The following is a 57671-nucleotide window of genomic DNA, read 5'->3' on the forward strand; positions in this document are numbered from 1 at the left end:
CTGTCTATATCGTTAAATAATCTACTTATAGAAAAACTGAATACAAACTTCAAATATAGTGATATAATAAATAAACTGTGTGATGCACCAGAAAAAAGAAAGAAGGGATGTTGTTAATGAGTAGGTTAGAGATCGCTTCGCCTAAGAGAGCCAGAATTGTAATGGAAGGATTGTATAAAGACTTAGAGCGAAGAATTGAATCCAGCCCACCGGGATTATGCCCGGTAGACATGTCACGTGCATTTTTGGAATTATGCCATGCGCAGACATGTGGAAAATGTGTTCCGTGTCGTATAGGGCTGGGACAGTTAAACCATTTTATCAAGGATGTTCTTGATGGAAAAGCAACTATGGAGACATTGGATGTTATGGAGCAGACCGCCTTGTCTATCATGGAGTCAGCCGATTGTGCCATTGGGTATGAAGCTGCAAATATGGTATATAAGGGACTGATCGGATACCGTGATGATTATGTGGAGCATATTAAAAATGGAAGATGTACCTGTACATATAATCAGCCGGTACCGTGTGTATCTTTGTGTCCGGCACATGTAGATATTCCGGGTTACATAGCGCTTGTAGGAGAAGGCAGATATGCAGATGCTATCCGTTTAATCCGAAAAGATAATCCATTTCCAACAACTTGCGGTTTTATCTGTGAGCATCCGTGTGAAGCACGCTGCAGAAGAAATATGGTGGATGATTCCATCAACATTCGTGGTCTCAAGAGGGTGGCTGCTGATTTTGCTGGTGAGGTAGAGCCACCGACATGTGCACCAAGTACAGGAAAGAGAATTGCTGTACTCGGCGGAGGTCCAGGAGGATTAAGTGCAGCTTACTATCTGCAACTGATGGGTCATCAGGCTACGGTATATGAGATGCTTCCAAAACTTGGGGGAATGCTTCGTTATGGAATTCCGAATTATCGTCTGCCTAAGGAAAGATTAGACGAAGATATCAATGCTATTTTAAAGACTGGCGTAGAGGTAAAACATGGTCTTAAGATTGGACAGGATATCACAATTCAAGAACTGAGAGCACAATACGATGCTGTGCTGATTACGATTGGGGCAAGCACAGATAAAAAACTGGGACTGGAAGGGGAAGATGCAGATGGAGTATTATCTGCTGTTCAGTTCCTGAGAAATGTAGGAAAGAACGAGATTATGGACCTGACCGGCAAGGAAGTTGCTGTCATCGGGGGCGGCAATGTTTCTATGGATGCGGTTCGTACGGCAAAACGTCTCGGTGCTAAGAAAGTAAGTATTGTGTATAGAAGAAGAGTTGCAGATATGACAGCTCTTCCAGGAGAAATTGACGGCGCTGTGGCTGAAGGAATCGAACTTCAGACATTAAAAGCACCTGCGTCACTGGATATTGATGAAAATAATCACATCAAAGGTATCTATGTGACTCCGCAGATGGTAAGTGCGATCAAGGATGGACGAGCAAGTATCAAACCGACTGGCGAAGAGGATATTTATATTCCATGCGATGTATTGGTTGTTGCAATTGGTCAGAATATTGAGACACGCCATTTTGAAGAAGCTGGTATTCCGGTAGAACGTGGTAAGATTGTTACAAAGAGCACGGGAACCTTTGAAAATATGCCAGGAGTATTTGCGGGAGGAGACTGCGCAAGCGGACCTGCTTCTGTAATCAAGGCAATTGCCGCAGCGAAGGTCGTAGCGGCTAATATCGACGAATATCTCGGCTATCACCATGAGATTTCCTGTGACGTAGAGATTCCAGAGGCACATCTGGATGACCGTACACCTTGTGGACGCGTGAATCTTACAGAACGTGAAGCTTGTGAAAGAGTCTGTGATTTTGAGGGTGTGGAAAACTGCATGACCGAAAAAGAAGCGAAACAGGAAGCAAGCAGATGTCTGCGGTGTGATCATTTTGGATATGGCATATTTAAGGGAGGCAGAGAGACATTATGGTAAATCTTGTAATTGATGGAAAACAAATATCCGTAAAAGAAAATACCACGATTATGGAGGCTGCCGCTCAAAATGGGATCCATATTCCAAAATTGTGTTATCTGAAAGGAATAAATGAAATCGCAGCCTGTCGTGTATGTGTAGTTGAATTAGAGGGAAAGGATAAACTGATTACCTCATGTAATAATGTTGCTGAGGAAGGTATGGTAATTCATACGAACAGTCCAAAAGTACGCAGGGACAGAAAAACCAATGTAGAGTTGATTTTATCTCAGCATAATTGCCAGTGCGTGGCATGTTCAAGAAGCGGTAACTGTAGTCTTCAGTCAGTTGCCAATGACCTGAATATTATCGATATTCCGTACAAGATGGAGATCGAGAAACAGCCTTGGAATAATAATTTCCCATTGATCCGTGATTCATCCAAATGTATCAAGTGTATGCGTTGTATCCAGGTCTGTGATAAAGTACAGGGATTGAGTGTCTGGGATGTGGAAGGAACCGGATCCAGAACGACTGTAAATGTAGGCGGTCATAAGAATATTCTGGAAGCAGACTGTTCATTGTGCGGTCAGTGTATTACACATTGTCCGGTAGGAGCATTGAGTGAAAGAAATGATACGGAAAAGGTATGGGAAGCAATTGCAGATCCAGATAAAATTGTTGTGGCTCAGGTTGCACCGGCTGTACGTGCTGCATGGGGTGAACAGATTGGACTTGCTCCAGAAGATGCAACCATTGGAAAGATCTTGGATGCCTTGAAGCGTATGGGTGTGGATTACGTGTTTGATACTGTATTTTCAGCTGATCTGACAATCATGGAAGAAGGCCACGAATTCGTTCAACGCTTTACAAGCGGTGAGCTGAAAGAACGCCCGATGTTTACGTCATGCTGCCCAGGATGGATTCGTTTTATTAAAACACAGTATCCACATTTGGTAAAATATTTATCCTCTGCAAAATCACCACAACAGATGTTTGGTGCAGCAATGAAGACCTATTTTGCAGAAAAACTAGGCGTATCACCAGAGAAGATCTATACCGTGTCTGTAATGCCTTGTGTGGCGAAAAAAGGCGAGAGTGAGATGGAGCTGTTCTATGGAGAATATGCAGGACGTGACATAGATACAGTAATCACGACCAGAGAGCTGGTAAGAATGATTCGTTCTGCGCACATCAGCCCTGATACATTGGTAGATATTGAAAGCGACCGCCCGATGCAGGCTGGTACAGGAGCTGGTGTCATCTTTGGAGCAACTGGCGGTGTAATGGAAGCAGCGCTTCGATCCGCATATTATATCATCAAAGGAGAAAATCCACCGGCAGATGCATTTACTGCAGTAAGAAGTCAAGGCTTCAACGAAAATGATGGTGTACAGGAAGCAGATTTCCAGATCAATGATATTACCGTCAGAACCGCTGTTGTAAGCGGTCTTGGCAATACCAGAGCATTGCTTGATAAGATAGAACGAGGAGAAGTACACTACGACTTCGTAGAAGTTATGGCATGTCCAGGAGGCTGCGTAGGCGGAGGCGGACAGCCAATCCATGATGGTGAAGAACTGGCCTTTGAACGCGGCAAGAACCTGTATTATCTGGATGATAATTATGACATTCGATTCTCACATGAGAATCCAGATATCCTTCAAATGTACGAAGAATATTTTGAAAAACCAATGTCACATAAAGCGCATATGCTGTTACATACAGAACATGATGCAAAAATAGTAAATTACGGCAAAGGATTTTAAAAAATAGTTAATAGGGGACGTAGTAAAATTAAAAAATACTACGTCCCCTGTTATTTTTTTTGTCATTATTGTTAAAAAAATATCAAAAACATATTGACAAATAATTAACACACAGTTATACTATGACCATTGAAACGATAGTAACACAGTTACAGGGAGGATAATCAAAATGGCAAAGAAAAAAGAGGCAGTACCAGAGATTATTGATAATGTCGAAGCTCTTGAAGCAAAGATGAAGGCGATGAGAGAAGCACAGAAGATCTTCGCTACATTCACACAGGAGCAGGTAGATAAGATCTTCTTCGAGGCAGCAATGGCAGCAAACAAGATGCGAATTCCTCTTGCAAAACAGGCAGTTGAGGAAACTGGTCGTGGTATCGTGGAAGATAAGGTTATTAAGAATCATTACGCAGCAGAGTATATTTACAATGCTTATAAGAATACCAAGACTTGCGGAGTTATTGAAGAAGACCCAGCATATGGAATTAAGAAGATTGCGGAACCAATTGGCCTTGTAGCGGCAGTTATTCCTACAACTAACCCAACATCAACAGCAATTTTCAAAACATTGATCTGCTTGAAGACCAGAAATGCAATTATCATCAGTCCACATCCGGCAGCAAAAGCCTGTACGATCGCTGCAGCAAAGATTGTTCTGGATGCAGCTGTCAAAGCAGGAGCACCGGAAGGAATTATCGGATGGATTGACGTTCCGTCCCTGGAACTTACCAATACAGTTATGAGAGATGCAGATATTATCCTTGCAACAGGTGGACCTGGAATGGTGAAGGCTGCATACTCTTCAGGAAAACCGGCACTTGGTGTTGGACCTGGAAATACTCCTGTTATTATTGACGAGACAGCAGATATCAAGATGGCAGTAAATTCTATCATTCATTCTAAAACATTTGACAATGGTATGATCTGTGCATCCGAACAGTCTGTAACGGTGCTCGACAGTATCTATGATGAAGTAAAGAAAGAATTTGCATATCGTGGATGCTATTTCCTGAAAAAAGGCGAAGAGCTGGATAAAGTTCGTAAGACTATCATTATCAACGGTGCCTTAAATAATAAGATCCCAGGAAAATCTGCATATGAGATTGCAAAACTCGCAGGTGTAGATGTTCCGGAAGATACCAAGATCTTAATCGGTGAAGTGGAATCCGTTGATATCTCTGAAGAATTTGCGCATGAGAAATTATCTCCGGTACTTGGAATGTACCGAGCAAAAACATTTGATGAAGCCCTTGCAAAAGCTGAACAGTTGGTAGCAGATGGCGGATATGGACATACATCTTCTCTGTATATTCATCCTGCAGAGAAAGAGAAGATTGCAAAACATGCAGAAGCAATGAAGACTTGTCGTATCTTAATCAATACTCCATCTTCTCAGGGCGGTATCGGTGATCTTTATAACTTTAAACTTGCTCCATCTCTTACACTTGGATGTGGTTCTTGGGGAGGCAACTCTGTATCTGAGAACGTAGGTGTAAAACATCTGATCAACATTAAGACGGTCGCAGAGAGGAGAGAAAATATGCTGTGGTTTAGAACACCTGAGAAAGTATACTTTAAGAAAGGCTGTATGCCGGTGGCACTCGATGAACTCGGAACAGTGATGCACAAGAAAAAAGCATTTATCGTAACAGATACCTTCTTATATAAAAATGGTTATGTAAAACCAATTGAAGAGAAATTAGACCAGATGGGAATTCAGCATACATGCTTCTATGAAGTAGCACCAGATCCGACTCTGCAGTGTGCACAAAAAGGAACAGACCAGATGAGAGCATTTGAACCAGATACAATCATCGCACTTGGCGGTGGATCTGCAATGGATGCAGCGAAGATTATGTGGCTGATGTATGAGCATCCAGAAGCAAACTTTGAAGACATGGCTATGGACTTCATGGATATCCGCAAGAGAGTATTTACCTTCCCTAAAATGGGAGAGAAAGCCTACTTTGTTGCAATCCCGACATCTTCTGGTACAGGTTCTGAAGTGACACCATTTGCCATCATCACTGATGCAGAGACAGGCGTAAAATGGCCAATCGCAGATTACGAATTACTTCCAGATATGGCAATCGTCGACGTAGACAATGCAATGACAGCACCAAAAGGACTGACAAGCGCATCCGGTATTGATGTCATGACACACGCAATCGAAGCATACGTATCCATTATGGCAACAGACTTTACAGATGGACTTGCTATGAAAGCCGTTAAGATGGTATTCGATTATCTGCCTTCCGCATATGCAAATGGAGCCAATGACCCAATTGCAAGAGAAAAGATGGCAAATGCATCCTGTATGGCTGGTATGGCATTCGCAAATGCTTTCCTTGGCCTGAACCACTCCATGGCCCACAAACTTGGAGCATTCCATCACTTGCCACACGGTGTCGCAAACGCAGTTCTCCTGACAGAAGTCATGAGATACAATGCAGCAGAAGTTCCGACCAAGATGGGAACATTCTCCCAGTACCAGTATCCACACGCACTTGCAAGATACGCAGAATTAGGACGCTTCGCCGGATGCCAAGGCAAGACAGACGAAGAAGTATTCGAAAACTTCCTCGCAAAACTGGAAGACCTCAAAGAAAAGATCGGAATCAAAAAATCCATCAAAGAATACGGAATCGACGAGAAATACTTCCTCGATACATTGGATGACATGGTTGAACAAGCCTTCAACGACCAGTGTACAGGAGCAAACCCGAGATATCCACTCATGAAAGAAATGAAAGAAATCTATCTGAAGTGTTACTACGGTTAATATTAGGGACGTAGACTTTTTAAAAAAGTCTACGTCCCTAATTGTGTTTTGTGGTGTACCTAAATGGAAAAAGGGGTGTACCCAAATGAATAAAGTTAATTATTTAACAATAAAAATATGCAATAAAAATAAGTTAAAAAAATATCAAATTACTCTTTCCAAATGAAATTTAAGGGTGTATAATGCAGTTAACAAATAAAAGATCGGAAGTATTATACAAGGAGGCACAGCTTATGAAACTTGAAGGAAGTAATTTGATCGTGAAACGTCCGTACAAAGAAGTCTACAAATGCGATAAAGAGATTGTCAAGGTATTCGAGACCACACATCCAAAATCTGCAGTGTTTAATGAGGCGTTGAATACAGTAAGAGTAGAGGAATCAGGATTGGATATTCCGCAACTAAAAGAAGTTACACAGATTGATGGTAAATGGGCTCTGGTTATAGAGTATAAAGAAGGAAAGACTTTGGAAGAGATGATGAAGGTGGACCATGATAATCTGGAAAAATATATGTCGGATTTTGTGGAACTGCAGCTGAAGGTTCAGAGTAAGAAAGCGCCGATGCTTAACAAATTAAAAGATAAACTGGCGAGACAGATTAATGGATTGAAAGAATTAGATGCAACACAGAGGTATGAATTGTTGACGCGTCTGGAGAGTATGCCGAAGCACACTAAGCTTTGTCACGGTGATTTTAATCCAAGTAATGTAATTGTAGGAAAGAATGGCAAGATGACGGTTGTTGACTGGGCGCATGCGACCCAGGGAAATGCCAGTGCGGATGCAGCTATGACTTATCTTCTTTTTGCACTGAAAGATCAGGATGCAGCTGACCTCTATATGAAGCTTTTCTGCAAGAAGAGTGACACTGCAAAGCAGTATGTACAGCAATGGCTTCCAATCGTAGCAGCATCACAGTTAGAAAAAGATAATGAGTTGGAAAAAGATTTCCTCATGAAATGGATTGACGTTATGGATTATCAATAGCCATGTTGAATAAAATGGAATAAAGTAAAATAGAATAAAGTAAAAGAGAGAGGATGCAGAAAATAAATTCCATATCCTCTCTCTTAAGTTATATGATGATATATATTATCTATCTGTGAAGTTAATAAGCAAGATAAAAATATCATATTAAAATATCATATCAAGATATTAATAAAATACATTTCCGCCAATATTAATTCCCTGAATTCCAGAACCTGCATAATTGAAGCTATAGCAATGAAGAACCGCAGAGTGTCGTGCACCGCCCAGGGCAGCCTGTGCAACAGAATATGCTGTTGAGGATGGCCCTTTTGCAAGGACACGCTCCAGAGAACCATTCCAGGTAGGACTAAATTGTCCAGACTGATAGATGACACCGCGTAAGGTGCTTGGATAACTCGGGCTGGCAACACGGTTCATGATAACCGTTGCTACAGCTAACATACCATCATAGCTATTACCGGCCTCACATTGAAGTAAAGCGGCAAACAAAGCTACATCTGAGGTGGAAGCATCGATTGGATTTCCTCCGTTGGTAGTTGAACCTGAAGAACCATTGTTGTTCTGACCACCATTGCCAGGCGATGTGACGGAACCTGCAATCTGGTTATTCTGTGCAGTTTTGCTTGCTTCCTCAGCGGCACGTGCACGGTCTAGCTGTTCTTTATAATCATCCAATTGTCCGGAAGTAGAAGCAATCTTTGAGTTGAGCTCTTCTTCTTTTGCGGTCAGATCACTTTGCATCTGTGCAAGCTCTTCCTGCTTTGCAGTCAGATCCTCTTGTTTTTTTTCTACATTGACACGAACCTCTTTTAACTCGTCCAACATATGTCTGTCATACTCACTGATAGTTGAGACATATTCTGCCTTATTCAGAAAATCAGCCATATCTTCTGAAGAAAATAATATCTGCAATAAAGAAACATTGCCACCTTCATACATGAATTTGATTCTATCTTTCATGGAATCATACTGCAGTTCTTCATTTAATTGAGCTGCGGCCAAATCCAGCTTGGCTTTCTCGACCTCAGCTGATAAGTCCTCAATCTGAGCTGCGGCAGAGTCCAACTCAGCGCTTAGAGCAGATAATTGGCTGTTCAAATCATCTAACTGATCTTGTAATCCACCAGTCGTTATCTCCAATTCATCAGCAGAAGGCGCTGCGAATACCGGAATATTTGTAGAAGCAATTGTTACGGTGGAGATAGCAATTGCTATGAGTGACCGTAATATACGTTTCTTTTTTGGGTTTATCATATTCATATCCTTTCTATCTACGATAAGTGCACAACATATTATACAACAAATTGCTTTATAAAGCAAACTTTGTTAGAATAGAATATAGAATTTAAGATTGAGAGGAATGCATATGAAAAAATATGAAGAAGAGCATTATAAATATGACAATATAAAAAAACATATTTATCCTTGGATAAAAGAAGAACTTACAGATACACAGGCCTTGAATGGCAAGAGGATTTCTGAACAGGATACTCCTGTTGTGGCATTTATCGGTGATTTGAAGATTATATTTGTTATTAAAAGAAGCGATGAAGCATATGAAGTTCTAAAGGATAATATGCTTCCGCCGGAATGCGATATTGAGGAATTATATCACATTGCTTGTGAGAATTTGAACAGAGATGTAGAATTTGTCATTGCAAATACCTGGTATGGCGGATTTGCGATTATTGCGGATGGACACTATGAAGCAAGTGCGTTATGCTTTAAACATATCTGGCGGGTCTGTGTAGACAAATTAAAAGACGATCTGATCATTATGGTGCCGGCAAAGGATACGCTCCTATTTGCACCAGCCGGACAGAAACAGGTTGTAGAAAAGTTAATCGAACATGGAGAACAGGCGTATGAACAGGCTCAGAATAAGATTAGCAGATCGCTGATGTTATTTTCAAAAGATAGAAAGGAATTATCTGCATATGAGAAGTAAGATAAAATTAATAGCGCTTGATCTGGACGGAACGCTCCTGACTTCAGAGAAAAAGATTACGCCGTATACAGAAAAGGTATTGAAGGATGCGGCGGCACAGGGAATTATTGTGATGCCGGCGACCGGAAGACCAATCAGTGGAATCCCCAATGAATTATTTGATATTCTTGATTTTAAGTATGCGGTAACCGCCAACGGGGGAAGAATCATTGATGTGAGACAGAACAAGGCAATCTATGAGTGCCCCGTTCCATTAGAAACAGCAAGAATGCTTCTGGACATATTTGAACATTATGATACGTTAAGAGAGATTTATTACGATGGAAAGGGATATGCCGAGAAAGATGCATTGGAAGCTATTGATCGTTATCTTGAAGAGGCGCCGATGGCAGATTATCTGGTGAAGACCCGAATCGCAGTACCTGATATTTGTGCAAAGTTTGAGGAGGAGAACAGGGGAAGTGACAAGGTACAGGCAATATTTGCGAATATAGAAGATCGCAATGCAGCACTGGAAGAATTAAAAGCAATACCGGATATAGAGGTTACAGGTGCATTGACTAAGAATATAGAGGTTAATGCAGCAGGTGTCAGTAAAGGAAATGCTTTGATGCAGCTCGGAAATATTCTTGGAATTAATAGGGAAGAAATTATGGCATTTGGAGATGGATCGAATGATTTGAGCATGATACATAAGGCAGGTATTGGTGTTGCGATGCTTAATGGAACTGAAGAGGTAAGAGCAGCGGCAGATTATGTGACGACACTGTCGAATGACGAAGATGGAGTTGCACATTTTATAGAAGAGCATGTGCTGCAGTAAGAAAAGGAGAGAAAAATGTTAGATGTATTAAAAGTAATCATTCTGGGAATTGTTGAAGGTATTACGGAGTGGCTTCCTGTCAGCAGTACAGGGCATTTGATTCTGGTAGGGGATCTGCTTTCGCCAAGTATGAGCGATGAATTTATGGAAATGTTTAATGTTGTGATTCAATTGGGAGCGATTATGGCAGTCGTAGTTCTGTATTTTCATAAATTGAACCCATTCTCGCCAAAGAAAACCCAGAAGCAGAAGATGCTTACCTGGCAGATGTGGATTAAGGTATTGATTGCATCTGTTCCAGCTGCAGTGATAGGATTGTTGTTTAATGATATTTTAGATGAGATATTCTATAAACCATTGCCTGTAGCAGTTATGTTGATTGTCTATGGTATTCTCTTTATAATTGTAGAAAATCGGAATGCAGGAAGAAGAGCAACTGTAAGAAGAATCTCAGAGTTGACGGTTCCCATGCTTCTGTGGATTGGATTTTTTCAAATGTTAGCGTTAATTCCTGGAACTTCCAGATCAGGGGCAACGATTATCGGAGCTTTACTGATTGGTATCTCCAGAGAAGTGGCTGCGGAATTTACCTTCTTTCTTGCAATTCCGGTCATGTTTGGTGCAAGCTTCCTGAAGTTAGTAAAATTTGGGCTCCACTTTACAGGTTCAGAATTGGGACTTTTGCTCCTGGGATGTCTGGTGTCATTTGGATTATCGATTGTTGCAATCAAGTTTCTGATGGGATATATCAAGAAGCATGATTTCAAAGTGTTTGGATACTACAGAATTGTACTGGGAGCTTTGATTATTCTCGTGACGATTGTTAAGGCATTTCTTGCATAAAAATTTATCCATAGTCAAGTGGATTTTTCCTGTAAAATATGTGGAAAAATCCACTTGTTTTTTATGGAAAATATGATAAAATATGAACTAGCTTGTATTTTTATGCAGAATAATAAATAAAGCAAATTGGAGGAGATTAGGTATGAAACTGAAAAAAATAGTTAGTGTATTATTAGTAGCTGCATGTGTATTCTCATTGGCAGCATGTGGATCTAAGAAAGATTCTGGAGAATCTGAGGATGGTGGCAAGGCTGACAAATTGGTAATGGCTACCAACGCAGAATTCCCACCGTATGAATACCATGAGGGTGATGAAATTGTTGGAATCGATGCTGAGATTGCAGAAGCTATTGCAGAAGAACTTGGCATGGAACTAGAGATTGAAGATATGGCATTTGATTCTATCATTCCGGCTGTTACAGCAGGAAAAGCTGATATAGGTGTTGCTGGTATGACTGTTACGGAAGACCGTAAGGAAAGTGTAGACTTTTCAGAGCCATATGCAACAGCAACGCAGGTTGTTATTGTAAAAGAGGACAGCGATATTGCAGGACCAGACGATCTGGTAGGAAAGAAAGTCGGTGTACAGTTAGGAACAACAGGTGATATCTGTGCAAGTGATATCGAAGATGCAACTGTTGAGCAGTATAACAAAGGTTTTGAAGCGGTTCAGGCATTGACACAGGGCAAGATCGATGCAGTTGTAATCGATGGTCAGCCTGCAAAAGAGTTTGTAAAAGAAGCAGAAGGTCTTAAGATCTTAGATGAAGCATTTACAGAAGAGGAATATGCAATTGCAATCGCAAAAGACAATACAGAGTTGAAAGACCAGATCAACGATGCTCTTGCAAAGTTAAAAGATTCTGGTAAGTTAGACGAAATCATTGGAAAATACATTAAAGCAGACGCTGAATAATCAGAGAGTAAGGATGTAGGGATATGTTACAGACATTTCAAGATAAGTTTTATCTTAATTTTATAAAAGATGACCGTTGGAAATATATCTGGGATGGATTAGGTATTACACTTCAAGTAACGTTTTTTGCCGTCCTGATCGGAATTGTATTGGGATTTCTGGTAGCTGTAGTCCGCTCTACTTGTGATAAGACAGGAAAACTTAAGATTTTGAACGCAATTTGTAAGCTTTATCTTACTGTAATCCGTGGAACACCAGTTGTTGTACAGCTGTTGATCATTTATTTCGTTATCTTTGGAAGTATGGATATCAGCAAGGTAATTGTTGCAGTAATGGCGTTCGGGTTAAATTCGGGAGCGTACGTGGCAGAGATCTTCCGTTCGGGAATTATGTCTGTAGACAGCGGGCAGTTCGAAGCAGGAAGAAGTCTTGGATTTAATTACGCCCAGACTATGATGTATATTATAATGCCGCAGGCATTTAAGAATGTTTTGCCGGCTTTGGGAAATGAGTTCATTGTACTTTTGAAAGAGACGTCTGTATCTGGTTATATTGCCCTGCAGGATCTTACCAAAGGCGGAGATATCATCAGAAGTCGTACATATGACGCTTTTATGCCTTTGATTGCTGTTGCATTGATCTATCTTGCAATGGTACTTATATTTACAAAGCTTGTAAATATTCTGGAAAGGAGATTAAGAAGCAGTGACCACTAATCAAGGAGATACTTTAATTAAGGTAGAAGGATTACATAAGATCTTCGGGGAACTGCATGCGCTTAACGGAGTTTCCGAGGAGATAAAGAAAGGGGAGGTAGTAGTAATCGTTGGACCGTCAGGTTCTGGAAAATCTACTTTCCTGCGTTCATTGAATCTGTTGGAAGTACCTTCCAGAGGCCATGTGTATTTTGAAGGTGTAGATATAACAGATAAAAATGTAGACATTAATAAGCATCGTCAGAAGATGGGAATGGTATTCCAGCACTTTAATCTGTTCCCGCATAAGACGATTCTGCAGAATATTACGCTGGCACCAATCAAGCTTCTTGGACAGAAGACAGAAGATGCGCAGAAGCGGGCAATGGAACTGTTGGAATTGGTTGGGCTGCAGGAAAAAGCAAATGCTTATCCATCTCAATTATCGGGTGGACAGAAGCAGCGTATTGCAATCATCCGTTCTCTGGCAATGGATCCAGATGTTATGCTTTTTGATGAGCCGACATCAGCCCTTGATCCAGAGATGGTTGGTGAAGTTCTGGAGTTGATGAAGCAGCTTGCGAAAGATGGAATGACGATGGTGGTAGTGACCCATGAGATGGGATTTGCCAAAGAAGTTGCTTCCAGAGTTATTTTTATGGATGAAGGACAGATCAAAGAACAGGGAACTCCGAAAGAGTTCTTTGAACATCCGAAGGATCCCAGACTTCAGGAGTTCTTATCGAAGATATTGTAATAGAATATGATATGTTAAAAGGATATCTTACAAAATGAGATGTCCTTTTTTATATAAAATTGACTATTATTATAAGTGAACCCGAATATAGACATTAACGATTGGACAGAGATTTTTATCTTTAATATAATAAAATTAATATCTAAAAGTGCTTTTAGAGTGGTAAATGATGTCGCAAAATGGGGGCATATATACATGAAAGAGAATTTTGACTTAAATGTGTGTTACAGAAAAGTATTTGAAATAATAAGTACAGAATGTAATATGCAAAAAGTAATCAACAGTATTGCGGATTATGCAGAAGTGTCTTTTTTGGTAGTGGATATTGGAGGAAAAGTACTGGCCGCTTCTGGTAAAAAACAGGATATGGGATATCTGTCAGAACAAGAGATTGATTATAATGATTCTATGATTAAAATTATCACTAAATGTATAGAATGTCAAAATAAGAATGAACAAAAAACATCTACTTATATAGAAGATGATGGAGAGTATAAAGTAGTTAATTCTATAGAAGTCAAAGGAAATACGGAAGGCTTTTGCATCGAAATAATTTCTTCAGATGCAGATATGTCAGAAGATGAAAAAGAGTTGATTTGTCAGGTAAATGACATTACCTGTCAGGCGTTGGGAATGGTGCTTGAACGTTATGGAACACAGGTCCATTATCATTCATCTACCCTTAGACGAATGATTGCAAGAAGCTTGTTTGAAGGAGAAACTGAAGAACGGTTGAGACTTAAGGGTATGCAGGAAATGTATGATGCATATGTAAAAGCACCGTTTATTGTTGCCACTCTGGAATTAAAAAAAGATAGCATGGTTTGTCTTCAGAAAGCCGGAAATCAGATAATAGATGTATATCATAATTCATTTGTATATATTAAGGAACGTACATTGAGTGTATTATTTTGCGATATTCATCTGGAAGAGACAAAAGGAATTATACGACATATTTTAGATAAAATCTGCGAGAAGTATGATATGCTCTGTGGATTTAGTGATGTATTTGAAAAAATTGAACTGATTGATAAAAAAAGTTTTATGGTCTTAAGAGCGCTTGAGATTGGGCGAAAAGTGGAACCAGATAAGAGACTGTATATGGAATATGATTACTATATTCAGATTGTATGTTCCTGTGCAGCACCTTATATTGGAAAAGCGAGATATCTGGAACATGAGCTTTTGCAATTGAAATTTGAAGATGAAGCGAAAGGGACTGAATTTTATAATACATTAAAAGAATATCTGCTTCATGGCAATAATGTAAGTATGACATCCAAGAAATTATATATTCACCGGAATACGATGATCTATAGGCTTGGGAAGATTAATGAAATATTGGATGTAGATATTAATGATCCAGTAGTTTCCAGGCGATTAATGCTCAGTATTATGCTTCAGGAGCAGGAGGAGAGCATGTGATTGTGCAGTTTGCATAATTGAGAGAACGATGTTTGTATGGAGAATAATTGGAATTTTGGGAAGCATATGCTAAGATAAAAGTGATAATGTGTGAGGAGAGTTAATATGAATATTATTAAAGAGCTTCCTGAGATTTTTGAAGAGTTTGCAGAGCAAAAAAAACAGTCTTTTTTAACTATAAAAGAATTTAAAGAAAAGGGAACCCCTATAATAGGAGCGTATTGCTCTTACTTTCCGCGTGAAATAGCAATTGCTATGGGAGCTGTGCCGGTAGGATTATGCTCGTCATCTGAAGAAACAGTTCAGATTGCAGAGAGTATATTGCCGAAAAATATTTGCCCCTTAATTAAATCTAGCTATGGATATGCAATTTCTGACAGATGTCCGTATTTTCATTTTTCTGATCTCGTTGTTGGAGAGACGACATGCGACGGAAAGAAAAAGATGTATGAGATGATGGCGGAATTTAAGGATGTCTTTGTGATGGAACTTCCCAATATTCAGTCTGAAAAAGGACTTGAATTGTGGAAGCAGGAGATTATCCGTCTGAAAAATTATTTGGAAGAAAAATTTCAAGTTGTTATTACGGAAGATGATATAAAGCATGCAATTCAGATTGAAAATCGACGAAGGATAGCGTTGAAGCGTTTGTATGAAGTCATGAAATTGGATCCAGTTCCAGTTATGGGGATGGAATTGCTTGATGTACTATATGGAAGCAAGTATAAGTTGAATCTGGAGAAAGTTTCGGAAGAATTGGACGCTTTGACGAATCAGATTCTGGAAGAGTATGAAGAGAAACCAAAGAAGGAACATCGTCCAAGAATACTGATAACAGGATGTCCAATTGGTGGAGATTCGAAAAAAGTCGTGAAAGCAATTGAGAATAATGGCGGTGTAGTTGTTGCTTTTGAAAATTGTACAGGTGCAAAAGTAATTGATAAATTAGTAGATGAGAATAATCCGGATGTATATGATGCGATCGCAAAAAAGTATTTTTATATTGGGTGTGCGATTATGACGCCAAATGATAATCGTATTGAGTTGTTAGGCCGGATGATCGATGACTTTAAAGTCGATGGAGTTGTGGAGATGATTTTGTCGGGATGTCATTCTGTTCAGATGGAATCAATTAGTGTCCGTAACTTTGTCAATGAAGAAAAGCATATTCCATATCTTGATATTGTTACGGATTATTCGCAAGGGGATATTGGACAGTTGAACACAAGGATGGCGGCATTTATTGAAATGCTCCGTATGAAATAATAATATAATAGATTTGGATGCTCACCATTTCGGTGAGCATTTTTTTCTTTATAGGAAATTTCTCAAATCGTTAAATATGATGTATAATAAGTTTGAATCAAAAAGGACATAACAAAAGAGCGAAGATGTGGACTTCGCGATGACGTTGATTATGGAGTTTTTTGTTGTTTTTTAAATGCACTATTTGACGATGTAGAAAGATGGTGGTGTGTGGAGTCATCCATATCCCATTACCTTTCGATATTGTTCAAATAGTGCAATTTTTTTGTGGTAAACCTCGAGTACGAGCATAGAGGAACCGCATTTAGGACAATTTAAAGGATCATATCCAAAGGTGAGTAAGATTGAACTGCGCCAATCTAAAAGAGAACGGAAGTATTTACGCTTTTCGGGAGAGATACATCGCCGTAGTTTCTTTTCGTGCTTATGATGTTTTGCGTAGATACCGTAATATCGAAGCATTTTAAAATGTTTTTCAGGAATGTGAATGATGAGTCTTTTGATGAAATCCAAAGCAGGAACACATTCGGTGATTGTTTGATTGTCTTCATGTCTAGTGTAATGAAAGGTTACAGTATTACCGTCATAATCATCGATGCGGGAAGTGGCGATGACCGGACGACCAAGATAACGACTAATATATTTGATTGTGATATCTGGGGTGCAAAGATTAGGTTTGGCACGAACATAAAAGCCATCGGAATGGTTTTTGTAAATATCATTTTTAACTTTGCGAAAAGAAGGGCCTAATTTTTCTGTAAGTCTTTCAAGAAGAACTTTACGAAAAGCGATACGAAGGAAAGTGAAATCAAAGTGTTTAACAGTTCTCCAAACAGTAATGTTACCAGAACCTCCTTCAGAGATGAGAGCATGGATATGCGGATTCCATTTGAGATCACGGCCGAAAGTGTGGAGAACACAGATGAAGCCAGGAGTGAAGCATTCAGATTTATTCATCTTAAAGAACATACGAAGAACAACGTCTCTAACAGAAGAAAAGAGACAGTTTAAAAGAGAACGATCTTTGAGGAAATAGATACGAAGTTCTTCGGGAATGGTGAAAACGCAATGGCGATGAACACACGAAACTAACTTGCAAGACATGTGAAAAGAACGTTTGAGGTTATACATGTTTCCGCAAGAAGGGCAAAACCGAGATTTGCAACGGAAAGGAACGAATTTTAGTTCACCACAATCAGGACAAGCGAAAAAAGCGCCGCCATAAGATGGGTCGCCACAGTGAATCATCTTAGAAATGTTTTCAATCTCGGTCTGACGAGGATGAAGTTCATAAATAATATGCTCGTAATAATCGGTAAAAATAGTTTGTAATATATTGCTCATAGCGTTATTTTACAGTATAGAAACACAAAGAAAAACCCCAACCCCTCATGATTGAGGGGCAGGGGAGCTGAGAGTGTGCTCAGCACACTTTTTTACTTTGGGAAATTGTAGTTTATATAGATAATAAAAATAAATTAAAGAATATATAGATTATATAAATAATATAACCAAATATTAATGCGTAAAATTGTGCGCAATGCACAATAGAATGACAAAATATTGGAATTGTAGATGATGAAACTAAAGGCTTATTTCAATAAAATAGTAAGAGTGTTGTACAAGGAGGAAGAAAATTGATTGAAATAAAGAATTTAAAAAAAGTATGGGAAGATGATGGTAGCAGCGTTCTAGAAGATATTAATCTGACAATTGAAGATGGTGATATCTATGCTTTGGTTGGTCGAAGTGGAGCGGGAAAGTCGACATTGTTGCGCTGTATTAATGGACTGACTTCCTATCAGGAAGGAAGCCTTGTAGTAAATGGATGTGAGATTAATCAATTAAAAGAGAAAGAATTAAGAGAATTCCGCAGACATGTAGGAATGATATTTCAGCATTTCTCCTTGTTGGAAAGAGAAACGGTATATCAGAATATAGCGCTTCCGATGCAATGCTGGAAATATTCAAAAGAGGAAATTGATAAAAAAGTAAAAGAATTATTAGAATTAGTTGGATTGACGGATAAGATGAATGCAAAGCCTAGAAACTTAAGTGGAGGTCAGAAGCAAAGGGTTGCTATCGCAAGAGCTTTGACGATGGATCCGCAGATTCTCCTTTGTGATGAAGCAACATCAGCATTAGATCCGAAGACAACCAATTCTATACTGGATCTTTTGATGGAAATTAATCAGAAAATTGGAATTACGATTGTTATTGTTACACATCAGATGGAAGTGGTTAGAAAGGCATGCAATAAGGCTTGTATTTTGGAACATGGTAAGATTGCAGATGAAGGAACAGTAAAAGATATATTTATTAAACAGCCGAAGTCACTTCGCAGACTGTTAGGTGAAGAAAAAGTATATTTGCCGAAGACTGGGCATAACCTTCAGATTGCACATATGGTGAATGATCTTCATGACGGAGAATTGTTTGGAAAGATGTCTTCTGATCTAGGATATGTATTTCCAATCCTGAACGGGAAAATCCAAGAATATCAAAATGAAAGTATGGGAATCTTCGTTATCAATGTGGATAATGAGCACTTTGGGAAAGTCACTGAGTATTTAGATAAGAAACAGATTAATTGGCGCGAATTAGAAGTCGTTGATGAGGAAGAGGAGGAAGAGGAATAATGTCATTAAAAAATTTTACATTTGCACAGATTTGTCAGATGATTATTGTCCCGGCATTTTTTGATACTTTGAAAATGCTTTTGATTTCAGGCTTTATATCAACAATTTTAGGGTTTGTATTTGGGGTTATCTTGATTGTGACTGAAAAAGGCGGATTATATGAAAATGTTGTAATCAATAGGATCCTAGATTTTATCGTGAATACAATACGCTCTTTCCCATTTATTATATTGATGGTTTCTATCATTCCATTTACAAGACTGATTGTGGGAAGTTCTATAGGAGATACAGCAGCATTGGTTCCGCTTACCGTTGCATGTACACCATTTATGGCAAGAATTTTTCAAAATAGCTTTAAAGAAGTTGATCCTGCGTTAATTGAAGCAGCACAGTCATTTGGAGCTTCAAAATGGCAGATTGTTATAAAAGTAATGTTAAAAGAATCAGTACCATCTATTATTTCTGGATTGTGTCTTGCGATTATTAATTTGCTTGGAGCAACAGCCATGGCAGGAGCCGTTGGAGCGGGCGGATTAGGAGCAGTGGCGCTTACTTATGGATATCAGAATTTTAATCAGCAGATTATGTATTCGATTTGTGCAATATTAATTGTTCTGGTTGCAATTATACAATATTTTGGTGACTGGATTTATAAAAAGTTAAAATAAAGATAATGGAATAAAAACAGAATAATTCTGTTTTTAGATATATTAATATTTTAGGAGGTAATTATGAAAAAAAGATTATTAAGTGCCATTCTTGTTATAGCTATGGCAGGAGTAATGCTTGCAGGATGCGGAAGCAAAGAGTCTTCAAGTGAAGACACAGCTGCTGAATCTACAGAAAAGAAAGAAGTTGTGAAAATTGGAATTCGTGCTGATATGGTAAATCAGCTGGAAGCTGTAAGAGATGAGATTGAAGCTCTTGGATATACAGTGGAAGAAAGTGTGTTTGATGACAGCATTCAGCCAGATGTAGCACTTGCAGAAGGAAGCCTTGATATGAATTGGTATCAGCATGGCCCTTATCTGGAAAGTTACAATGCAGAAAATGGAACAGATCTTGTTATGATTGAACCAAAAACTTTCTATCCTTTATTTGCAATGTATTCTAATAAATGGGATTCTGTGGAAGAGCTTCCAGATGGAGCAACTATTGGTCTTTGTAATGACGCAACAAATCAGGCACGTGGTCTGAATATGCTTCAAGCGCAAGGATTAATTACATTGGATGATTCTGTTGAAGTTCCTACAATGTACGATGTGAAAGAAAATCCTCATAACTTTAAGTTTATTGAAGCTGAGATGTCTGTGCTTCCACAGTCATTGGGAGATGCTGATGCAATCTGCCTTGCAGCTGGTCATATGGTAAATGCAGGACTTTCTGCAGAAGGATATCTTTGCCAGTCCGATGATAATGATACTTATGCTGTTGGATTTGCTGTAAGAAAAGAAGATAAAGATGCTGAATGGGCAAAAGAGATTGCAGAAGTTGTTCAGTGTGATGACCTGGCTGAGTATTTTAAAACAGAAAAACAGGGAACACAGATTCCATGCTGGGAATAATGAATTTAAATGATGGTAGGAGGAAAGGGGCAGACAGTTATTGGCTGTCCTTTTCGTCTTCCCAGTTAAATACAGGTGTGTTTGCCTGGGAAGGTGAAAAGGAGGAAGGTTGTGGGATTAGCATCGATTACATTATATAAGACATTGGTTATGGTATTTCTCGCATTAGTGGGGGTATTCGGCTATAAAACAGGAATTGTAGATGAAGAGATTAACAAAAAATTGTCGGATCTTGTACTGACACTTTTTACACCGATTCTGTTATTTACATCATTTCAAAAAGATTTTACGAAGGAATTATCATCAGGATTATGTATTTCTGTTTTGCTGTCGGTGATTGCATTTGGAATTATATGGTGTATATGTAAGGCAGTTGTATGCAAACAGGAGAAAAATTATGCAGCAGTGGAACACATTGCGCTTATGTATTCTAACTGCGGGTTTATTGGAATTCCGATGGCACAGGCCATTTTTGGCGAAGATGGAGTTTTTTATATGACAGCATATGTGGCATTGGCAAATTTCCTATTGTGGTCGCATGGAATTATTGTGATGTCTGGGAAAATGAATCTCAGATCAGTGAAAAAGGTATTCACATCACCCACGATTATTGCGATTGTATTGGGCGTAATTTGTTTTGTTATACAGATCAGGATGCCGAAGATTATTGAGGAACCGTTAGAAATGATTGCAAATATGAATACGCCGATGGCTATGATGGTAGCGGGAATTAATATTGCACAGGCAGACTTAAAGCATACATTTCAAAAAAAAAGGTTGTATTGGCTGAGTTTTGTAAAATTAATCATTATGCCGATGTTATTAATTGGACTATTGAAAATGTTTTCGGTGGAAGATACGGTTAAGACGGTTATTGTATTGGCTACTGCCTGCCCAGTGGGAGTGACAGGAAGCCTGTTCGCACTTCGTTACGGAAAAGATGCCATATATGCATCAGAATTATTTGCAATGTCGACGATTATATCAATTGTAACAGTGCCGCTTATGATGCTGTTTTGTGGCGCGTAGGGAGGAATAAAAATGGAATTGATCAAATTAGAAATGACCCCAAAGGAACGTACAATTGCTTATGCACAAGGAGAGGAAGTAGATAGAATCCCGACCTCTCTTAGCGCAAGTGAGACTGTGCCGCCCTTATATGGAATTCCTATTAGTAAATATTATTTTTCGGCAGATTTGATGGTAGAGGTAGAGAGCCGTCTGGCGGAAGATTTCCATGCAGATAATATGGGAATTGGATTAGGACTAAGAACACTGGTAGAGGCATTAGGGACGAAACTAGAGTATCCAAAGCAAAATGTGTCTTATATTTTAGAACCGGCATTAAAAAGCTTTTCAGATGTGGAGAACATGGAGTTGGTGAATGTGGAAAAAGACGGAAGATTCCCCATTATTATTGAAGCGTTTGAACGGCTACAGGAAAGATTCGGATCAGAACGGGTTCTTGGCAGCGGTCTTGCAGGTCCACTTACAACAGCTGCCAGTCTGATTGGAACAGAAACGTTCTTAAAAGCAACAGTGAAAAATAAAGAAGGTGCACATCGACTTCTTCAATATAGCACAGATTGTATTGTGAAGTGCTGCAGAGATATGAATCAGAAACTGGGAATTAAGTTTATGTTATCAGAGCCAATGGCTTCTCGGGATCTTTTAAGTAAAAGACAGTTTAATGAATTCTTTGTGCCTTATCTGAAACAGGCTGTTAAAAGATTGAACGAATTTCAGGGAGCAACGTCTATTCATATTTGTGGACATACAAAAGACCGGTGGCAGGAAGTGGTTGATGCCGGTGTTTCAGGATTCTGGGTAGATAATTGTGAGAGCTTGAAAGAATTGAAAGAGGGTTATGGCAACAGAATTGCTATCAGCGGTAATCTAATGCCGGTAGATGTACTGAGAAATGGGACGGTTAGAGATATTGAAGAACATGTAAAAAAATGTATTGCAGATGCAGGCGATAATCCTTGCGGATATAATCTATGCCCTGGATGTACAACCCCGGTAGGAACGCCGAAAGAGAATATGATTGCATTCATGAATGCGGCAGCAATCTACGGAAGAGGGGCGAAAAAAGGATGTATGCCGAAGGGAATGATAAATAATAGAAATAATCTATAATACCATTGAAATTATCAATTGGGATGAAAAGATATTTTATGCTACCATATGAGTAGTAACATATATAGTGATGCATAGGCATTGAAAAGGGAATCTGGTGAGAGTCCAGAACAGCCCGCTCTACTGTAAGATAGACGATAGCCTTAGTGCCACTCGGAACATCGGGGAAGGTAAGGATTAGAGAGAGAAGTTAAGTCAGGAGACCTGCTATATATGAACGAGCTTATCGGTGGGGAGAAAGCAGTGTGTTTACGCTGCTTTTTCTGCACCGTTTTTCTTTTGCAAAATATGTAATATGAGGTGGAAGATGGAGATTCAGATTGTATCAGGGTTTTTGGGAGCAGGGAAAACAACGTTTTTAAACAAGTATCTTCCCTTACTTGGTGGAAATACCGTTGTGATTGAGAATGAATTTGGGGATGTGGGACTTGATGGAGAATTGATTCAGGGGGATCTTCCAGTAAAAGAATTGTATGCAGGATGTATCTGTTGCAGTCTGGCGCTAGATTTCCAAAAAGGAATCAAAGAACTTGCAGAACAGTTCCATCCGGACCGGATTGTTATTGAACCTTCTGGTGTGGGAAGGCTTACAGATGTTGTAAAGGCCTGTGGCCGGGCAAAAGAAAAGGAAGGAATAGATCTTAGAATTACCAAATTGATTGTAATATTAGATATTACGGAGTTTGAAGATTATATAGATGGTTTCGGTGCGTTTTACCTGGATCAGATTCAAAATGCAGGACTTATATTATTGAGTCATCTGGAACAGGTGTCAAAAGAGGAAAAGAATCGATTGATTTCGGAGATTAGAGAGGTAAATCCCGATGCTGTTATATATGAAGATGACTGGCGTAAGATGGAAGGTGCAGCCTTGTTAGAGCTTTTGGATATGTCAGAAGATTATGAAAATGATCCGGAAGACGATATGGAAGAGATAATGATGTCGCCGGCTTCAGCAGATAAGATATTTTCCAGTATGTCAATAGAAAATGCCAGAGAAATGACTGCTCATGAATTAGAGAAGGCGTTGTATGGATTAAAGGATGAAAAATATGGAAAAGTCCTGCGTGCCAAAGGAATTGTAAAAGCAGGGGGTGGAAGAGTGTTGCATTTTGATTTTACACCATCCATTGTGGAAGTGGCAGATATCTCGGATACCGTCAAAGGGACGAAAGTGGATAAGATTATTATTATAGGATGTAATTTGAATGAAACAGCGATTTGGGAGCTGTTTTCTATATAATGCAAGGAGGAAAGCAAGATGCAGGCAAAGGAAGAGTTGTTGCAGAAATTATCAGACTGTGTGTTTGATATGGAGGATGAGGAAGTTGTAGATGTGGTCAAAGAGTATATTGAATGTGGTTATGACCCACAGGAAGGTATGCTGGAAGGCCTGGTTGATGGAATGAAGAGAGCCAGTGCCATGTATGAAGAAGGAGAATACTTTGTGCCAGAGCTGATTGTATGTTCTGATGCAATGTATGCTGGAATCGAAGAGTTCCAAAAATATCTGCCAGACACAGAAGACACTAGTATTGGTAAAGTGTTAATCGGTGTTGTAGAAGGAGATACTCATGATATTGGAAAGAATCTGGTAAGAATCATGATGGAGACTGGAGGATTCGATGTTCATGATCTGGGACGAGATGTGCCTTTGGATGCATTCGTGGACTATATCAGAGACAATGATGTAGATATCTTGTGCATGTCTTCGTTAATGACTACGACAATGCCGGGCATGGCTACAGTCATTGAGAAGTTAAAAGAAGCAGGACTTCGTGATAAGGTCAAGATTATGGTCGGTGGAGCACCGGTATCTTCGGCGTTCGCAGAACGCATTGGTGCAGACGGATATACCAGAAGTGCAATTGAAGCAGTTGAGTTTGCAAAGAAATTAGTTGGGGCAGCATAAGGAGGAAGAATACTATGATGGGAAAAAGAGAAGCGGTAAAAGCAATTTTGGAAGGAAAAGGTGCCGATAGGATTCCCGTAATTATGAATGCATTTTCACTTCCGGTTGCCCGTTATGGATATACGATGCCTGAGGCTTTGACGAATCCAGAGAAGCTTACAAAATGTATGGTCGGTACCAGACGTGAACTTGGATATGATGGATTATGTGCAGGAGCTTATGGCGGAATTGCACGTATGATGGGAGGACATCTGCCGAACAGCGAGGGAAAGATCGTTGGCGATGGCGATGATGTCGTACATTCCTTAGAGGATATCAAAAAGTTACGTCCATACAAAGCCGAAGATTGTATGGAATTAAAAGGCGTTTTAAAGACGATTGAATTGATGAGAAAAGAAGAGCCGGATGAGCCTATATTTGTAATCGTACATACACCGACGGCGGTAGCATTTACCTTAATGGGAGCAAAACCGGCATTTAAAGCGATGGTAAAGAATCCGGAATTGTTCCGTGCAATTTCTGATTATGTAGAAGATGCAGTCGTTGAGTCCTGTAAAGTACTTACGGATGCCGGGGTTGATTTCCTGTGGTTCCCGACACCGAACTTCGGCGGATATTGCATTTCAAGAAGATCCTATGAAAAATGTATTTCGGAAAGTAATATTCGTGCATTAAAGAGAATCAAAGACGATGGAGCACCAATCGTGCTGCATACTTGTGGATTATATGATGACAGATTTGATCTAGTGTTAAATGAGTCTGGAGATGCTTGGCATATTTCTGATACCAGTACTAAGAAGATCAAAGAAGAATATGGAGATAAGGTAGCATTAATGGGAAGCATCCCTTGTGTCTCTGTTCTTCTGGAAGGAACAGAAGAAGAAGTGTACCAGTTCTCTTATAAAGAATGTATGGATGCTGCAAAGGATGGGCGGTTTATTTTGAGCGGAGACTGCGACGTACCGCCGTCAACGCCGGATGAGAACATGAGGGCAGCAATCAGAGCTGCAAAGGATGCAGAAAAAGTATTGTTCGGATAGGAGAATTATTATGGGAGACATCAAAGATTTTCACTGTACCTATGATAATTCAGTAGGAATCAGTGGAGAAGTAACCGATGGACTTGACCTTACGTTCCCGGATGCATATATGCACTGGGATACAATGGCAAAATTGTCAAAAGCATTGAAGGAGCATGATAATGCTTCTTTCTGTGAACTGCCATTTTGCCATACCGTTGAGGCAGAAGCAATGGGCGGCATCATTAATTATGGAAATGAGACGACCGGACCACGGGCAAAAGAATATATCTGTACTGCAGTAGAAGAACTGCTGGAACTACCGGAAATTGATTTTTCTCAGGGAAGGATCCATGAAGTTCTGCTTGCCTGCAAGGCGCTTCGTGAACAGGGAGAACATGTGGTTCTCCAGGTATCCGGCCCATTTACGATTCTGAATGTTTTGATAGATGCAAAATATGTGTTCAAAGGATGGCGCAAAAAACCGGAGATTATGAAAGAAGTGTTCTGGAAATTCGGTAATCAGATATTAAAATTCATGGAAGAAGCTAAAAAGTATGATGTAGATCTCATCAGTTATGCAGATTCTTCCGGCGGTGTAAATATTCTGGGACCGAAGATGGCAGAACAAGTCGTGGAAGAATTTACTTATGAATTCTTGAAAAAAGCAGAAGCAATTGCGGATGATAAGACCTTGATCTTGTTGTGCCCGAAGACAACATTTGCGCTGCTCGGAATGGATAAGGCAGAGTTGGTTGACCGGAAATTATCCGGGTCGATGTCATATGGAGAGGCTTGCATTGAGATGACTGGTCAGATAAAATTCGCGGGTCAGATGTGTATTAAAAATGTGGGATATCATATGAGTAATGGTATCTTTAAAGAAGTGAAATTGATGTAGAGTAGGTTTAAGGGTGTGAAAGGCTGTCTGGAATCAGGTAAAGAAACGTTCCATTGACAGCCTTTTTGTTATTATCAAATATAGATGCTTTTATTCATGAGAGTTCGTATCGCTGTGACGTTCCCAGAACTGTGCCCATGAAGGAGTCATGACACCTTCGTTTATGCGAATCGGATCTGGATAAGTGATGCCTTTTAGATCTAATTCTACATGGTCGATGATCTCTGGTTCTACAGGAGTATTCACTATAAGACCAGGAATCGGAAAATCGTCAACCGGACGGATTGCGACGTGCTCCAGGCGGAGAATTTCTTCTATTCCAGATATCACTTTCCCGAAGACTGGATAGTGTCCTTTGTGTTCCGGACAAGGACGTAAGGGGAAGAAGAATTCACAGCCTGCCTGACCAAGATCATCATATCCGCCCATGCATACGCATCCGACCTCGGAGTCCAGAGGTGTGAGTTCTGGATGAAGTTCATATTCAAAAGGAATCAGATATTGCCCTTCTTTTTTTCGAAATCCGGTATAACTGATGTCGACCCAGTGTCCGGGAACGATCCGTTCGATTGGGTGGCCGTCAAAGACACCATGGCTGGCAGCATAGATAAAGCTGGATACTGTATTCGGTGCAGTCTCAGGTAAGAGTTCAATGACGATGCGAGATTGGTTTGCCATATATATCGTAGCAGTCGGATTCATAAGTTTATCTCCTTTTTCGTAAATTTTATGGGATTAAGGATTTTCGTCCCTGATATTAATATTATAAAATGTGAAGGTAAATAATGCAAATCAAGACTGTATATTTGCCAATTGCGAATATGTCTAAAATCGGCTAGAATAAAGAAGATTGAAGATACAGATCAATATGAATGAAAAGGCGGAGATGAAATGAGAGCGGTAAAACATAGAGCGGATCAGATGACGCCATTGGAAAGAGCGGAAGCAATCGCAGCCGGAAGAGATTATGACAGAGTTCCCTGTGTTCCTTTTATGGGTGAACTGAAGTGCAGTCTTGCAGGAATTACAGTCTGGGATTTCTGGCATGATCCACAGAAGATGGCAGATGCCGAAGTTATTGCGTTTAACAGATATGGGTATGACCGGATTACGATCGGACCAAATACCAGGGGAATCACGGAAGCGTTGGGAGGGAGATTTGTATATCCGGAAAAGGGACTTCCTTATGCAGATGCGCCTTTTTTGAAGTCATATGATCAATTGGATGATATGAATCCCATAGATGCAAAGAAGAATCCGAGAATCCAGACATTTGCGAAGGAAGCAGATATTCTGCAGAAAGAAGCAGCAGATATTGTGCCGATTGAAGCCAGTATAGGTGGACCATTTACAATTGCATCGAATCTGCGGGGGGTGGAATTGCTTCTTCGTGATTGTCGGAAATGTCCAGAACAGATTGAACGGTTAATGAGAATAATTACCGATAGTCAGAAAAGTTGTATAGACGTGGCTGCCGAATATGGGATGGGAATTGCAATGGCTGATCCAGTTGCCAATCCGGCATTGATCGGACCGAGAATGTATGAGAAATTCATCTATCCGTATACGAAAGAATTAACGGATTATGCGTTGAAAAAGACTGGAAGAAAAGTGTCACTTCACATGTGCGGTTCGACATACAGTATCTGGAAATACCTGCGGCAATATGAGTTAAACGAACTGAGTCTGGATAATATCATTGATCTGGAGAAGGCTGTAGAAGAGTTGGGAGAATATATCCCAATTGCAGGAAATGTTGACCCGGTGGAGATTGTGATGAACGGAAGCAAAAAAGAGATATTCCAGGCAGTAGAGCATTGTGTGAATATTGGAAAGCTTGCGAAGAAAGGATTTCATCTGGCAACAGGATGTGATATCCCGGAGACTACGGCGCCGGAACAGGTGGATTATTTTATGGGAGCGGCAAGAAATCACATATAGATTTTTTGAATAAATAAACCCATTCATTGAGATAATGAATTTGCGTATGCCTGCCCAAAATGCTAGGATTATATTGTACTAACTATACAAGGGAGGATATGTAAATGAAGAAAAAACTAATAAGCGCATTGTTGGTTGTTTCCATGATTGCGACATTATGTGCAGGCTGTGGAAATAACGGCGGAGATTCAAGTAAGTCAGATTCTGCCGAAAAGACTTTGGAAGTATGGGTTCCGCCACTTGATGATGATACTGAGAATAATTGGGGCGGTCTGATGGGAGACTGGGAAGAAGAGAATGGCTGCAAAGTCAACATCACAGTTGTTCCATGGGAAAAATATGAAGAGACTTATACAACTGCTCTAAATGCCGGAGAGGGCCCTGATGTTGGTTATATGTATAACGAGATGTTCCCTACATATATTGATGCAGGTGCTGTAGAAGATATGTCTGATTATGTAACAGATGAAGATAAAGAAGAGTATAAGTATCTGAGTAATGGATATATGATGGACGGACAATATGGATGGCCATTAGTTACAGGTGTTCCGTTTGTGTTATACTATAATGAAGATATTCTTGCAGAATTAGGCGAAAGCGCTCCGGAGACATGGGAAGATTTTGCACGTATCTGTGAGAAGGCAACACAGGATACAGATGGAGATGGAGAGATTGATCAGTTTGGACTGGCTTGCGGTATGAATACCAGCGATGTCGGCGCAATGCAGATCCTAAATGCATATTATTACTGGGCATTGTGGCAGAATGGCGGACAGATTTACAATGATGATCTGAAATCTGTTTCATTTGCAGACGATGCAGGTGTAGAGGCTATGACTTGGCTGAAAGATATGACTCAGTATATGAATCCAGACTTCATGTCTTATTCTTGGGCAGATGCATTCAGCACAATCTTTGGAGAAGGAAAATCTGCTTTTGGTATCTATCGTTCTTCTCAGACAGATGGAACAACATTTGCAGAGACTTATCCGGAACTGAATTGGGATTTTGTAACCTCCCTTAAAAATGTCGATTTTGGTACCTTTGGTGCTACAGATTGTCTGACATTGATGTCTGCTGCTGATGACAAGGACCTTGCAATGGATTTCATCAAGTATGTAACTGGTTCTGATTTTATGGAACAGTATCATGCAAAATGCCCGGGTGCTGCACTTACAGAGAGTGAGCCATATGTTGGTGATGAAAAGATGGCTAAGATCTACAATGAAGATAAAGATAAGTGGCACGGACTTCAGGTTGGTCCATGTGGTGTTGATATCCTGACACAGTTATCTGCTGATTTCCAGGGAATTATGTCTGGTGAATTAACAGTAGAAGACGGACTAAGTGAAGCAGAAGAATATGCGAATGGTCTGCTGGATGAATATTGGGCAGATAAAGAATAATTGACAGAAATGCCCGCTTGAATGCGGGCATTTCTTTTGAAAGGGAACTATGGAGAAAAAGAAAAGAAGTATAAAAAAGATAGAACCATATTGTTATATCTTGCCGATTGCATTAATTTTGATCACATTCGTAATTGGTTCGGTAATAGTATCCATTGTACTTGGATTTACCAAATACAACATTATGAGTGAACCGGTATTTCGTGGATTCGAAAATTATGCGAAATTAATGTCGGACAGCAAATTCATAAAAGCATTGAAGAATACAATTAAGTTAATGGTTATGATTGTACCGTTACAGACGATATTGAGTATTGTGGTGGCAACGTTTCTGGTGGCGAATCGAAAAAAGTTTCTTGGAAAGCTTGCTAATAGTATTATATTTATTCCGGTGCTTTGTTCTAACGCTGTTGTTGGTGTAGTATGGAGAGAATTGTTGAATGGAAAACTTCCAATCATAGAGAAGTTTTTTGGATTATTCGGAATAAAACCTTCGATGTTGCTGGGAGATGCCAAGACGGCATTGACAGTCGTTGCAATGGTGGCGGTGTGGAAGACGTTAGGATATTATGTTGTTATATATTCTTCCGGATTATTAGGAATATCCGACAGCTTTTATGAGGCAGCAAAAGTAGATGGTGCAAGCAAAACGAAGAGCTTTTTCATGATTACGCTCCCTATGCTGAAGCCGACCATCATCATGGGTGTATTTTTATCCATAACCAGTTCCCTGCAGTGCTTTGACTTGATCTTTACATTAACTGGAGGAGGACCAAACAATGCATCGACAACGCTGGTTGTATATGCGTACTCGAAATGCTTTAGTTCGGGTTCGGCAGGATATGCGATGGCGATATCGAATGTTTTGTTTATTGTAATTTTGATTGTGGCATTACTACAGCGTGGTATGATAAAGAGAGAAGCTTCAGAGATATAGCGAGGGAAATATGGAATTAGTAAAAAAAGGATTAAAAAATATAATATCAGACGCACTTTTGATCGTAATTATTATTGTAAGCATATTTCCGTTTGTATATATGTTCATGATGTCTTTTAAATCTACGATCAATGCCTATGATTTTGATTTTTCGCTGGATAAGTTATCATTAATACAGTACCAGAAGATATTCGCAATGAATAACTTTGAAAGGTATATTTTTAACAGTGTGTTTGTAGCGGTTGCCGGAGTGATTCTGACCGTTACAGTATGCTCATTGGCAGGATATGCATTTGCAAAAATGAATTTTAAGGGGAATGATAAGATATTCCTGTTTTTGGTTCTGACGTTAGTTGTTCCGTCAGAAGTTATCATTGTCCCCTTGTTTTTAATTACAAAGGGCCTGGGCTGGTTGAATACGTACAGGGCATTAATCTTGCCGCTTCCTACGGCATTCGGTGTGTTTATCATGCGTCAGGCGATTCTGGATGTCCCGGCTGATTTGATTGATGCTGCAAAGATTGACGGGTGTGGCAATCTGAAGATATTCTTTAAAGTGGTCCTGCCGTTAGTAAAGTCTTCAGTTCTTGCGCTGGCGATTTTTACGTTTGTGGGAGCATGGAACAATTTCCTGTGGCCATTGGTTGCATCTACAAAGCAGGAGATGAAGACTTTGCCGTTGGCATTAAGTATGATGAAGACTCAGTTTAATACAGACGTAGGTCTTACGATGGCATGTGCAGTTGTGAACTTTCTGCCGCCATTTATATTCTATCTGTTTATGCAGAGTAAGTTCAAAGAAGGTATCACTTTAAGTGGTATGAAAGGATAGTAAATGAAACGAGGGGAAAAGAGATGCACAGACAAACAGGAATCAAATATGAAATGAAACTACTTAGTTCTTTAGTGAAGGTCTTTCAGGACGAGACTCCGATATATCGTCCAGAATGCCAGGTGTTAAGTGCGCTTTGGGGTGAGACGGTGTCCTTCCAGGTGGCTTACACAGGAGACTTCTTTATGAGAGAGCGCTTGGAAGTTCAAGTTGTGTCACCAATTGCAGAGCATGTGCGTGTGAGAACTGTAGAGCAGGTCCCGGTCGGACGTGCGACCAATGGAATTGTAGATGATAATTATCTGAAGACAATTTCTGGCTTGTATCCGGATCTCCTAAGAGACCTGAAGGACGGTAAAGCAATCGTATGTTCCAATCAATGGAGAAGTCTCTGGGTAGATGTAGAGGTGACGGAAGAGATAGAAGCCGGAGAATATGAGATAGAAGTTCAGCTTGTAAAAGAAGGAAAAGTAGTATGCTCCGTTGTGCAAAAACTGACGATATATGCTGTCACTCTGCCAAAGCAGACCATTATGCATACAGAATGGATGCATGCCGACTGCCTGGCGGATTATTATCAAGTAGAAGTGTTCTCGGAAGAGCATTGGCAGATTCTGGAGAATTATTTTCATGAGTATGTAAAACGTGGCTGTAACATGATGCTGACGCCCCTTTTTACATCCCCTCTGGATACTGCGATCGGACTTGAGCGTACAACAACTCAGTTGATCGAGGTAGAAGTAAAAGATGGAGAATATTATTTCGGCTTTGATAAGATGAAGCGTTGGATTGATCTGTGCAAGAAGTGTGGAATCGAGTATTTTGAGATGTCACATTTATTCTCCCAGTGGGGAGCAAAGTATGCACCGAAAGTTGTTGCTATGGTAGATGGCAGGGAAGAGAAGATCTTCGGCTGGCATACACCGGCAGTGGGGGAATATACCCGATTCCTGGAGAGTTTTCTGCCACAACTGATCGCGAAGCTTCGGGAATGGGAGATTGCAGATGTGACGTATTTCCATATCTCAGATGAACCTCGAGAAGAAGATCTGGAAAGCTATAAGGCAGCAAAGGAATCTCTTGGAAATATGCTGGATGGATTCTATACATTTGATGCACTGTCCAATTATGAATTCTACCGACATGGATTGATTGATAAGCCAATTCCCGGAAATAACGAGATTGAAGAATTTCTGGAGCATGGGCTTACAGATATGTGGACCTATTATTGCACCGGACAGTTCTATGAAGTCAGCAACCGGTTTATGTCCATGCCGTCTGCAAGGAACCGGATCTATGGCCTGCAGCTTTATAAGTATGATATTATCGGAATCCTGCACTGGGGTTATAACTTCTACAATAGTCAGTTCTCGATTGAACATATCAATCCATATGAAGTGACAGATGCAGATAATGCATTTCCGGCAGGAGATCCATTTCTGGTATATCCTGGCGCAGATGGTTTCCCAGAAGAATCCATCCGTATGATGGTTCATTATGAGGCCCTTACGGATTTACGTGCATTAGAACTGCTGGAATCTCTGACCAGCAAGGAACATGTCATGGAATTGATAGAAGGGGAATTGGCAGAGCCGTTGACCTTTAAGAAATATCCGAAATCAGATATGTATCTGATTACCTTGCGTAACAGGGTAAACCGTGAGATTGCAAAATATACGAGTAAAAAGTAGGAAAGCAGGCGAGATATGTCCGAGATGAAAGTTGTAAAAACAAGTTGTTCTACTTGTGGCAGCTGTTGTGAAGTGGATGCCTATGTTGAAGATGGAAAATTGGTATCCGTAGAAGGTGCACGTAATACTCCCATGCAGTCTGGCGGCATGTGCGCCAAAGGGGCAGCAGCTAAGCAATATGTATATAACAAAGACCGCATCTTATACCCGATGAAGCGTGTAGGGAAAAAAGGAGAGGGAAAGTTCGAACGTATATCCTGGGAGGAAGCGTATGAGATGATTGCCGAGAATCTCCTGCGGCTCCGTAAGGAATCCGGACCAGAATCAGTTGTATTCTATGCAGGATATCCGAAATGGTACCGGCCAGCGTTATTGCGTCTGGCAAATGCATTTGGCTCTCCTAATTATTGCACGGAATCCAGTACCTGCTTCCAGGCAGCAGCCCTTGCATGGCGTTCATTGTACGGGAACGGGATCTGTGGACCGGATATGAAGAATGCGAAGACACTTCTGGTCTGGAGTTCGAATCTATACCATTCTAATACGCCTATGAGTGGGACCTATCAAGGGCTGAAGAAAAGGGGCGTTAAGATTATTGTAGTGGATCCCAGACATTCTGTGACGGCTCATGATGCAGATATTCACCTGCAGCTTATTCCAGGAACGGATGGAGCGTTGGCCCTTTCCATGGCACAAGTCATCCTGGAAGAGGGATTGTATGATAAGGAATTCGTAGAGAATTATGTCTATGGATTTGAAGAATATAGGGAGTATGTACAGAACTTTGTCCCGGAGGAGGCTGAGAAGATTACCGGAGTTCCGGCAGATCAGATTCGTCTGGCGGCAAGAACTTATGCCGGAAATGGTCCGGCAAGCGTAATGTTCTCTGCCTCACCGATCGTACATCATATAAACGGAGTGCAGAACTACCGTGCGGTATTTTCGCTGATTGCGATTACCGGTAATTATGACGTGGAAGGCGGAAACCGGACACAGCCGGGACCCTCTTCTTTGGCAAATGAATTTGGCAGGGTCAGACGTTTCGATGGAATCGAAGCAATCGGGCAGAAGGAGTTCCCTGTGTGGTTCGATCTGTCCTGTGATGAAGCACAGTGTACAAAGCTCGCGGATTACATATTAGAAGAGAAACCGTATCCAATCAAAGCAGTATTTGCGATGGGGCTGAACCATCGGATGTGGCCGCAGCCGGAACATCTTCAGCGGGCGCTCGAGAAGCTGGACTTCTATGTGAATGTGGAATTATTTATGTCAGAGTCTTCGAATGCCGCGGACCTGGTACTTCCGGCATGTACTTCTTACGAGAGAGAAGAAGTGCACGTTGGAAAAGGAGGAAGATTCTATCTTTCGAATCGGGCCATTGAACCAGTCGGCGAAGCGAAAAATGACATTGAGATCATTATAGATCTGTTGAAGAAAATGGGATTAAAGGATGAAGCCCTGGAGAATGGATATGACGCATATATGCAGCATATTCTTGAACCATCCGGCCTTACGCTGGAAGAATTGAAGAATCATCCGCAGGGAATGCAGGGAAAGAATCTGTTCCCGCCAGCGGTGAAGACCTATGAAGCAGCACCTCTTCATACCCCGTCCGGAAAAGTGGGGCTGAAGTCGCTGGTATTGGAGAGATACCGGGAAAGTCATGGCTATGAAGGACTTCCGGTATACCATGATTATCGGGCGGAAACGAAGATAGACAGGAATCAATATCCATTGATTTTAAGCACGGGCAACCGCAAACCACAATTTTTCCATGCAAGAGTCTATCGAATGGCATGGCTTTCGAATATAGAGAAAGCAACACTGGTAGAGATCCATCCTGAGGATGGGGAAAAATATCATATTAAGGACGGAGCAACTGTAAAAGTAGTATCGCCATCTGGAGAGATGGTTGGAATTGCTGCCTATACGATTGCAGGAAAGCCGGGAGTGGTCAATATCTATCATGGCAATCCAAAGGGAGATGCCAATGAATTGATTGGGAAAGATTATCTCGATCCAATATCAGGCTTCCCGGGATACAGAAGTTATTTTTGCAGGATTGAGAGAGTGGAAGAAGAGTCATGAAGATGAGATTGAATCAGGAAAAATGTATTGGCTGCTATGCTTGTTATGTGGCATGTATTGCAGAACATAATCCGCCGGAGGCAGAGGACGCTTATAGTTATAGAACAATTAAGACGAGTGTAAAAGATGGATTGCAGAAGAAAGTCTGCGTGGGATGTATTCAGTGTGGAGCGTGTATGAAAGCCTGTCCTTCTGGTGCAATTTATCGAGAGGAAGAATATGATATTGTACTTGTCGATCAGGAGAAATGTATTGGCTGCAGGACTTGTGAATCTGTCTGCCCGAATCAGGCGATACGATACAATGCACATGGCAAGATGGAAAAATGCGACGGCTGTATCGAGCGGCTTCGGCAGGGAAGAGAGCCGGCTTGCGTCAGGGTATGCTGTGCAAAAGCTCTGACAATAGAATAAAGGCCCCAGGAGTTCCGTAAGCGGAACTCCTTATTATTTACAGAGATGGAGGTGATAAAGATGCAGGCTGATGGGTTGATCCTTGCAGGCGGAAAGAGCAGCAGAATGAATGGAATTCATAAAGGAAATCTCATGTATCGGCAAGAGTCCTTTGTAGACCGTCTGGTTAATGAATTTAAGAAAGAGGCCCGGAATATCTGGATTTCTTATGGGAATCAAGTCCATAAAGAATATAAAGGCTGTAAGATTGTGCTAGACAAGTATATGGGGTGTGGTCCGATAGGGGGTCTTCATGCAGGGCTTCAAAACAGCAGAAATAAGATTATAATGACGGCGCCTTGTGATATGCCATTGATTGAGATGAAACTATATTATTTTCTGGAACAGTTTCTGAAGCCTCAAAGCTTTGGCGTTGTTCCGTTAACAGAAGGAAAGATGCATCCATTAGCAGCTCTTTATCGGAAAGAGGCGGCAAAGATACTGGAACAACAGATTCAGATTGGGAATTATCGTGTAAAAGATGCGGTAAAACGTATGCCCGTCTATTTTGTAGAAGTATCACAATACCCGGATATAAGAAAGATGCTTCTGAATATTAATACACTTGCGGAATATCGAATGTTGACAAGAGGAGAAGAGTATGAATAGATTAAGTTTGCAGCAGGCACAGGAACTTCTGCTTGAGAGAGTGGAGCAGATTAAGGAGACTGAAAAGATCGTCTTGTGGGATGTCACTGGAAGAGTTCTGGCGGAAGATATCACAGCGACGAGGAATCAGCCGCCGTTTCCACGTTCTCCTTTGGATGGCTATGCAGTCCGAAGTGAAGATCTAAAGGAAGCGACCAGAGAGCATCCGGTATATCTTAAAGTGTTGGAAGAAGTGACTGCAGGGCATGTGGCAAGAGAGTATGTGTCAGAGAACACGGCTGTTCGGATTATGACAGGGGCTTTGATTCCAGAGGGAGCAGATTGTATTGTAGGACAGGAAGATACCGATTATGGTGAAGATGTGGTCGCAGTTTATCAGGAAATCCGTCCTTATGAAAATTATTGCATGGAAGGAGAAGACTATAAAGCAGGGCAGAAACTTTTGTCAGAAGGGACGATGCTTGGCGCGGTAGAAGCAGGAGTTCTGGCAAGCCTTGGCATGGAGCAGATACCCGTTTACAGAAAAGTAAAAGTTGCATTGCTTACGACTGGGGATGAGATCCTGCTTCCGGGTGAAGAATTATCTCCTGGGAAAATCTATGATTCCAATCTCTATACTTTGGGAACCCGATTGTTGTCCTGGGGAATGGATGTCACCTGCAGGGAGCGTGTAGGAGATGCCCCCAGACTTGCGGCAAAGAAGATAGAACAGGCAGCAGAGAGAGCGGATATTATCATCACAACAGGTGGAGTATCTGTCGGGAAAAAGGATATTATGCATGAAGTATTGGAAATACTGTCTTGTGAGAAGCTATTCTGGAGAATTGCCATCAAGCCGGGAATGCCGACATTATGTGCGCAGTATCATGGTAAATTATTGATATGCCTGTCTGGAAATCCGTATGGTGCAGCAGCGAATCTCGAACTTCTGGTCCGTCCGGTTCTGGCGAAGATGTCTGGAAGGACTGATCTGCAGCTGAAACGAGTACATGCAGTTGCTGAGAATGAATTTCCAAAGAAAAGTAGCGTGACAAGATATGTACGTGCGCATTATAATAATGGATATGTAAGGATTGCGGACGGATCGAATGCCTCTGGAATCTTAAGTTCCATGTGTGGATGTAATTGTATGATTGAGATTCCGGCAGGAACCGAGCGATTGAATAAAGGAGATCGAGTATGGGTCGTGATGTTATAGAAAAAAGGCCGATGATTATTGCGGTGTGCGGAGTGAAGAACTCTGGGAAGACTACACTGCTTGTGAAGCTGGTGGAAGAGCTGACAAGACGGAAGATCAAGACCGCCGTTATAAAGCATGACGGGCATGATTTCATAAGTGATGTTCCGGGAACAGACAGCTACCGTTTTCATCAGGCCGGTGCCTATGGAACTGCTGTGTTTTCTGATCGTCGGATATCCGTACATAAGGAAGGCTGTGGGGAACAGGAACAAGAATTGATCCGTCAATTTCCAGAAGCCGAAGTAATCTTGATGGAAGGTTTAAAAAACAGCAGCTATCCTAAGATGGAAGTTATTCGAAAAGAGATATCCCATGATCCGGTATCGAATCCAGCAGGGCGCTTTCTGATCGTAACAGATTGGGGGCCGGAGGAATATGCAGAACCAACGGCAGGATTCGAAGAGATTGATCTGATATTAGAAAAGATGATAGATATGGGGGGAAAATATGGAACTGACACATTTTGATAAAAAAGGAAATGCCATTATGGTAGATGTAACGGAGAAGAATGTGACGGATCGAGAGGCGGTCGCAAGTGGAAGAATCAAGGTAAGTCCGGAAGCATATGCAGCGATTGTCAGTGGAACTGCCAAAAAAGGAGACGTATTAGGAGTTGCCAGAGTTGCAGGAATCATGGCAACAAAGCAGACATCGAATCTGATTCCGTTATGCCATGTGCTCCCGATTACAAAGTCCGAGATTGACTTTCATATGCTAAGAGACAGCTATGAGGTGGAGGCTGTCTGTACGGTAAGAGTATCAGGAAAGACAGGGGTTGAGATGGAGGCATTGACAGGAGTCAGTGTGGCGCTTCTGACAATCTATGATATGTGCAAAGCGATTGATAAACGTATGGAAATCGGGGACATTCATCTGTGTAAGAAGACAGGAGGCAAGAGTGGTGACATCCATATCTTATAATAAAGCAGAGGAATGTCTGAGATTAGGAGGAGAGGCATGGGAATCGTAAGAGCGGTCTGCATCAGCGACCGAAGAGGAATGCAAAAAGTAAATGTGGAAACTGCACAGTTTGAAGAGGGATTTGGAATCTGTGGGGATGCCCATGGGGGCAATTGGCATAGACAGGTAAGTCTGCTTTCCGCAGAGAAGATAGATGAATTTAATCAAAGAGGGGCGGATGTAGAATCTGGTGCGTTTGGAGAGAATCTGGTGGTCGAAGGATTTGATTTTAGAGAATTACCGGTAGGAACTACCTTCCAGTGTAATGATGTGATACTGGAGATGACCCAGATTGGAAAGGAATGCCATACGCATTGTCAGATCTATCAGAAGATGGGAGAGTGTATCATGCCGACGCAGGGAGTGTTCGCCCAAGTAATTTGTGGCGGTACCATTTCTGTCGGAGACGAGATGAAGATCATAGAAAGGGCGGATACACGTTACACAGTGGCAGTTGTTACGTTGAGTGATAAGGGTGCGCAGGGAGAGCGTGAGGATACGAGCGGGCCTCTGATCTGTGAGATGGTAGAAGATGCCGGATACCGCGTGGTGGAACGACTGCTTCTTCCAGATGAGCAGAAACAGATTGAGCAGGAATTAATTCGGCTGGCAGATAGAAGACAGGTGAACCTGATATTGACCACCGGAGGGACAGGTTTCTCCGAGAGGGACAGGACACCAGAGGCTACTATGGCAGTGGCGACTAGAAATGCACCTGGAATCGCAGATGCAATCCGTATGTATTCTTTGTCGATTACTGGAAGAGCAATGCTGGGAAGAGGAGCATCCGTCATTCGGAATAAGACGGTGATTGTGAATCTCCCGGGAAGTAAAAAGGCAGTCAGAGAGAGCCTGGAATATATCTTGCCACATCTGAAGCATGGGATACAGATTCTATTGGGCGATACTTCAGATTGTGGAGGGAAGTGAGGAGTAGAGTACAGATGATATATGATCGTATGGTACCAGGGACGTTCTTAGAACGTCCCAATCGTTTTATTGCATATGTAGAGATAGAAGGAAGGAAAGAGACGGTCCATGTGAAGAATACCGGACGCTGTGCGGAGTTACTTCAGACAGGGGTAAGAGTATATTTACAGGAATCAGAGAATCCTGGCCGGAAGACGAAATGGGATCTGATTGCGGTAGAGAAAGGCAGCCGGATGGTCAATATGGATTCCCAGATTCCGAATAAGGTAGTAAAAGAATGGCTGGAAGCAGGTCATTTGTTTGAAAATATTACCAGAATACAGCCGGAGTTTACGTATGGCAATTCTCGGTTCGATTTGTATGTCGAGGCAGATGGAAAACGGATTTTTATAGAAGTAAAGGGCGTGACGCTGGAGCAAGATGGTGTTGTACGCTTTCCGGATGCGCCGAGCGATCGGGCGGTGAAACATGTGGAAGAGTTGAAGGCGGCAGTCAAAGAAGGATACGAAGCTTATGTGTTCTTCGTGATTCAGATGAAGGATGTCCGGTATTTTACTCCGAATATGGACACACATCCGGCGTTTGGAGAGGCGCTTCGAGATGCCGCCAGGGCAGGAGTACATGTGTTGGCATATGACTGTGAGGTCTCCAGTGACCGAATTGCTATTGCAGATAAAGTTCCGGTAGTATTAGAAGATCCTGCGTTATATGAGATGGTATCTCCAATTGTCACATGGTTTCAAAAGAACAAGCGTGATCTTCCCTGGAGAAATCATCCGGATGCTTACCGCGTGTGGGTATCAGAGATTATGCTTCAACAGACGCGGGTTGAGGCAGTAAAGCCTTATTATGAACGCTTTTTAAGAGAACTGCCAACGGTGAAAGATCTGGCTGAAGCAAAAGAAGATCAGTTATTAAAACTCTGGGAAGGACTGGGCTACTATAATCGTGTGAGAAATATGCAGAAGGCTGCACAGCAGATTATGATAGACTATCAGGGACAGTTCCCAGACACCTTTGAAGAGATTCGTTCTCTGAAAGGTATTGGAAATTATACGGCAGGTGCTATCAGTGCATTTGCCTTTGGACTTCCAAAACCCGCAGTAGATGGCAATGTATTGAGAGTCATTTCCCGACTGATGGGCAGCAGAGAAGATATTATGAAGCAAAGCGTGCGAAGTAAGATAGAAGAGAAACTGGAACATGTGATTCCAGAGGGGGCAGCCAGCGATTTTGATCAGGGATTGATTGAACTGGGTGCACTTGTCTGTGTGCCTAATGGGGAACCAAAATGTACCGAGTGCCCAGTCGCACATCTATGTGAGGCAAGAAAACAGGGTATGATAGCGGAGATTCCGGTAAAAAGCAAAGGAAAGGCACGTAAGATGGAAGACAAGACGGTACTTATATTCAAGGACGGAGAAAAGCTTGCCATTCAAAAAAGACCTTCCAAAGGTCTCCTCGCCGGACTCTATGAATTCCCGAACCAAGAAGGTCACCTGACGATGGAGGAAGTGACGGCCTACAGTAAAAAGATTGGTCTTATGCCAGTTCGGATAAAGAAGCTGGAAGATGCAAAGCATATTTTCAGTCATATAGAATGGCATATGTCAGGATATGAGATTATTGTAGATGAGTTAGAGAAAACCAATGAAAAAGCATTTTTATTTATTCATCCAGAAGAGATAGAGAAGAAATATTCCATTCCATCTGCATTTGAAGCATATACCCGTTATGCGGGCATAAAAAAGGATATATAGAAAACAACTATATATAAATGCTGTTATCAATATTTTCGATTTTAGCTTGTTTTGTGGAAGTGGTATGATAATAGTAGTTTTGAGTGATGATTAAGGAGGAAATGTAATGAAAGTTATCAAAGATTTGCCAGAGGTATTTGAAGAATTTGCAGAACAGAGAAAGAATTCTTTTCTGGCAGTAAAGAAGTTAAAAGATCAGGGAGTTCCGGTAGTAGGAGCTTATTGCACGTATTTTCCACAAGAGATTGCAATGGCTATGGGGGCAGCTACTGTAGGCTTATGCTCCACTTCAGATGAGACAATTCCAGATGCAGAGAAGGATCTGCCAAAGAATCTATGTCCATTGATCAAGTCTAGCTATGGATTCGCCAAGACGGATAAATGTCCTTTCTTCCATTTTTCAGATGTTGTAGTCGGAGAGACAACCTGTGACGGCAAGAAGAAGATGTATGAGTATATGTCTGAGTTCAAGGATATATTTATTATGGAGTTGCCGAATACTCAGAGTGAAGAATCATTAAAATTATGGAAGAGTGAGATTATTCGTTTCAAAGAATACTTGGAGAAAAAATTCGATGTTACAATTACGGAGGATGATGTAAGAGAGGCCATTAAAGTCAATAACGAAGTCCGCAGATCTCTGAAGCGACTGTATGAAGTGATGAGACATGATCCGGCTCCAATCACGGGACATGACCTGTTTAAAGTATTGTACGGAAGTGGATTCAAATTTGACAGAAAAGCAATTCCGGCAGAGACAGATGCTTTGGTTGAAAAGATTGAAAAAGAGTATGCAGAAGGAAAGATGCTGGAGAAAAAACCACGTATCGTCATTACAGGATGCCCAATCGGTGGAGCTACAGAAAAGGTCATCCGTGCAGTGGAAGATAATGGCGGTGTCGTTGTTGCTTTTGAGAACTGCAGCGGTGCAAAATCTATTGATAAACTGGTAGACGAAGAGAACCCAGATGTATATGATGCATTGGCAAGACGTTATCTGAATATTGGATGTTCTGTTATGACTCCAAATCCGAACCGTCTGGATCTTCTCGGAAGACTGATTGACGAGTACAAAGCTGACGGCGTTGTGGAGATGACACTTCAGGCTTGTCATACATACAATGTGGAGACCCTGGCAATCCGCAGATTTGTCAATGAAAAGAAGGGAATTCCTTATATCAATGTAGAGACAGACTATTCCCAGGCAGACATTGGTCAGTTGAATACAAGAATTGCAGCATTTATCGAGATGCTCTAAGATATGAAAAATGCCAGCTGCTGCATGATGCAGGGCTGGCATTTTATTATACATATATTTAGATCGGCTGATGAGAAAGCTTTGGTACTTTCCGTTCCTGTGTTGCATATACAAATGGATATATAATGCATGCCATCGCGATGGCAGCGATTACATCCGTTACAGAATGCTGCTTCAAGAATACTGTTGACAGAATGATCAGAACAGCAAGGATATAAGCAGCCCATTGAATCGGACGATGCTTCTTCAAACGTTCATCATAAGCAATTGCAATACATGCGCCAATGGAGTTGAATACATGGATGCTTGGCAGTACATTCGTTGAAGTATCTTTTGAGTAGACATATTTTACAAGATCAACAAAGATGTTATCTCTTGCAAATGTAGTCGGACGCAAGTGCTGACCATTTGGAAATACTGTGCAGATAATCAGGAAAAGCGTCATACCGGTAATTAAAAATGCGGCAAAGCGATAGAATCCTTTTTTATCTGTAAAAAACAGGTATGTGGCAGTTGCAATAATAAACATGAACCATAACAGGTATGGAACGACAAAATATTCTACAAAAGGAATATAGTCATCCAATGGTGAATGAATCCAAAAGTAATCGACTCCGGTTCTATTTTCCAAATACAAAAACCAAGGCATATAGATGAATGCATATAAAAGTACCCATGCATGACTATATTTCTTGGCTGTTTTTTTTATCCTCTCTATGGCTTTCATAAACATGACCCCTTTGTAAGCCTCTTAACATATCATATTCCTGGTTCAACAGGGATTATAACATGAAAAAATTGAATCAACAACCTTGTTCACGGTTTGTTAATAATTTTCACATGGTTTTTCGAAAATCTGAATGTCAAAATGCTGTTTTCCGCGGCTTAACATCTTTGGTGTTCGAAGTGTCCATACGGCAATCGGAATATGAAAGAGATTCTTTAGTATCCATACATTGGCGGCCGGAAGATCACTGAGCTTATATGAGATGAAGTCCGGGCGGCCGAGAAAGTTAGCGAGCAGATGCTTTACCACAAAACGGAAGAACCAGAATTCTTCCTGGTTGTCAGCGGTCAGATTAGAAGAAAGCTGGCCTCTTAAAATCTGTGGTGCGTGAAATCGGAACCATCGAATTCCCATAGTGTTAAAAGATTGAATGAGATATCTTCCGTGATACCCTTGTAATTGACGGAGCGTTTCTTCGCAGATCTGCATGGAAGAGGTAGGAATCTTCAATTCAATCAGCAAAGGGACTTTTCCATCTACAAGAGATAATACATCTCTGAAGAGAGGGATTGTCTCTGAAGTTCCCAGAAGGTGACAGGATTTTAGCTCATGTGAAGTTAGATTTTCAATGGTATCCGGACGGCTGCACATCCTTTTTAGTGTATCGTCATGGAATACAACAAGTTCTCCGTCTTTGGTCAGGTGAAGGTCAAGCTCGATCCCGTATCCATTTGCCAATGCAGCTCGAAATGCCATCATGGAATTCTCCGGAATCCCCTTTTCCTTGCAATGATATCCGCGGTGAGCGAACATCGTATGTCGATAGTGAGTCATATCTTTCCTTCGTGAAAGGCGGGGACATATTGCATAGATATAAAGAAGTATGAATACAACAAATAATAAAACAATAAGCCCAATCATCATAAAGTCCTCCGTAACTTAAGGTGCACTGATCAACCGTATTTTTTCGGGTTCCAGATAAGCCTGAATATGTTTCCGCTGAAAGACAGGTTCTCCGTCCGTGTGGATAGGAAGTGAGACTTCACTTACGATGTCAATCTTTCGGCAGGAATCAATATGTATTCCTTTGAAATGTGTATGCCAACCCTTGAAAGCCGTAGGAAGTAAAGCAAGTATTTTTAACTTTGGCATGTCTGATACAACGATAATATCTAGCAGATCATCATTTGGACGGGCTTTTGGACAGAATTTAAAACCGCCGCCCTCGTAAGCCAGATTCATGGCTGTGGCAAAATATACCTTCTCAAATTCAATTTTCCGTTCGTCATCCAGTGTGACCGTCATTTTTTTGGGTGATATTGTAAGGATTCTGTGAAGTGCAACTCCGGCATAGGTTAGTTTGCCAAGTTTGAGTTTGTTCAATAGTATTTTTAGTTTGGACACCATGACTTCATGGCAGACTCCGGCGTCAAATCCAATCCCGGTACTTACTGCAAAGCGTCGTTTCTTGTCTTCGTATTCGAGAACTCCGATGTTGAGTGGTGTATAGTGTGAGGGGGCAAGAATATTTTCTAAAGCCCTGGCAGGATCGGTTGGAAGATTCAGACCGCGGGCAAAGTCGTTACTAGAGCCAATTGGTATGTAGCCAAGAGTAACCTTTGCCAGATCGACGATTCCAGAGATTACTTCGTTAATCGTTCCATCGCCGCCAAGTACAATAATCGTATGCGGTTCGTGATCAGCGGTAATCTGGCGGACAATCTTGGTAGCATGGTGCTGATATTTGGTGAAAAAAACTTCGTATAATATGTTCTTTTCTTTTAAGACGAGTTCAATGCTTTTCCACATCTGAATTCCCAGGCCAGAACGGGCATTGGGATTGGTTATGAACGTATACATAATGGTTCTCCTATAGATATTGTCAATAAGTAAAAAGCTCATATTAAAATAAGCAATTGGAATTATTTGAAGGGTAGCGTTATAATACAGTTACAAGATATTATTGTTAAATGGTTTCACTACCATATTCCCTTCTAGAAAATCCTTTAAGTCCGCTTGCTTGAAGGATTTTTTTTGTATAAAATTAAAGATATTAAAATAATCCATTCAGATAAGTTTCAAGAGAACGTTTCATATTTCCCTCAAAATCTGTATCCCCACTTTTCAGACACCACTCAAATACATTGCCGATTACGATCATACGGATATCGGTGGTGATATCTTCCAGCGCCAGAGAAGGATGGATGATATTCGCATCTATTACTTTTTGCAGATAGTTTGATACCGTAATGATTGGATAGGGCCGCTCTGTTCGAATCAAAGGATTGAGTGACTGGTTCTTGGGGGTATAGTAATTGGACATAAATTCTACACCAAGTTCTTGACAATAATGAACGTAGTTTAAATATACATAGATAATGGTCTGTTTTGCTTCTTCGGCATTTTCCGGAAGATCCAGAAGATCTGGATTAATGCTTGGCTGTTCTTCGATATAATAAGATAACAGGTCATCCTTAGTCTTGAAATGGTGATAAAAGCTTCCGTTTGATACGCCAGCCTCTTCGCAGATGTTTTTGATAGATAACTGATCGTATCCTTTTTTCTGCAGGATATGCTTGGCGGCACGAAAGATCTTGTCCTTGGTTTCTTTGGATTTTAACTGTTGTTTGGATAGTTCTTGTGTTGCTTGCTGCATGTTTATACTCCCTCTGGAAATAATTATTTTGCTTTTGTCATTATAGCATGGGAGATATGAATTTTCAAGAAAACAGAGTGAACTCGGTATTGCGTATGCCATTGCGGTTTCCAGGGAATTCCGCTATAATAATTACTAGTGCGCATATGAGATTTAAATGCAGCGGAAAGGGTTACAGTATGGATATTAATCAGAAGATTACAGAAGAATTAAATGTAAAGAGATGGCAGGTAGATGCTGCAGTCAAATTGATTGATGAAGGCAATACCATTCCATTTATTGCCAGATATAGAAAAGAGGCTACAGGAACACTGGATGATGAGCAACTTCGTAAATTATACGAAAGATTGAATTATCTGCGTAATCTGGAAGAGAAAAAAGAACAGGTATTATCCAGTATTGAAGAACAAGGAAAATTAACAGAAGAGCTGAAGAAGCAGATTCTGGCAGCTGAGACATTGGTCGTAGTAGAAGACTTGTATCGCCCGTATCGTCCGAAGAGAAGAACGAGGGCGACGATTGCTAAGGAAAAAGGATTGGAACCTCTGGCGGCGGTGATCACTCTTCAGAAGATGAGCCGACCGGTGGAAGAAGAGGCGAAAGCATACGTGAATCCTGAAAAAGAGGTCAATACTGTTGCAGAAGCGATTGCGGGAGCAAGAGATATCATTGCAGAGAGTATCTCTGATGAAGCGGATTACCGAAGCTGGATTCGTAAGATTACGATGCAGAAAGGCCGCCTCATCTCAACAGCGAAGGATGAGAAGGCTGAATCTGTCTATGAGATGTATTATGACTTTGAAGAGCCGGTGAATCGATTGGCAGGTCATCGTGTGCTGGCATTGAATCGTGGAGAGAAGGAGAAGTTCCTGACGGTGAAGATTGAAGCTCCCGAGGAAGATATTATTCGATATCTCGAGAAGAAGACGATTCATGGAGACAATGCTTATACAACTTTGGTCTTAAAAGAAGCAATAGAAGACAGTTACAAACGTCTGATTGCACCTGCAATTGAACGGGAGATCCGCAATGATCTTACGGAAAAGGCAGAAGATGGAGCAATCGAAGTGTTCAAGAAGAACCTGGAACAGCTTCTGATGCAGCCACCGATCGTAGGGCAGACTGTTCTTGGATGGGATCCGGCTTTTCGTACCGGCTGTAAGCTCGCGGTGGTAGATCCGACCGGTAAGGTCATTGGGACAACGGTCATCTATCCAACGGCGCCAACGACACCACAGAAGATACAGGCATCCAAGGATCTGTTAAAGAAGATTATCAAGAAATACAACATCACGCTTATCTCAGTGGGAAATGGTACGGCTTCCCGGGAATCAGAGATGTTCATCGTAGAATTATTAAAAGAGATTCCAGAGAAGGTTCAATATGTAATCGTTAACGAAGCTGGAGCATCCGTATACTCTGCCAGCAAGCTGGCGTCGGAGGAATTTCCGAAGTTCGATGTGGGACAGAGAAGTGCGACATCCATCGCCAGACGACTTCAGGATCCTCTGGCAGAACTGGTGAAGATCGATCCAAAATCCATCGGTGTAGGACAGTATCAGCATGACATGAATCAGAAAAAACTTAGTGAAGCGTTGTCCGGTGTAGTAGAAGATTGTGTTAACAGAGTCGGCGTGGATCTGAATACAGCGTCGGCACCACTTTTGGCATATATTTCTGGTATCTCAGGAACCATAGCTAAGAATATCGTAACCTACCGCGAGGAAAATGGACGTTTCACTGACCGGAAGCAGCTTTTGAAGGTTGCTAAGCTTGGACCAAAAGCTTTTGAGCAATGTGCCGGTTTCATGCGGATCCAGGGAGGGGACAACCCATTAGATGGCACCAGTGTACATCCAGAATCTTATGAGGCGGCAGAAAAGCTGTTGAAAAAGCAGGGATTTGCAGTAGAAGACATCAGCGGTGGAAAGCTTGTGGGCTTGTCGCTGACAATCAAAGACTACAAGAAACTTGCAAAGGAATTGGGAGTTGGCGAGATTACTCTGCGAGATATTGTAAAGGAACTGGAAAAACCAGCGCGAGATCCGCGTGATGAGATGCCAAAACCGATTCTTCGGACAGATGTCCTAGAGATGAAAGATCTGACGGAAGGTATGGTGTTAAAAGGAACTGTCAGAAATGTAATTGATTTTGGTGTGTTTGTGGATATCGGAGTCCATCAGGATGGACTGGTGCATATTTCCGAGATCACGGATAAAAAATATATCAAGCATCCACTGGAAGTAGTGAGTGTGGGAGATATTGTAGATGTTAAGGTGCTGAGTGTAGATCTGAAGAAGAAGAGGATTCAGCTGACAATGAAAGGTATTTCATAGATTTTCGAAAGAGAGGTTGATGAAATCATGAAAAATTGGAAGAAAAGCTTGTTCACTCTGGCAGGAGTACTGATAGGAAATGTAATTCTGGCGTTGGCAGTAGGGGCGTTTATTGTGCCACACGGAATTATCATGGGCGGTGCGACCGGTATCGGTCTTACGATCACCCATTATGTGCCTGTCAATTTGTCAGTGATTGTATTTGTTATTAATGCAGTTCTGTTTATATTGGGTACTTTTGTGTTGGGAAAAAAGTTCGCGCTTACGACCATCATCAGTACCATTGTGTATCCGGTGTTCTTGTCGATTGTGCAGGCAATCCCGGGAATTGACGCTTTGACTGACAATATTATGCTGGCAACGATCTATGCAGGTGCGTTGCTGGGAATAGGAATCGGACTTGTAGTACGTGTGGGAGCATCTACTGGAGGAACAGATATCCTTGCGTTGGTATTGAATAAATGGTTCCACGTATCGATTGCAGTTATGATGTATGTGGTGGATTTTATCGTCTTGGGATTCCAGGTGCTCTTTTCAAATTCTGAGCAGATTTTGTATGGTATTCTTGCACTTGTTCTTACGACGTTGGTCATGAATCGTGTCATACTGATGGGACAGTCTCAGATTCAACTCTTTGTTATCACTGAGAAATACGAAGAGGTTAAGGAAAGAATGTTGAAAGAGATTGATGCCGGAGTAACCATGGTTCATATAGAGACTGGTTATGGGGAAAAACAACAGAAAGGTGTGCTGTGTGTTATCCCGAACCGAAAATTATATTCTGTAAATCAGATGGTCCAGGCTGTTGATCCAAAGGCGTTTATTACGATTACCCAGATTAACGAGGTACGTGGACGGGGATTTACAATGGAAAAAGTACGTTACGGAGAGGAAGAAGAGACTCAATAAGCATATACTTGATGAACAGACAGAAGAAGCAGGCAGAAAGGAGGAGCCCGATGGTACGGACTTTATTAAAAGAAGTAAAAGAGTATAAATTTGTATCTATCATCACCCCGTTATTTATGATCTTGGAAGTTCTGATGGAGATGCTGATTCCATTTTTAATGGCTTCGATTATTGATGATGGTGTCAATGCGGGAAATATCCAGCATATATATAAAGTCGGCGGAATTATGATCGTGGCAGCAGTGGTTGGCCTTTTTGCCGGAATGGCAGGCGGAAAATTCGGTGCAAAGGCTTCTGCCGGATTTGCGAAAAATCTAAGAGAAGCTATGTTTAACCATATTCAGACATTTTCATTTTCAAATATTGATAAATACAGTACTGCTGGTCTTGTTACACGTCTGACAACGGATGTGACGAATATCCAGAATGCTTATCAGATGGTACTTAGGATGTTTACCAGAGCTCCGGCCAGCCTGATCTGTGCGATGATTATGGCATTTCGCATCAATGCGCGACTTTCGAATATTTATCTGATTGCGGTACTTTTGTTGGGAACAATTCTTGTGCTGATCATGAGCCATGCTACACGTTATTTTCAACAGGCATTTCCAAAATATGATGAACTGAATGCATCTGTACAGGAAAATGTCTCTGCGGTCCGTGTTGTTAAGGCGTATGTCAGAGAAGAACAAGAGACGAATAAGTTCAAAAAAGCCAGTGAGAATATCTATCGGATCTTCGTAAAAGCAGAATGTAACCTGGTGTATAATGCACCATTAATGCAGCTGACAGTCTATTCCTGTATCCTTCTGATCAGCTGGATCGGTGCAAAGATGATTGTGGCGACTACTCTGACAACGGGAGAACTTATGAGTCTTCTCGCGTATTGCATGAACATATTGATGAGTCTGATGATGATGTCCATGGTATTTGTCATGGTATCCATGAGTACAGCCAGTATTCGTCGTATCTCAGAAGTCCTGAATGAAACCAGTGATCTTAAGAACCCTGAGAATCCATTGTTGGAAGTGGAAGATGGAAGTATTGAGTTTTCACATGTGTATTTTTCTTATAAAAAGGACAGTGAGGAACCTGTCCTGAAGGATATTAATCTGAAGATTCGCTCTGGTGAGACAATAGGAATTATCGGAGGAACCGGAAGTGCCAAGACCAGCCTTGTGAATCTGGTAAGCCGTCTCTATGATGTGACGGAAGGAGAGATCCTGGTAGGAGGACACAATGTTAAAGATTACGATATGGAAGCATTGCGTAATCAGGTATCCGTAGTGCTGCAGAATAATGTGTTATTCTCTGGTTCGATTCTGGATAACCTGCGATGGGGTGATAAAGAAGCAACGGAAGAAGAGTGCCGGAATGCCTGCGTGCTTGCCTGTGCGGATGAATTTATTCAGAGATTCCCGGATGGATATCAGACGCATATTGAACAGGGAGGAAGTAATGTGTCTGGTGGGCAGAAGCAGCGTCTGTGTATCGCCAGAGCACTTCTTAAGAAACCGAAGATATTGATCTTGGATGACAGTACCAGCGCGGTGGATACAGCTACGGATGCCAAGATCCGCAGGGCGTTCCGGGAAGAGATTCCGGATACGACGAAGCTGATTATTGCGCAGAGGATCTCCAGTGTGCAGGATGCAGACCGCATTATTGTTATGGAGGAAGGAAAGATCAATGGATTTGGAACGCATGAAGAATTAGTTGCGAATAATGAGATCTACCGAGAGGTCTATGAATCACAGACCCAAGGCGGCGGAGACTTCGATGAAAAGGCAGGTGAGTAGCAGATGGCAGGTCCAATGGGAAGAGCACCGCGAGGTGTCAAATCGAACGTAAAAAATCCGGGGAAATTATTCAAAAGGTTGATGAGCTATGTATTCCGCAATTATAAATACCATTGTGCTGCAGTTCTGATACTCATATTCCTTGGTGTCATTGCAAATGTGCAGGGAACTATGTTCATGAAGAATCTGATCGATGATTATATTACGCCATTTTTGCTGACAGATCAGCCAAATTTTGCGCCGCTTGCCAAAGCAATCGGAAGAGTTGCATGCTTTTATGCAGTCGGCATTATCTCAACCTATCTGTATAATCGGATCATGGTCAATGTAACTCAGGGTACATTGCGGGATATGAGGGATGACCTTTTTGAACATATGCAGAAGCTGCCGATCAAATACTTCGATACGCATGCACATGGTGATATCATGTCTGTATATACGAATGATATTGACACTTTGCGTCAGATGATCAGTCAGAGTATACCGCAGGTCATCAACAGTGGATTTACGATTATCAGTGTATTTGTCAGCATGCTGATCTTGAATATTCCGTTGACGATCGTAACACTGATCATGGTTGGAATTATGATTACCTGTTCCAAAGCCGCTGCCGGAAGGAGTGGAAAGTACTTCCTGGAGCAGCAGCGTAATCTTGGAGCAGTGAATGGACACATTGAAGAGATGATGAATGGGCAGAAAGTAGTCAAAGTGTTCTGTCATGAAGAAGAAAGCAAAGAAGAATTTAAAGAATTAAATGACAGACTCTTTCATAGCGCAGATAAGGCTAATACATTTGCCAATATTCTGGGTCCGATTAATGCACAGATTGGAAATGTCAGTTATGTAGTCTGTGCCATTGTGGGTGGGATACTTGCACTCAATAAAGTAGGCGGCTTTACGCTGGGTGGTCTGGCAAGTTTTCTGACCTTTAATAAGAGCTTTAGTATGCCGATTAACCAGGTAAGCCAGCAGTTAAATGCAATCGTAATGGCCATGGCGGGAGCAGAACGAATCTTCAAGCTGATGGATGAGGAACCGGAAGTGGATAATGGTTACGTAACACTGGTCAATGTAAAAGAGGAGAATGGGACACTGGTGGAGTGCTCGGAGCGAACCGGAAAATGGGCATGGAAACATATTCACCAGGCAGATGGAAGTATAGATTATGTCGAAGTCAAAGGCCATGTGGTCTTCAATGGAGTTGATTTTGGATACAATGATGATAAGATTGTACTTCATGATGTAAAATTGTATGCAGAACCGGGGCAGAAGATTGCATTCGTCGGATCTACCGGAGCTGGTAAGACAACGATTACCAATCTGATCAATCGTTTTTATGATATTCAGGATGGGAAGATCCGTTATGATGGAATTAATATTAATAAAATAAAAAAAGCGGATTTACGGCATTCTCTCGGTATTGTTCTGCAGGATACGCATTTATTTACCGGGACGGTAAAAGAAAATATCCGTTTTGGAAGACTGGATGCTACAGATGAAGAGGTTGTGGCAGCGGCCAGATTAGCCAATGCGGATGGATTTATCCGTAGGTTGCCGGAAGGATACGATACCGTGCTGACGGGGGATGGCGCGAATTTAAGTCAGGGACAGCGACAGCTTCTGGCAATTGCCCGTGCAGCAATTGCAGATCCACCGGTATTGATCCTGGATGAGGCGACCAGTTCCATTGATACCCGAACTGAGCGAATCGTACAAGATGGTATGGATAAACTGATGCATGGAAGAACAACCTTCGTCATTGCTCACAGATTATCTACTGTACGTAATTCCGACTGTATCATGGTACTGGAACAGGGAAGAATCATTGAGCGAGGGACGCATGATCAGCTGATTGAAGAAAAAGGAAGATATTATCAGTTGTATACCGGAAATTCCATCAGTGCATAATTGCACAACTATTGCAACGAAGTTGAAACTTTCTTATAATAAAAATAGAGTTAAAGTTCGTGATAACAAAAATATAAAGGAGTGACAATTGTGCAGAAAACAGATGAAAAATATCAGGCATATGTTCAGATATTGAAGGAAGAACTGGTTCCGGCAATGGGGTGCACGGAGCCAATTGCACTTGCCTATGCAGCGGCAAAAGCAAGAGAAGTATTGGGATGCATTCCTGATAAAGTAAAAATTGGTGCAAGTGGAAGTATCATTAAGAATGTGAAGAGTGTAATCGTTCCGAACACGAATCATCTGAAAGGAATTCCGGCAGCAGCAACCGCCGGAATCATCGCCGGAAGACCGGAGAAAGAGTTGGAAGTTATTGCAGAAGTATCGGAAGACCAGATTCAGCAGATGATCTCATTTCTGCAGGAAACATCGATTGAAGTAGAACATATTGACAATGGAATTACCTTTGATATTGTGGTTACAGTCTGCAAAGACGATAACTATGCAAAAGTCAGAATTGCCAACTATCATACGAATATCGTGCTTATTGAAAAGAATGGAGAAGAGATTTTGTCTGTCCCGGTAGAAGGCGAAAGTGAAGAGGGTCTGACAGACAGAAGCTGCCTGGATATGGAAAGTATCTGGGACTTCATTAACACCGTAGATATAGAAGACATCCGGGAAGTGATTGGACGGCAGATAGAGTACAATACGGCAATTGCAGAAGAAGGATTACGAGGTGATTATGGCGCCAATATCGGGACCGTACTGTTAAAGACTTACGGAGATGATGTGAGAACCCGTGCAAAAGCAATGGCAGCCGCTGGCTCCGATGCACGTATGAATGGATGTGAACTTCCAGTTATTATCAATGCCGGAAGCGGGAATCAGGGCATGACCTGTTCACTTCCTGTTCTGGAATATGCCAAAGACCGAGGGGCAGACGAAGATAAGACCTATCGTGCACTGGCATTATCCAATTTGGTGGCAATTCATCAGAAGACCGGAATTGGAAGACTGTCTGCGTATTGTGGAGCTGTCAGCGCGGGTGCGGCAGCAGGCGCAGGAATCGCATATCTCTGCGGCGGCGGTTATCAGGAGATCATCCACACCGTTGTTAATGCACTGGCAATCGTATCCGGTATGGTCTGCGATGGAGCAAAGGCTTCCTGTGCGGCCAAGATTGCAGCATCCGTTGATGCCGGAATCCTTGGATACAATATGTTCCTTAACGGTCAGCAATTCTACGCCGGAGATGGTATCGTGACCAAAGGTGTTGAGGCTACTATCAGTAATATCGGACGCCTCGGCAAAGAAGGAATGCGAGAGACGAACGAAGAGATCATCAAGATGATGATTGGAGAATAGAGATTAATCATAAGAGACGGAGGAATTATTGTTTCCTCCGTCTTTTATCTCTTCAATTCTTCTTGAATCTTTTTCCTTTGTCTGCGTTCGTGGGCAAGCTCTTCCTGAATCTCACCAATTCTCTTCCATACATCTGCAATGGCTTCTGTCTCATCTACTGGTTTCATTGTTTTTGCCCCTTCTGCTTCTGCCTCGTGTTGTGCTTCGGTACGGGCCTCAATCTGTTTGTGGAATAAAAGCTTAAAAATAACCCTTACAAAAGGCTGGATGAAAAACATCTGGGAAAAGTATGCAAAAGGGAAATTGAAGCATATAAGTTTCAGCCAGTTTGCAAGTAAGGTCAATATGTGAAATCCATTGTAATACGGATAATAGAACCATGCAGCCAGAAAACTCATGGACGGACACATAATTCCCACGGTTGCACAGATGATCGCGCTTTCGAATAACATAGGGTGATTCCTTCGAGGGTCGAACACCCGGCAGGCAAGCCGAAAGGAAAGTGGACTTCCAATCAGATTCTCCAGCGCATAGGCAAACAGAAATTCAATGATAACAATGGCCCATATAGGAAGCATTTGTCCAAACATATAGACACCGCCTTGGGCACGGATAGCTGCCAGGACATTGCTTTCGCCGGTAATCTGCATTAACGTATTTCCATTGATTACATATAGACTGTAGAATACATAAGCATGGACGGTGATGATGACAGTCAGAAAAGCAAAGACCATCCTTTGAAATTGATTTTTTGGCATATTTCATTCTCCTCTTCTTAGCATAAAAAAACACAAGTATTGTGCCTGCAGATAATCTGACCGGGCTAATGTTCCGTGATCAGATTTACTTGCCGCAGCAATACTTGTGTCATCATTATGCATTCATATTTCTATTATTTTTTCAACTGTATCAGTTTATCAGATTTTTCTCATATAAGTCAAAGAGAAAATTTAAATTTTAACAATAAATATTTGATAGTTGGGGGATGGTATAAGTCCAGATTTCGACCCTTTTAATTTGCTAAACTAATGATAACGAAGAAAAGCAAACGAGTTTATCATATGAATGGAGGTTGGAAATCAATGAAGGGATATGCTACACAGGCTGGTTATATGGGATATGTAGAAGGAAGATATATGTTATTTGCAAGCGAAGAAGAGTACAGAGAATTCATGGAAGATTAGAGATTCTGAGAGGAAGATGAAGGTAAATCTGGTCAAAGAGTCTGATAACGAGGCAGATAAGGAAGCAATGAAAGTAGAACTTCCGGGGTTTGGTATAACTGCAATAAGTCCTGAAGATGGGACTTATTACACCCACATTCCTTTGTATTCGTGATACAATAGATTTATCAGAAATGAAGTTATCAGTTTGAATATAAAGGAGGATGCATTTTATGGCAGAAGGGAATAATCAGAAATTAAAGATTCTATATCTTTTGAAGATATTGATGGAGAAAACAGATGAGACCCATAGAATCACCATGCCGGAAATTATTGAATCATTAAAGGCATACAATGTGAGCGCAGAACGTAAAAGCCTATACAATGATCTTGAAAATCTGCGGATTTTTGGAGTGGATGTTATCGGGGAGAAGGAAAATAAGACCTATTATTACTATATCGGAAATCGACAGTTCGAGCTGGCAGAATTAAAGCTTCTGGTGGATTCTGTACAATCGGCAAAATTTATCACTGCGAAGAAGTCCAATGAACTGATCAAAAAAATTGAGGGACTTGCCAGTCAATATGAAGCCTCTCAGCTTCATCGCCAGGTCTATGTAACAGAACGGGTCAAGACGATGAATGAAGGAATCTATTATAACGTGGATCAGATTCATCAGGCAATTGCAGCCAATGTGCAGATCACATTTCAATACTTTAACTGGAACGTGGATAAGGAGCAGGTTCTTCGAAAAGATGGGGCTTTATATCAGGTCAGCCCTTGGGCACTGTCCTGGGACGATGATAATTATTATCTCGTGGCATTCGACAGTCAAGAAGATAAGATCAAGCATTTCCGAGTAGATAAGATGCTCCATATTGAATTAACCAAAGAGAAACGAGAAGGAAGCAAGCGGTTCGAACAATTTGACATCGGCGCTTATTCAAGAAAATTATTTGGAATGTTCGATGGTGAAGAAGAGACTGTTCAGATTGAATGCGAAAACTATCTGGCCGGCGTTATGATCGACCGATTCGGAAAAGAAGTCATGATGCGGAAAGAAGATGAAGATCACTTCGTTGTAAGCGTCCGAGTAGCCGTCAGCAGACAATTCCTCTCCTGGGTTATGTCCCTGGGTGAAGGAGCGAAGATCGTGGGGCCGGAGAAAGTGGTCGGGCAAGTGAAAGAAGAGATTCAGAGATTGATGCGGCAGTATGGGAGCGAATAATGAAAGAGAACCAGTATTTATAATGGTTTCAGCCATCTGAGCAGATGAATTTCCCACTTACTGTGGTAGGTGGGAGTTTTTCTATTATTTTAGGTATGGTTGTTTTGGGCTACAATATAGTAAGAGAAATGATTTGGATTTTAGCCAAGTATAATTTACTAAAGTACAGTTGACTAAATTGCGAGTACAAAACTAATAATATATTTTAAATCGAATTAAATTATTCATTTTGCAATAGTTTCTGGTTATAACCGCAAAACCTATTGAAAATATGGGTTGATTGCGGTAATATAATGATATGGAGGTGGTAGATATGATTAACAGACCGCTTTATACAGAGAAAATCATGGTTTACACAGACACGCCATTTGTAAAAGTACTCACTGGTGTTCGGCGCTGCGGAAAATCTACAATATTGAAAATGATTATGGAAAAGCTGCAGACTGAAAGAGGAATCTCGGCAGACCAAATTGTATTCATGCGATTTGATTCCATGGAATATGAGGATATGACTGCAAAGCAGATGTTTGAAGCTGTGAAAGCAAAGCTTAGTGAAAACAAAAAAACCTACTTCTTTCTTGATGAAGTTCAGGAAATCGAAGGGTGGGAGAAGGTTGTGAATTCGTTGGCCAGTGATTACGATGTGGATCTGTATGTAACTGGATCCAACTCTCGTATGATGTCTTCGGAAATTTCAACTTATCTTACGGGACGATATGTTTCTTTTCGTATTTTCCCTCTTTCCTTTGAAGAGTATCTGACTTTCCGGAAAGAGTATACAGAAGTAAAAGATGTTCATGCAGAACTTGCAGATTATATTCGTCTTGGAGGCTTCCCGGCAACACATCTTCGTGATTATTCACAGGATGAGGTTTATACCATCGTTCGCGATATATACAATTCGACGATCTTTTCTGATATTGTAAGGAGAAACCAGATCCGTAAAGTTGATCAGTTGGAGAGAGTGGTAAAATACACATTTTCCAATGTGGGAAATACTTTTTCTGCAAAATCCATTTCAGACTATTTGAAATCAGAGCATAGAAAGATAGATAATGAGACTGTATACAGTTATTTGGAAAAACTGGAAAAGGCATATCTGCTACATCGTTGCTCCAGATATGATCTGCAGGGGAAAGAGATTCTGAAGACA

51 protein-coding genes and 1 riboswitch (1 of these 52 running past the window's edge) are annotated in these 57671 nt (G+C 41.2%); of the genes, 43 read left to right on the forward strand and 8 right to left on the reverse strand.

Going from position 1 to position 57671, the window contains the following annotated elements:
* Positions 1-116 precede the first annotated feature (116 nt).
* The 4 genes from ACQRBH_RS11570 (at position 117) to ACQRBH_RS11585 (ending at position 7468) form a co-directional block, all read left to right on the forward strand.
* Positions 117-1949, forward strand: a complete 1833-nt coding sequence (locus tag ACQRBH_RS11570; RefSeq protein WP_427742611.1) for an NAD(P)-binding protein — start codon at positions 117-119, stop codon at positions 1947-1949.
* Positions 1943-3697 (forward strand): [FeFe] hydrogenase, group A, encoded by a 1755-nt coding sequence (locus tag ACQRBH_RS11575; RefSeq protein ID WP_427761806.1) that lies wholly within the window; start codon positions 1943-1945, stop codon positions 3695-3697. The genes ACQRBH_RS11570 and ACQRBH_RS11575 overlap by 7 nt, the downstream gene beginning before the upstream one ends.
* Positions 3698-3866: 169 nt before the next feature.
* Positions 3867-6479 carry a bifunctional acetaldehyde-CoA/alcohol dehydrogenase gene (gene adhE / locus ACQRBH_RS11580; protein ID WP_427761807.1) on the forward strand — a complete coding sequence of 871 codons (2613 nt, stop codon included), beginning with the start codon at positions 3867-3869 and terminating at the stop codon, positions 6477-6479.
* 233 nt (positions 6480-6712) lie between these two features.
* The gene (locus ACQRBH_RS11585; protein ID WP_427761808.1) at positions 6713-7468 is read left to right on the forward strand and encodes a phosphotransferase; all 756 of its coding nucleotides are present in this window, start codon (positions 6713-6715) and stop codon (positions 7466-7468) included.
* Between the two features lie 168 nt (positions 7469-7636).
* Here ACQRBH_RS11585 and ACQRBH_RS11590 read toward each other — a convergent pair whose 3' ends face one another.
* On the reverse strand, positions 7637-8725 hold the full coding sequence (locus ACQRBH_RS11590) for a cell wall hydrolase (protein WP_427761810.1): 1089 nt from the start codon (positions 8723-8725) through the stop codon (positions 7637-7639).
* A gap of 112 nt (positions 8726-8837) precedes the next feature.
* Here ACQRBH_RS11590 and ACQRBH_RS11595 point away from each other — a divergent pair, with 112 nt between their 5' ends.
* The 8 genes from ACQRBH_RS11595 (at position 8838) to ACQRBH_RS11630 (ending at position 16144) form a co-directional block, all read left to right on the forward strand.
* Positions 8838-9419, forward strand: a complete 582-nt coding sequence (locus ACQRBH_RS11595) for a hypothetical protein (RefSeq protein WP_427761811.1) — start codon at positions 8838-8840, stop codon at positions 9417-9419.
* On the forward strand, positions 9409-10242 hold the full coding sequence (locus ACQRBH_RS11600) for a Cof-type HAD-IIB family hydrolase (protein WP_427761812.1): 834 nt from the start codon (positions 9409-9411) through the stop codon (positions 10240-10242). The genes ACQRBH_RS11595 and ACQRBH_RS11600 overlap by 11 nt, the downstream gene beginning before the upstream one ends.
* Before the next feature lie 15 nt (positions 10243-10257).
* A complete protein-coding gene (locus ACQRBH_RS11605; RefSeq protein WP_427761814.1) occupies positions 10258-11085 on the forward strand; it encodes an undecaprenyl-diphosphate phosphatase in 828 nt (275 codons plus the stop codon).
* Positions 11086-11227: 142 nt separating this feature from the next.
* Positions 11228-12001: a transporter substrate-binding domain-containing protein gene (locus tag ACQRBH_RS11610; protein ID WP_427761815.1), complete on the forward strand. Its 774-nt coding sequence runs from the start codon at positions 11228-11230 to the stop codon at positions 11999-12001.
* Between the two features lie 23 nt (positions 12002-12024).
* On the forward strand, positions 12025-12717 hold the full coding sequence (locus ACQRBH_RS11615; protein WP_427761816.1) for an amino acid ABC transporter permease: 693 nt from the start codon (positions 12025-12027) through the stop codon (positions 12715-12717).
* Positions 12707-13453 (forward strand): amino acid ABC transporter ATP-binding protein, encoded by a 747-nt coding sequence (locus ACQRBH_RS11620; protein ID WP_328282621.1) that lies wholly within the window; start codon positions 12707-12709, stop codon positions 13451-13453. Before ACQRBH_RS11615 ends, ACQRBH_RS11620 begins: the two co-directional genes overlap by 11 nt.
* A gap of 195 nt (positions 13454-13648) precedes the next feature.
* A complete protein-coding gene (locus ACQRBH_RS11625; protein ID WP_427761817.1) occupies positions 13649-14878 on the forward strand; it encodes a PucR family transcriptional regulator in 1230 nt (409 codons plus the stop codon).
* A gap of 105 nt (positions 14879-14983) precedes the next feature.
* A complete protein-coding gene (locus ACQRBH_RS11630; RefSeq protein WP_427761818.1) occupies positions 14984-16144 on the forward strand; it encodes a double-cubane-cluster-containing anaerobic reductase in 1161 nt (386 codons plus the stop codon).
* A 216-nt stretch (positions 16145-16360) separates the two neighbouring features.
* Here ACQRBH_RS11630 and ACQRBH_RS11635 read toward each other — a convergent pair whose 3' ends face one another.
* Positions 16361-17488, reverse strand: coding sequence for an IS91 family transposase (locus ACQRBH_RS11635; protein WP_427761819.1), 1128 nt, complete (start codon positions 17486-17488; stop codon positions 16361-16363).
* A 293-nt stretch (positions 17489-17781) separates the two neighbouring features.
* Here ACQRBH_RS11635 and ACQRBH_RS11640 point away from each other — a divergent pair, with 293 nt between their 5' ends.
* The 9 genes from ACQRBH_RS11640 to ACQRBH_RS11680 all read left to right on the forward strand — a co-directional run bounded on the left by ACQRBH_RS11640 (position 17782) and on the right by ACQRBH_RS11680 (position 26319).
* Positions 17782-18783, forward strand: coding sequence for a methionine ABC transporter ATP-binding protein (locus ACQRBH_RS11640; RefSeq protein ID WP_427761820.1), 1002 nt, complete (start codon positions 17782-17784; stop codon positions 18781-18783).
* On the forward strand, positions 18783-19451 hold the full coding sequence (locus ACQRBH_RS11645) for a methionine ABC transporter permease (RefSeq protein ID WP_235233243.1): 669 nt from the start codon (positions 18783-18785) through the stop codon (positions 19449-19451). Before ACQRBH_RS11640 ends, ACQRBH_RS11645 begins: the two co-directional genes overlap by 1 nt.
* 63 nt (positions 19452-19514) lie before the next feature.
* On the forward strand, positions 19515-20348 hold the full coding sequence (locus ACQRBH_RS11650; protein WP_235233242.1) for a MetQ/NlpA family ABC transporter substrate-binding protein: 834 nt from the start codon (positions 19515-19517) through the stop codon (positions 20346-20348).
* A 111-nt stretch (positions 20349-20459) separates the two neighbouring features.
* A complete protein-coding gene (locus ACQRBH_RS11655; RefSeq protein ID WP_427761823.1) occupies positions 20460-21377 on the forward strand; it encodes an AEC family transporter in 918 nt (305 codons plus the stop codon).
* A gap of 12 nt (positions 21378-21389) precedes the next feature.
* On the forward strand, positions 21390-22487 hold the full coding sequence (locus ACQRBH_RS11660; RefSeq protein ID WP_427761825.1) for a uroporphyrinogen decarboxylase family protein: 1098 nt from the start codon (positions 21390-21392) through the stop codon (positions 22485-22487).
* 48 nt (positions 22488-22535) lie between these two features.
* A riboswitch (cobalamin riboswitch) is annotated at positions 22536-22713 on the forward strand.
* An 81-nt stretch (positions 22714-22794) separates the two neighbouring features.
* On the forward strand, positions 22795-23730 hold the full coding sequence (locus tag ACQRBH_RS11665) for a CobW family GTP-binding protein (RefSeq protein WP_427761826.1): 936 nt from the start codon (positions 22795-22797) through the stop codon (positions 23728-23730).
* A gap of 18 nt (positions 23731-23748) precedes the next feature.
* A complete protein-coding gene (locus ACQRBH_RS11670) occupies positions 23749-24399 on the forward strand; it encodes a corrinoid protein (RefSeq protein ID WP_427761827.1) in 651 nt (216 codons plus the stop codon).
* A 14-nt stretch (positions 24400-24413) separates the two neighbouring features.
* Complete coding sequence (locus ACQRBH_RS11675) at positions 24414-25439, forward strand: uroporphyrinogen decarboxylase family protein (RefSeq protein ID WP_427742641.1); 1026 nt, start codon at positions 24414-24416, stop codon at positions 25437-25439.
* Positions 25440-25449: 10 nt separating this feature from the next.
* Positions 25450-26319 (forward strand): uroporphyrinogen decarboxylase family protein, encoded by an 870-nt coding sequence (locus tag ACQRBH_RS11680; RefSeq protein ID WP_427761829.1) that lies wholly within the window; start codon positions 25450-25452, stop codon positions 26317-26319.
* 90 nt (positions 26320-26409) lie between these two features.
* Here the strand turns inward: ACQRBH_RS11680 and ACQRBH_RS11685 are convergent, their stop codons facing one another.
* The gene (locus tag ACQRBH_RS11685; protein WP_347375755.1) at positions 26410-27021 is read right to left on the reverse strand and encodes a peptidylprolyl isomerase; all 612 of its coding nucleotides are present in this window, start codon (positions 27019-27021) and stop codon (positions 26410-26412) included.
* Between the two features lie 189 nt (positions 27022-27210).
* Here ACQRBH_RS11685 and ACQRBH_RS11690 point away from each other — a divergent pair, with 189 nt between their 5' ends.
* From ACQRBH_RS11690 to ACQRBH_RS11755, 14 genes are all read left to right on the forward strand, one after another.
* Complete coding sequence (locus ACQRBH_RS11690) at positions 27211-28260, forward strand: uroporphyrinogen decarboxylase family protein (protein WP_427761831.1); 1050 nt, start codon at positions 27211-27213, stop codon at positions 28258-28260.
* 104 nt (positions 28261-28364) lie between these two features.
* The gene (locus ACQRBH_RS11695; protein ID WP_427761832.1) at positions 28365-29666 is read left to right on the forward strand and encodes an ABC transporter substrate-binding protein; all 1302 of its coding nucleotides are present in this window, start codon (positions 28365-28367) and stop codon (positions 29664-29666) included.
* Between the two features lie 49 nt (positions 29667-29715).
* Positions 29716-30603: a carbohydrate ABC transporter permease gene (locus ACQRBH_RS11700; RefSeq protein WP_235233232.1), complete on the forward strand. Its 888-nt coding sequence runs from the start codon at positions 29716-29718 to the stop codon at positions 30601-30603.
* Between the two features lie 10 nt (positions 30604-30613).
* A complete protein-coding gene (locus ACQRBH_RS11705; protein WP_235233231.1) occupies positions 30614-31435 on the forward strand; it encodes a carbohydrate ABC transporter permease in 822 nt (273 codons plus the stop codon).
* 23 nt (positions 31436-31458) lie between these two features.
* Complete coding sequence (locus ACQRBH_RS11710; RefSeq protein WP_427761833.1) at positions 31459-33126, forward strand: DUF4091 domain-containing protein; 1668 nt, start codon at positions 31459-31461, stop codon at positions 33124-33126.
* A gap of 15 nt (positions 33127-33141) precedes the next feature.
* Complete coding sequence (locus ACQRBH_RS11715) at positions 33142-35214, forward strand: molybdopterin-containing oxidoreductase family protein (protein WP_427761835.1); 2073 nt, start codon at positions 33142-33144, stop codon at positions 35212-35214.
* Positions 35211-35627 carry a 4Fe-4S dicluster domain-containing protein gene (locus tag ACQRBH_RS11720; protein ID WP_427761837.1) on the forward strand — a complete coding sequence of 139 codons (417 nt, stop codon included), beginning with the start codon at positions 35211-35213 and terminating at the stop codon, positions 35625-35627. Before ACQRBH_RS11715 ends, ACQRBH_RS11720 begins: the two co-directional genes overlap by 4 nt.
* Positions 35628-35687: 60 nt before the next feature.
* Positions 35688-36275 carry a molybdenum cofactor guanylyltransferase gene (mobA, locus tag ACQRBH_RS11725; RefSeq protein WP_427761838.1) on the forward strand — a complete coding sequence of 196 codons (588 nt, stop codon included), beginning with the start codon at positions 35688-35690 and terminating at the stop codon, positions 36273-36275.
* A complete protein-coding gene (locus ACQRBH_RS11730; protein ID WP_427761840.1) occupies positions 36268-37473 on the forward strand; it encodes a molybdopterin molybdotransferase MoeA in 1206 nt (401 codons plus the stop codon). Before mobA ends, ACQRBH_RS11730 begins: the two co-directional genes overlap by 8 nt.
* Positions 37455-37982, forward strand: coding sequence for a molybdopterin-guanine dinucleotide biosynthesis protein B (mobB, locus tag ACQRBH_RS11735; RefSeq protein WP_427761842.1), 528 nt, complete (start codon positions 37455-37457; stop codon positions 37980-37982). The genes ACQRBH_RS11730 and mobB overlap by 19 nt, the downstream gene beginning before the upstream one ends.
* Positions 37963-38436 carry a cyclic pyranopterin monophosphate synthase MoaC gene (gene moaC, locus ACQRBH_RS11740; RefSeq protein ID WP_347375763.1) on the forward strand — a complete coding sequence of 158 codons (474 nt, stop codon included), beginning with the start codon at positions 37963-37965 and terminating at the stop codon, positions 38434-38436. The genes mobB and moaC overlap by 20 nt, the downstream gene beginning before the upstream one ends.
* Positions 38437-38472: 36 nt before the next feature.
* Complete coding sequence (locus ACQRBH_RS11745) at positions 38473-39405, forward strand: molybdopterin-binding protein (protein WP_427761843.1); 933 nt, start codon at positions 38473-38475, stop codon at positions 39403-39405.
* Between the two features lie 14 nt (positions 39406-39419).
* On the forward strand, positions 39420-41165 hold the full coding sequence (mutY, locus tag ACQRBH_RS11750) for an A/G-specific adenine glycosylase (protein WP_427761844.1): 1746 nt from the start codon (positions 39420-39422) through the stop codon (positions 41163-41165).
* Positions 41166-41271: 106 nt separating this feature from the next.
* Complete coding sequence (locus ACQRBH_RS11755) at positions 41272-42423, forward strand: double-cubane-cluster-containing anaerobic reductase (protein WP_427761845.1); 1152 nt, start codon at positions 41272-41274, stop codon at positions 42421-42423.
* Between the two features lie 58 nt (positions 42424-42481).
* On the opposite strand, the gene ACQRBH_RS11760 is transcribed toward ACQRBH_RS11755, so the two are convergent.
* From ACQRBH_RS11760 to ACQRBH_RS11775, 4 genes are all read right to left on the reverse strand, one after another.
* Complete coding sequence (locus tag ACQRBH_RS11760) at positions 42482-43150, reverse strand: phosphatase PAP2 family protein (RefSeq protein ID WP_347375766.1); 669 nt, start codon at positions 43148-43150, stop codon at positions 42482-42484.
* 99 nt (positions 43151-43249) lie between these two features.
* Positions 43250-43984 (reverse strand): glycerophosphodiester phosphodiesterase, encoded by a 735-nt coding sequence (locus ACQRBH_RS11765; protein WP_427761847.1) that lies wholly within the window; start codon positions 43982-43984, stop codon positions 43250-43252.
* Positions 43985-44089: 105 nt separating this feature from the next.
* Positions 44090-45010, reverse strand: a complete 921-nt coding sequence (locus tag ACQRBH_RS11770) for a diacylglycerol/lipid kinase family protein (RefSeq protein ID WP_427761849.1) — start codon at positions 45008-45010, stop codon at positions 44090-44092.
* Between the two features lie 193 nt (positions 45011-45203).
* The gene (locus ACQRBH_RS11775) at positions 45204-45806 is read right to left on the reverse strand and encodes a TetR/AcrR family transcriptional regulator (protein WP_347375767.1); all 603 of its coding nucleotides are present in this window, start codon (positions 45804-45806) and stop codon (positions 45204-45206) included.
* 179 nt (positions 45807-45985) lie between these two features.
* Between ACQRBH_RS11775 and ACQRBH_RS11780 the strand changes: the two genes are divergently transcribed.
* The 5 genes from ACQRBH_RS11780 to ACQRBH_RS11800 all read left to right on the forward strand — a co-directional run bounded on the left by ACQRBH_RS11780 (position 45986) and on the right by ACQRBH_RS11800 (position 54126).
* Entirely contained in the window at positions 45986-48142 is a 2157-nt protein-coding gene (locus ACQRBH_RS11780; RefSeq protein ID WP_347375768.1) for a Tex family protein, read from the forward strand.
* Between the two features lie 27 nt (positions 48143-48169).
* Positions 48170-49051: a YitT family protein gene (locus tag ACQRBH_RS11785; protein ID WP_427761851.1), complete on the forward strand. Its 882-nt coding sequence runs from the start codon at positions 48170-48172 to the stop codon at positions 49049-49051.
* Between the two features lie 50 nt (positions 49052-49101).
* Positions 49102-50850, forward strand: a complete 1749-nt coding sequence (locus tag ACQRBH_RS11790; protein WP_427742654.1) for an ABC transporter ATP-binding protein — start codon at positions 49102-49104, stop codon at positions 50848-50850.
* A 3-nt stretch (positions 50851-50853) separates the two neighbouring features.
* Entirely contained in the window at positions 50854-52758 is a 1905-nt protein-coding gene (locus tag ACQRBH_RS11795; RefSeq protein ID WP_427761852.1) for an ABC transporter ATP-binding protein, read from the forward strand.
* A 90-nt stretch (positions 52759-52848) separates the two neighbouring features.
* Complete coding sequence (locus tag ACQRBH_RS11800) at positions 52849-54126, forward strand: serine dehydratase subunit alpha family protein (RefSeq protein WP_235233213.1); 1278 nt, start codon at positions 52849-52851, stop codon at positions 54124-54126.
* A gap of 44 nt (positions 54127-54170) precedes the next feature.
* On the opposite strand, the gene ACQRBH_RS11805 is transcribed toward ACQRBH_RS11800, so the two are convergent.
* Positions 54171-54884, reverse strand: coding sequence for a hypothetical protein (locus tag ACQRBH_RS11805; protein ID WP_427761853.1), 714 nt, complete (start codon positions 54882-54884; stop codon positions 54171-54173).
* Positions 54885-55326: 442 nt separating this feature from the next.
* Here ACQRBH_RS11805 and ACQRBH_RS11810 point away from each other — a divergent pair, with 442 nt between their 5' ends.
* The 3 genes from ACQRBH_RS11810 to ACQRBH_RS11820 form a co-directional block, all read left to right on the forward strand.
* Complete coding sequence (locus tag ACQRBH_RS11810) at positions 55327-55464, forward strand: hypothetical protein (protein ID WP_427761854.1); 138 nt, start codon at positions 55327-55329, stop codon at positions 55462-55464.
* A gap of 58 nt (positions 55465-55522) precedes the next feature.
* Complete coding sequence (locus tag ACQRBH_RS11815; RefSeq protein ID WP_427761856.1) at positions 55523-56518, forward strand: helix-turn-helix transcriptional regulator; 996 nt, start codon at positions 55523-55525, stop codon at positions 56516-56518.
* Positions 56519-56831: 313 nt separating this feature from the next.
* Positions 56832-57671: the 5' portion of an ATP-binding protein gene (locus ACQRBH_RS11820; protein ID WP_427761857.1), read on the forward strand. It continues 372 nt past the right edge of the window; 840 of the gene's 1212 nt are visible here — the first part of the coding sequence; its start codon is at positions 56832-56834; the stop codon falls past the right edge of the window.

Source organism: Bariatricus sp. SGI.161 (genome assembly GCF_050313695.1).
Lineage (GTDB): Bacteria > Bacillota > Clostridia > Lachnospirales > Lachnospiraceae > JAFBIX01.

What these genes read in the sequence shown, in the direction of transcription:
- ACQRBH_RS11570 (WP_427742611.1), top strand. Translation starts at nt 117, where the DNA reads ATGAGTAGGTTAGAGATCGCTTCGCCTAAGAGAGCCAGAATTGTAATG.
- ACQRBH_RS11575 (WP_427761806.1), top strand. Translation starts at nt 1,943, where the DNA reads ATGGTAAATCTTGTAATTGATGGAAAACAAATATCCGTAAAAGAAAAT.
- adhE (WP_427761807.1), top strand. Translation starts at nt 3,867, where the DNA reads ATGGCAAAGAAAAAAGAGGCAGTACCAGAGATTATTGATAATGTCGAA.
- ACQRBH_RS11585 (WP_427761808.1), top strand. Translation starts at nt 6,713, where the DNA reads ATGAAACTTGAAGGAAGTAATTTGATCGTGAAACGTCCGTACAAAGAA.
- ACQRBH_RS11590 (WP_427761810.1), bottom strand. Translation starts at nt 8,725, where the DNA reads ATGATAAACCCAAAAAAGAAACGTATATTACGGTCACTCATAGCAATT.
- ACQRBH_RS11595 (WP_427761811.1), top strand. Translation starts at nt 8,838, where the DNA reads ATGAAAAAATATGAAGAAGAGCATTATAAATATGACAATATAAAAAAA.
- ACQRBH_RS11600 (WP_427761812.1), top strand. Translation starts at nt 9,409, where the DNA reads ATGAGAAGTAAGATAAAATTAATAGCGCTTGATCTGGACGGAACGCTC.
- ACQRBH_RS11605 (WP_427761814.1), top strand. Translation starts at nt 10,258, where the DNA reads ATGTTAGATGTATTAAAAGTAATCATTCTGGGAATTGTTGAAGGTATT.
- ACQRBH_RS11610 (WP_427761815.1), top strand. Translation starts at nt 11,228, where the DNA reads ATGAAACTGAAAAAAATAGTTAGTGTATTATTAGTAGCTGCATGTGTA.
- ACQRBH_RS11615 (WP_427761816.1), top strand. Translation starts at nt 12,025, where the DNA reads ATGTTACAGACATTTCAAGATAAGTTTTATCTTAATTTTATAAAAGAT.
- ACQRBH_RS11625 (WP_427761817.1), top strand. Translation starts at nt 13,649, where the DNA reads ATGAAAGAGAATTTTGACTTAAATGTGTGTTACAGAAAAGTATTTGAA.
- ACQRBH_RS11630 (WP_427761818.1), top strand. Translation starts at nt 14,984, where the DNA reads ATGAATATTATTAAAGAGCTTCCTGAGATTTTTGAAGAGTTTGCAGAG.
- ACQRBH_RS11635 (WP_427761819.1), bottom strand. Translation starts at nt 17,488, where the DNA reads ATGAGCAATATATTACAAACTATTTTTACCGATTATTACGAGCATATT.
- ACQRBH_RS11645 (WP_235233243.1), top strand. Translation starts at nt 18,783, where the DNA reads ATGTCATTAAAAAATTTTACATTTGCACAGATTTGTCAGATGATTATT.
- ACQRBH_RS11650 (WP_235233242.1), top strand. Translation starts at nt 19,515, where the DNA reads ATGAAAAAAAGATTATTAAGTGCCATTCTTGTTATAGCTATGGCAGGA.
- ACQRBH_RS11660 (WP_427761825.1), top strand. Translation starts at nt 21,390, where the DNA reads ATGGAATTGATCAAATTAGAAATGACCCCAAAGGAACGTACAATTGCT.
- ACQRBH_RS11665 (WP_427761826.1), top strand. Translation starts at nt 22,795, where the DNA reads ATGGAGATTCAGATTGTATCAGGGTTTTTGGGAGCAGGGAAAACAACG.
- ACQRBH_RS11670 (WP_427761827.1), top strand. Translation starts at nt 23,749, where the DNA reads ATGCAGGCAAAGGAAGAGTTGTTGCAGAAATTATCAGACTGTGTGTTT.
- ACQRBH_RS11675 (WP_427742641.1), top strand. Translation starts at nt 24,414, where the DNA reads ATGATGGGAAAAAGAGAAGCGGTAAAAGCAATTTTGGAAGGAAAAGGT.
- ACQRBH_RS11680 (WP_427761829.1), top strand. Translation starts at nt 25,450, where the DNA reads ATGGGAGACATCAAAGATTTTCACTGTACCTATGATAATTCAGTAGGA.
- ACQRBH_RS11685 (WP_347375755.1), bottom strand. Translation starts at nt 27,021, where the DNA reads ATGAATCCGACTGCTACGATATATATGGCAAACCAATCTCGCATCGTC.
- ACQRBH_RS11690 (WP_427761831.1), top strand. Translation starts at nt 27,211, where the DNA reads ATGAGAGCGGTAAAACATAGAGCGGATCAGATGACGCCATTGGAAAGA.
- ACQRBH_RS11695 (WP_427761832.1), top strand. Translation starts at nt 28,365, where the DNA reads ATGAAGAAAAAACTAATAAGCGCATTGTTGGTTGTTTCCATGATTGCG.
- ACQRBH_RS11700 (WP_235233232.1), top strand. Translation starts at nt 29,716, where the DNA reads ATGGAGAAAAAGAAAAGAAGTATAAAAAAGATAGAACCATATTGTTAT.
- ACQRBH_RS11705 (WP_235233231.1), top strand. Translation starts at nt 30,614, where the DNA reads ATGGAATTAGTAAAAAAAGGATTAAAAAATATAATATCAGACGCACTT.
- ACQRBH_RS11710 (WP_427761833.1), top strand. Translation starts at nt 31,459, where the DNA reads ATGCACAGACAAACAGGAATCAAATATGAAATGAAACTACTTAGTTCT.
- ACQRBH_RS11715 (WP_427761835.1), top strand. Translation starts at nt 33,142, where the DNA reads ATGTCCGAGATGAAAGTTGTAAAAACAAGTTGTTCTACTTGTGGCAGC.
- ACQRBH_RS11720 (WP_427761837.1), top strand. Translation starts at nt 35,211, where the DNA reads ATGAAGATGAGATTGAATCAGGAAAAATGTATTGGCTGCTATGCTTGT.
- mobA (WP_427761838.1), top strand. Translation starts at nt 35,688, where the DNA reads ATGCAGGCTGATGGGTTGATCCTTGCAGGCGGAAAGAGCAGCAGAATG.
- ACQRBH_RS11730 (WP_427761840.1), top strand. Translation starts at nt 36,268, where the DNA reads ATGAATAGATTAAGTTTGCAGCAGGCACAGGAACTTCTGCTTGAGAGA.
- mobB (WP_427761842.1), top strand. Translation starts at nt 37,455, where the DNA reads ATGGGTCGTGATGTTATAGAAAAAAGGCCGATGATTATTGCGGTGTGC.
- moaC (WP_347375763.1), top strand. Translation starts at nt 37,963, where the DNA reads ATGGAACTGACACATTTTGATAAAAAAGGAAATGCCATTATGGTAGAT.
- ACQRBH_RS11745 (WP_427761843.1), top strand. Translation starts at nt 38,473, where the DNA reads ATGGGAATCGTAAGAGCGGTCTGCATCAGCGACCGAAGAGGAATGCAA.
- mutY (WP_427761844.1), top strand. Translation starts at nt 39,420, where the DNA reads ATGATATATGATCGTATGGTACCAGGGACGTTCTTAGAACGTCCCAAT.
- ACQRBH_RS11755 (WP_427761845.1), top strand. Translation starts at nt 41,272, where the DNA reads ATGAAAGTTATCAAAGATTTGCCAGAGGTATTTGAAGAATTTGCAGAA.
- ACQRBH_RS11760 (WP_347375766.1), bottom strand. Translation starts at nt 43,150, where the DNA reads ATGAAAGCCATAGAGAGGATAAAAAAAACAGCCAAGAAATATAGTCAT.
- ACQRBH_RS11765 (WP_427761847.1), bottom strand. Translation starts at nt 43,984, where the DNA reads ATGACTCACTATCGACATACGATGTTCGCTCACCGCGGATATCATTGC.
- ACQRBH_RS11770 (WP_427761849.1), bottom strand. Translation starts at nt 45,010, where the DNA reads ATGTATACGTTCATAACCAATCCCAATGCCCGTTCTGGCCTGGGAATT.
- ACQRBH_RS11775 (WP_347375767.1), bottom strand. Translation starts at nt 45,806, where the DNA reads ATGCAGCAAGCAACACAAGAACTATCCAAACAACAGTTAAAATCCAAA.
- ACQRBH_RS11780 (WP_347375768.1), top strand. Translation starts at nt 45,986, where the DNA reads ATGGATATTAATCAGAAGATTACAGAAGAATTAAATGTAAAGAGATGG.
- ACQRBH_RS11785 (WP_427761851.1), top strand. Translation starts at nt 48,170, where the DNA reads ATGAAAAATTGGAAGAAAAGCTTGTTCACTCTGGCAGGAGTACTGATA.
- ACQRBH_RS11790 (WP_427742654.1), top strand. Translation starts at nt 49,102, where the DNA reads ATGGTACGGACTTTATTAAAAGAAGTAAAAGAGTATAAATTTGTATCT.
- ACQRBH_RS11795 (WP_427761852.1), top strand. Translation starts at nt 50,854, where the DNA reads ATGGCAGGTCCAATGGGAAGAGCACCGCGAGGTGTCAAATCGAACGTA.
- ACQRBH_RS11805 (WP_427761853.1), bottom strand. Translation starts at nt 54,884, where the DNA reads ATGCCAAAAAATCAATTTCAAAGGATGGTCTTTGCTTTTCTGACTGTC.
- ACQRBH_RS11810 (WP_427761854.1), top strand. Translation starts at nt 55,327, where the DNA reads ATGAAGGTAAATCTGGTCAAAGAGTCTGATAACGAGGCAGATAAGGAA.
- ACQRBH_RS11815 (WP_427761856.1), top strand. Translation starts at nt 55,523, where the DNA reads ATGGCAGAAGGGAATAATCAGAAATTAAAGATTCTATATCTTTTGAAG.